Source organism: bacterium, from assembly GCA_026129405.1.
Lineage (GTDB): Bacteria > Desulfobacterota > Binatia > DP-6 > DP-6 > JAHCID01.
Map to the genome: position 1 here is coordinate 332,179 of JAHCID010000003.1, position 57,671 is coordinate 389,849.

Sequence of the window (57,671 nt, forward strand, 5' to 3'; positions counted from 1 at the left end):
AAGGCGCGGGCGTCAGCGCTCGGCTTCGAGCGGGAGCCAGACCTCGAGGCGCGCGCCGGGACCCTGGCCGCCATTGGCAGGCCCCATCTGCACCGTCCCACCGAGGGCACGCACGCGCTCGCGGATGCCGATGAGACCCACGCCGGCCCGCGCGGGGCCGGCGTGGCGTCCGCTGCGGAGGCCGACGCCGTCGTCCTCCACCTCGAGACGGAGCCGGTCGCCCTCGACGCCGAGCGTGACCTGGACGCTGCGGGCGCGCGCATGCCGGGCGACGTTCGTGAGCGCCTCCTGGGTGATGCGGTAGACCGCGGTCTCGACCTCGCGCGAGAGGCGATGCGGCAGCGTCGCGGCCGTGAAGCTGGTCAGCAGCTGCTCCCGATCGGCGAAGGCCTTCACGTGCTGATCGAGCGAGGGGACGAGGCCGTAGTCGTCCAGCACCGAGGGGCGGAGGAGCTGCGAGAGCTCACGGATCTGGGTCAACGTCTTCGAGGCGAGGCGGCGGGCCTCGGCGACGCGACCATGGAGCTCGTCCTCACGCGCGGGGAGCTGCTTCTCGACCAGCCAGAGATACGACAGCACCGCCGTGAGCGACTGCCCGAGCTCGTCGTGCAGCTCGCGCGACAGCCGGGCGCGCTCCTCTTCCTGGATCGACATGAGGCGCGACGACAGCTCCGTCAGCTCGCGCTGGCGCAGGTCGAGGCGCACGCGCACGCGGGCGAAGCCGACCGCGCAGGCGAAAGCGACCGCCACCCCGACCGCCAGCGCCGCGACCGAGAACGCGAAGGAGCCGTGCACCGGATCGGGCGGCGCGCGCAGGACACCGATGGCCGCATAGGCCGCGGTCAGGCCGATGCCGATCACGGTCGTGCGGCCCACCGACCAGAGCCCGAGCACGGCGCTGCCGACGAGCAGCAGCGTCAGCCCCATCGCCACCAGCGTCGGCAGCTGGGGCGAGACCCAGAAGTAGCCGAGCGTGCTCGCGGCGAGGACGAGGCTCAGGGCCACCCCGAGGGCGTCGGTGTGGCGTTCGCCCCAGGGGAGGAAGGTGAGGAGGAAGCCGCCGAGGACCGTCGCCGAGGTGACCCCGTAGAGCACCAGGTGTACGCCGAGGTCGTCGCGGTCGGTGTACGTCGTCTCGAGGGGCAGGAAGATGCAGTAGGCGAGGAGGACGATCGCCGAGGCGCCGCGGATGGTCGCGACGGAGACCGTGTCGTCCCGTGCCGGCGCAGCGTCGACGGCCATCGACGCGCCGTCTACCGCCGCCGCCGCCGGGCGACAAGCGGCGCCGGTGTCAGAAGGCGTCGGGGCGCAGCAGGGCGTCGCTGCCGCCGTCGACGAAAAGCACGCTCCCGCAGCAGAAGCGGGCATCCGGCCCGAGCAGGAAGGCGATCGCGTCGGCGACGGCGTCGGGTGTCCCGAAGCCGCCCGTGGGGATCGGGAAGCCGCGCACGGCGGGCCCCAGGACCGGGTCGGCCAGCGAGCCGTCGAGGAGAGGCGTCTGCACCGCGCCGGGGGCGACCGCATTGAGCCGCACGCTGCGGCCGGCCCAATCGGGGCCCGTGGCGCTGCGCCGCACCCAGCAGGCGAGCGCGCGCTTCGACGCCGCGTAGGCCGAAGCGCCGTGCAGCGTCGCGGCCGCCGTACGGGCCGCGTTCTCGTCGCCGGCGAGACAATGGTCGACGAGTGCGTCGACCGCGTTCGGCAGCGACGCGGAGTTGGAGGCGACGGCGACCGCCGCCGCCCCGGGGCGGCCGACGAGCAGCGGCCGCAGGCCCTCGAGGAGCTCCGCCGCGCCGAAGTAGTTGACCGAGACGAGCAGCCCGCGATCGGGCACGTGCGGGCCGAGCCCGGCGCACGCGACGGCGCCGGTGAGGCCCTGCGGCGCGAGCGCCCGCACCCCGTCGACCGCCGCGCGGCGGCCGGCCGGGGTGGCGAGATCGGCGCAGACCTCGGCATCGCCGAGATCGACGCCGATCACACGCGCGCCGTCGCAGAGGAGTCGCGCGCGCACGGCGGCGCCGATGCCGGACGCCGCCCCGGAGAGCGCGACGATCTGCTCAGGCGAGGCCGTAGAGACGCGCGCAGTTGCCGCCGGCGATGAGGGCGCGCTCGTTCGCCGGGACGTCCTTGAAGTGCTCCGCCAGCGCCTCGCGCGACTTCGGCCAGGAGCTGTCCGAGTGCGGGTAGTCGGTCGACCAGAGGATGTTCTGCAGCCCGGCACGATGCCGCTCGGCGACGCCGGCGAGATCCGAGATGAACGTGGCGTGACCCTGGCGGTACCAGTACGTGCTCGGCTTCTCGGTGAGGATCGACTTGGTCCAGAAGCGGTGCTTGTTGAAGGTCTGGTCCATGCGCTCGAGGAAGTAGGGGATCCAGCCGATGCCGCACTCGACGAGCACGAACTTGAGCTTCGGGTGCCGCGCCAGGATGCCGGTGAAGACCAGCGTCGAGACCGTCTCGCAGATCGAGATCGGCGCGATCGCGATGAAGGTCTCCTTCACGCCCGGCGTCGGGTTCTGGAACGTCGCCTGCACGTTCGCGTTGCGCGGGCCGACGATGTGGAAGGAGAGCGGCAGGCCGGTCTCCTCGATCGCGGACCAGAACGGCTCGTAGTCCTCGTGCCAGAGCGGCTTGCCGCCACGCTCGTCCGGGAACGGATCGCAGTGGAAACCGCGGAGCCCGAGCTTGGCGATGCGCCGGAGCTCGGTGATGCCCTCCTCGATGTCGACCAGCGGCACGTGCGCGAGGCCGATCAGGCGATCGGGAGCGGCCTTCGACAGGTCGACCATCCAGTCGTTGTAGCGCTGGACGATCCAGCGGCGCAGCGCCGCATCCTTCGGATACTGCGTGACGGGGCCGCCGAAGTAGAGGACCTCGGCGTCGACGCCGTCGATATCCATGTCTGCGAGACGGGCTTTCGGGTCGTACGAGCCCGGGCGCATGTCCTTGTAGCCGAGACCGTACGCCTTGAACTCCTCCGGCTTGCGGCCGGCGGAGGAGTCGAGGCCGATGGCCCCGCTGATCTGGGAGTCGACGATCCAGAAGTCGCCCATGTCGGTCGACTCGACGCGCGGCGCCCGGTCTTTGAAGGCAGCGGGCACCTCGCGTGTCCACAGGTCCTTCTCGGGGTTCACGTGCGAGTCCGCCGAGATGATGCGTTCCGTGGCCATGCGATCCACCTCCTGACGATCGACACGGGGATCTCCCCGAGTCGTCGCCGGTCTAACCGAGGTGTGCCGCGGTAATCAAGCGATCGCTCGATTTTTGCCGAGCTCAGAGCGTGAGGCCGCCGAGCGCACCCGAAGCCCCCGTGAGCGCCGCGCCGAGGGCAGACGCGACGTCGGCCGGGATCTGCTTGCCGGACTGCTTGCCGACGTACTTGCCGAGCGCCTTCAGCTGCTTCGTGGCCGCCTTGCGCGCCTTCACCGCCTTCTTGCCGCTGCTGGCACCGACCACGTCGACCTTCGTGCGGATGGCGCGGAGGCCCTTCGGCAGCTTCTTCGCGGCCTTCTTGCCGAGCTGGCCGCTCGCGCCGGCGACGATGGCAGCCGCGGTCTCGAGGCGGCAGGTGACGCTGCCGATGCCGACCTTCGGCACGTTCTCGCAGCCGGCGGCGTCGCTGCACGCGTCGTCGGTGCAGAGATCGCCGTCGTCGCACTGCGGCGCGGTGCCGGCGACGCAGCCGACCGCCGGATCGCACGTCTCGGTGCCGTTGCAGGCCTGGCCGTCGTCGCAGGCGATGGGCGTGCTGACGCAGCCGACCGCCGGGTTGCACGAGTCCTGCGTGCAGGCGTCGCCGTCATCGCACGACGGCGGGTCGGCGGGCGTGCAGATGCCGGCGATGCACGCTGCGTCGCCGCACTCGCCGAGCGGGGTGCAGTCGCCGTGCTCGGCGCACTGGATGCACGCCTCGGTCGACTCGGGCGTGCACAGCTCGCCCACCTCGCACACGCCCGCGAGGCAGGACGAGGGCGTCGTGCCGTTCGCGGCGCCGTCGTCGCACTCCTCGAAGCAGTCGATGGTGCCGTTGCCGCACTCCTCGGTGCGGCAGCTCGCGCTGCAGCCGTCGCAGGAGACCGTGTTGAAGTCGTCGCACTCCTCGCCGCACTCGACGACGCCGTTGCCGCAGCCCTCGATCTCGCAGAAGGCGTTGCAGCCGTCGCAGTTCGCCGTGTTGCCGTCGTCGCACTGCTCGCCGGGGTCGGGGTTGCCGTTGCCGCAGCCGGGCGGCGCCTGCTTCGCGCAGGCGGTGCTGCAGGTGAGCGAGCCCTCGGGTCCGTCGTCGCACTCCTCGGCGCACTCGATGATGCCGTTGCCGCAGGTCTCGACCTGGCAGGTCGCCGAGCAGCCGTCGCACGAGCTCGTGTTGGAGTCGTCGCAGCCCTCGAGGTTGTCGGTGATCCCGTCGCCGCAGACGTTGGTAGCGCGCGAGCAGTCGGCGGCGCAGCCGTCGCCGTCCTCGGTGTTCATGTCGTCGCACGCCTCGCCGGGGTCGAGGATGCCGTTGCCGCAGATCTGGCAGCGGCACTGCTCGGAGCAGGTCACGCCCTGACCGCAGACGCCCGAGAGCGCGCCGTCGCACTCTTCGCCCGTGTCGAGGAACTCGTTGCCGCAGCCGACGCCGCCGCAGGGGATGAGGTCGATATCCATGACCTTGGTGGCCGCGGGCACGATGCTGGCCCCGGTGGTGATGGGCTCCTTGGTGAGCCAGCGCAGCTCGTTCTGCTGGGTCGCCCGCATGGTGCCCGCGACGGTGAGCTGACCGCCGCTGCCGAGACGGATGCGCCCGCCGCTGCCGCGCGCGTCGACGACACGGCCGCCGGGCAGGGTGAGGTCGCACTGGGCGCGGATGTCGACCTCGCCGCCGCCGAACGCGTCGCTGCCGCGGGCGTCGATGTTGCCGAGCACGACCTTGCGGCTGGCCTCGATCTGCACGAGCGGCCCGGTGGTTCCGACGCCGACGGTGCTGCCGTTGATGCTGACGCTGCCGACCTGGATGAAGTCCTCGCCGGCGGAGATGTCGACGTCGCCGCCCGAGCCCGAGGGCCCGCCGCCGGTGACGTCGATGCTGCCGCTCAGCTCGACGCTGCCGGTGAAGGCGGTGACGGTGAGGTCGCCGCCGTCGCCGCCGAACGCGCCGCCGGCGCGGCCGGCGAGCCGCAGCGCGCCGGAGAGGGCCACGCGGCCGTCCACCGAGTCGATCTCGATGGTGCCGCCGGAGCCGTCGACGGCCTTCGCCTGGAGATCGAGGATACCGCCGAGGTTCACGTCGTCGTCCGCGACCACGGAGAAGGACCCGCCGAGATCCTGGCCGGTGAGGTCGATCTTGCCGCTGAGCGTCACCGAGGCGTCGGAGATCAGGTCGACGGCGCCGCCGCTGCTGAAGCCCTGCGCGCCGCCGGTCGCGGTGATGTCCCCCGTGATGACGATGTCGCCGGCGGTGATGGCGACGTCGCCGCCGCTCTCGTCGGCGGAGGTGGCCTTGGCGGTGATCTGCCCGTCGACCTGCACGCGGCCCCCGGCGGTGAGCGCCACACGGCCGGGGAAGGACGCGTTGACGTCGATCTTCGCGGCGTTGCTGCCCGCCTTCTGGATGCGGATGTCGTTCACCGCGTCGATGCTGAGAAGGCCGCCGGAGCCGACGAGGGCCGCGTTGGTCTCCATGATCACGCTGCCGGCGACGATGCGGAAGTCGCCGCCGCCGAAGTCGATCTTGGCGCCCTGCTTCAGCACCAGCGTGCGCGCGCCGAAGTCGAAGGTGACGATGGCGGGGCCGGGGATCGTCCAGTTCCCGGTCACGGTGCATGGGTTCGCGGCAGGCGCACACAGGTCGTTGGGCGAGTTCGCCGGTGCGGCGAACGCCATGGTGGCCGCGAGGACGAGCGGGGCAGCGAGCAGGACGCGGGTCATCGTGCGGCGGCAGAGAGCAACCGGCGTGCCCTGGAGCGGCGTGCGTGGCAGCGGCGCAAGGCCTGATCGTGCAAGGGCGAAATGGCCGCCTTGCGCTACGCCACGAATCGCATGATTGCAAGGCTCGGGCGCGCGCGCCCGGGCGCACGCCGATGAGTCGCAGTCAGCGCACGGCGCGGACGGCTCCCGAGGCGCCGTCGGCGTACCGCGCGAGTGCGGTGGCGAGCGCCGGATCGAGGCGGCGTCCCTGCGCCCGCGTGACGTTGCGGCCGAGCGCGCCCACGCGCTTCGTCGCCTTCGCCAGCTGCTTCTTGCGCTTGCCCGCCTTGGTCGTGCCCTCGGCCGCGCGCAGCGCCGCGCGCACCTTCGTGACCAGGGCGCCGAGCTTGCGCCGGACCTTCGGCGCCGCCGCCTCGGCCGGTGCCGCCGCGAGCGCCGCGGCGAAGCCGTCGAGCTTGCAGTGCACGGCGGCGAAGCCCGTGCGCTCCTCGTGCGTGCAGCCGACGACGTCGTCGCACGCGTCGTCGGTGCAGAGGTCGCCGTCGTCGCAGTTGGGCATGGTCCCCGCGACGCAGCCGCTCGTCGGGTCGCACAGCTCGGCCCCGTTGCAGGCGCGGCCGTCGTCGCAGGCGCGCGGCGTGTGCGTGCAGCCCGCGGCGCTCGGGCAGGCGTCGATGGTGCAGGCGTTGCCGTCGTCGCAGGCGAGCGGGGCGACGTCGACGCAGACGCCGCCCTCGCACGCCACGCCGCCGCAGCGCCCGAGCGGGTCGCAGTCGACGTCGCTCGCGCACGCGGTGCAGGTGGGCTCGGGTGCGTGCCGGCACTCGTTCAGATCGAGGTCGCAGGTGTCGGTGGTGCAGGCGTTGGCGTCGTCGCACTGGTTCGCGAGGCCGCTGCAGCAGCCGGCGCGCGCCTGATGCTGGCAGCCCGTTTCGGGGTCGCAGAAATCGTCGGTGCAGGGGTCGGCGTCGTCGCAGTCGAGCGGCGCCGCCGGCGTGCAGGCGCCGGCGACGCAGGTCGCGGGCTCGCAGAGGTCGCCGCAGCCGCCGATCTGGCCGACGAGCGGCGTGTGCGCACAGCGCCCGTCGCCGTCGCAGAGGTCGGCGGTGCAGGGGTCGGCGTCGTCGCAGTCCGACGCGGTCGTGCAGCAGGACGGATCCGGCGTCACCACGCAGCTCCCGTCGACGCAGGTCGCGAGCTCGCAGGCGCCCGCAGCGCACGGCCGGGTCGCACTGCAGCAGCCCGGCACGAGCACGCCGACACAGCCGCCCGGGACGCTCGGGTTGCAGCTGATCTCCGTGCACGGGTCCGCGTCCTGGCACACCGGCGGCGTGCCCGCCTCGCAGCCGCCGGCGGTGCAGGTCTCCTCGCCGTTGCAGGCGTCGCCGTCGTTGCAGGGCGTGCCCGGCAGACACGCGCCCGAGGTCGGGTCGCACACCTCGATGCCGTTGCACGGATCCCCGTCGCTGCACACGATCGGCGCTCCGGGCACGCAGACGCCGCCGCTGCACGTCTCGAGGCCGTTGCAGGCATTCTGGTCGCGGCAGTCGAGGTCGTCCTCGCACTCGGGCGCCGGGCCGCAGCCGCTGCCCGGCGTGCAGAGCTCGCCGGGAGCGCACGCGAGGGGCGTTCCCGGGCGACAGACGCCGCCGCCGCAGCGGTCGCCGGTGGTGCAGACGTCGCCGTCGTCGCAGACGGCGGTGGTGTTGGTGTGGACGCAGCCCGTGGCCGGGTTGCAGGCGTCGGCGGTGCAGGGGTTACCGTCGTCGCACGAGAGCGGCGTGTGCTTGCAGCCGAGCTGCGCGTCGCAGGTGTCGACGGTGCAGGCGTTGGCGTCGTTGCAGGAGAGCGTCGAGCCCTGGCAGAGCCCGTTCGTGTCGCACTTGCCGGTGACGCACGCGCTGCCGGTGTCGCAGGTGTTGCCCGCCTGCTTCAACGGGAAGACGCAGCCCGAGGTCTCGTCGCAGGTGTCGTCGGTGCAGGGGAACCCGTCGACGCACGACTGGCGGCGGCACTGCGGCGAGCACCAGGCGTCCTGGCCGCAGCGCGGGCCGGTGCCTGCATCGCAGGTCTCCGGCCACTCGGTCAGCCCGTCGCCGCAGGTCGGGCACGGCACGAGGCAGCCGGCCGGGGCGTTGCCCTGCGCACAGGCGACCCGCTCACAGCACGCGGCGCTCGTGCCGCCGCCCGGACAGGCGCAGGCCCCGAGGGCGGGCGTGACGACGCCGCCGGGCTCGATGCGGAGCCCGGTCTGATCTCCCGCCATCGGACGCACCGCGGTCTGCGTTCCGCTGCTCGTCAGCCGGCCCCACACGCGCACCAGCCGGCGGGCGACGATTTCGGTGCGCCCCTGGGCGTTGCCGCTGCCGTCGACCCGGCCGCCCGGGTCGATGGTCACGCCGCAGCCCTCGAGGCTGATGCGGCTCGGCGGTGCCGCGGTCGCGCCCGTGACCGTGACCGGCCCCTGGACGAGGAGGTCGCCGGGCTGGTCGTCGACGCCGGCCCGCAGGGTGACGTTGCCCGCCCCGCCGTTGCGCCCGCCGGAGGCCAGCAGCGTCATGCTCGCGCCCGTGCGCAGCTCGCCGCCGGCGGCGATGTCGATGTCGCCGCCGCCGCCGACGCCGGTGCCGGAGACGTCGAGGCGGCGTCCCGACGTCGGCACCAGGCGCACCGCGTTCAGCGCCGTGATGCTGATGCTGCCGCCGTCGTTGCCGCCGTCGGCGTTCGCGAGGCCGGCGGCGACGACGTTCTCGGTGACGACGACGTCGCGGCCCGCCTCCAGCGTGATCTCTCCCGCCACGGCCGAATCGCTGGCGAGCAGCTCGCCGGCGATCTCGACGTCGTGGAGCGCGCTCGTGATGGCGATCACGCCTCCGGTGGTGTCGTCCTTGCTCGTCCCGTTCGCGTTGATGCGCTTCTGCACCTGGACGCGCCCGGTCGCGGACAGCGTCACCTCGCTCGCCTGCGCCTGGGTCGGGGCGGCGAGGACGATCGTGCCTTCCGGGCCGGGCGTCTCGGCCGCCAGGGAGACCAGCCCTTCGCCGTCGACCGTGATGGCGGCGCCGTTGCGCTGGAGGCGCAGCTCGCCCGCGGTGGTGAGGAGGTCGACGGACCCGCCACCGGTGGCGACGATCTCGCCTTCGCCGAAGAGGGTCCCACCGGTGACGTCGATGGAGCCGCCCATCGCTCCGTCGATCGTCGTCGGCTGCTCGAAGCGCACGAGGCCACGCGCGCCGACGTCGATGATGCCCGCACGCGCGGCGAGCTTGCCGGCGCTGCCGCGCAGGCCGACGCCGCCGTCGCGCGCCTCGACGCGCACCAGGCCGCCGCTGCCGACCCCGTTGGCCTGGAGCTCGATGCGCACGTTGACGTCGCCGCGGTTGGCGTCGACGATGATCTCGCCGCCGCTCGAGCCGGCACCCGTGCCCTCGGCGACGATGCGGCCCTTGGTGAGATCGACCGCGCCGTCGGCGAACAGGGTGAAGGCGCCGCCGCCGCCCGGCCCCGAGAGGTCGATGCGGGCGTTGTTCTGGTCCATCAGGAAGGAGAGGGTGGTCTGCTGCGTGGTGTGGATGGTGAGACGACCGCCGGCCGCCGTGCCGGTCCCCTTGCCGTCGACCGCCGCGCCGACGCCGACGCTGCCGGCGCGCAGGACGAGGGTCCGCGGGCCAATGCGCAGGCCGCCGCTGATGACGACGTGGCGCGTCCCGAAGTCCATCTCGCACGACGGCCCCGTCGTCGTGATGAGCGCATCGAGGACGCATTGCTGGGCGCTGCAGCACTGGGCGTTGGCGAGAAGGGCGGTCGCGTTGCAGGCCTGGGTGATGGGACAGGCGGCCTCCGCCGTGGCGATCAGGGCGACGGAGAGCAGGGCGAGCACGGCGAGGGCGCGGGTCATCGGGCCTCCCGGTCCGCACGGCGGGTGCGGCGGCGCCCGTCGCGTCCATTGTCGGCGACCCGCCCGCCCTCGAGACGCGGCGGCCGTCCGCTCCGCGCGACACCGTCGCGGCCGTTGTCCTCGGCGACGCAGTCGATCAGCTCCGTGTCGTCGCCGCGGACGAGGAAGCCGTCGCGCCGGTTGTCGCGCGCGGCCACGGCGACGGCACGCGCGAGGGCGCCCGGGCCTGCCGACACGCCCACGTCGAAGCGCTCGACCCCGCCGGGCCCTGCGAGCACCACGCCGCCGCCGAGCACGCGCAGGCCGGTGCCGCGTCCGGCCCCGCGCAGCACGACGCCATCGAGCGTCACCGTGACCGGGGCGGACGCATCGATGACGAGGCCGTCGGTGGCACACGTGCCAACGGCGACGGGATCGTCGGCACGCAGACGCACGTCGCTGACGACGACGTCGCCGCACGCACAGCGTATCGCCGTGCCGCGACCGTCGACGTCGTCGCCGCAGCGGCGTGCCTCCGCCGGCAGGACACCGGCCGCCGAGACCAGCAGCGCGAGCAGGAGCGGGAGCGACGCGCGGCGCGGCAGGGGACGCCGCGACGACGCCCGGACGAGAGGACGCATGCGGGCGCGGACCCTAGCCGATGTCGGCCGATCTGGCCATCGCGAAGCGCATGGCGAGTCGGCGGGTTACGTCACGGCCGCGTCGCCCGAAGCGCCACCGCATCGACGCTCCGGGCGGAAAGCCCCGGCCGCGCGTGGATGGCCGGCTGGCACCTCGCTTGCAGCCGCGGAGCACCATGGCACGCAAGCAAGACAGCGGCGGTTTCACGCTGGTCGAGCTGCTGGTGGTCGTGTCGATCGTGGGGATACTGGTCGCGATCGCGCTGCCGAGCTTCGCCGGCCGCCAGGGCAAGGCATACGACGCGCGCGTCCAGTCCGATCTGCGCCGCGCGGCCGCGGGCCAGGAAGCCTACTTCACCGATCACTTCACGTACTCGAGCGACTGCAACGATCTGCCCGGCTTCGAAACCTCCGACGGCGTCGTCATCACCGACTGTGCCGGCGACGCGAACGGATTCACGCTCACCACCGACCACCCCCGCGCCACGCGAAGCTGCACCTGGTCGAGCGGCGGCTCGCCGTCGATGACCTGCGCCCCCAAGTCCTGACCCGACTCCCAGCCCGCCCACCCCGGAGCTGCCGCGCCGTCCCCCCCGGCGCGGCTTGCTCCACGCGGGCCCGGCGTGTAGCCAGGGCCCATGGTCGACCCCGACGAAGTCCACACGCGCATCGCGGCGGCGTTGCCCGGCGCGCGCGTCACGGTGGCGGACTCGACGGGCGCCGGCGATCATTTCGAGGTCCACGTGATCGCGGCCGCGTTCGCGGGCAAGAGCCTCCTCGAGCAGCACCGCATGATCTACGGCGCGCTCGGGGATCTCATGTCGCGCATCCACGCGCTGGCGCTGCGCACGGAGCCGGCCGGAGAGGGTGCCGCATGAGCGACGTGATCAAGGAGATCGAGCGCGAGATCACCGAGAACCCGGTGGTCATCTACATGAAGGGGACGCCCCGCTTCCCGATGTGCGGCTTCTCGGCCGCGACGGTCGAGGTGCTGAACGACCTCGGTGTGCCCTTCAAGGCCATCGACATCCTCGCCGAGCAGGACAAGCGCGAGGGAGTGAAGCAGTTCACGCAATGGCCGACGATCCCGCAGGTGTTCGTGGGCGGCAAGTTCATCGGCGGCTGCGACATCGTGCGTGAGATGCACGCCAAGGGCGAGCTCGCCGGCCTCGTGCGCGCCGCCGTCGACAAGGCCTAGCTCCCCGGCGTGACGCCGGCGCAGGGCGCGAGCCGCCCGCGCTCGCGCAGCCAGTAGTGCGCGAGCTTCTCCCACTCGCGCAGCACGTACTTCGCGGCGCGCCGATCGCGCCACCAGGCTGCGGCCGGGAAGGGATCGTCGGGGGTGGCCACGACGGCGATCTCGGTCTCCGCCGGCAGGAGGCGCCGCAGGATGAGCCGCGCCCGGCGCGTGTGCGCCGGCGAGGTCACCACGACGAGCGTGCGCAGGTCGTGCCCGCAGGCCCATCGTGCGATCACGCTCGCCTCGCTCACCGTACTGTCGGCGCGCGTCGGCAGGACGGTGAGCGCGTCGGCCGGGACGCCGAGCCCGGCGAGCGCACGGCCGAGGCGCTCGTGCTCCTCCTCGAGATGCACGCCCAGTGCGCGCAGGGTGTCCTCCGCGGGGTGCAGGCGCGTGCGCGTGGTCACGATGCGCGGCGCCACGCCGGCCTTCCAGAGGCGCGCGGCCTCGAGCGCCCGGTCCGGAACCGAGCCGGCGAGCACCACGATCACGTCGGCGCGCGCCGGCAGCGGATCGGCGACCACGAGGAAGGTCCCCGCGCCGCGCATGGCGAGGAGCGCGAGCCCGACGAGCACCGCCGTCCCCGCCGCCCAACCTCGCCAGCGCATCGCACGGGCAGCGTAGGAGCGGGTAGGGGAGACGGTCAAGCAGCGGTGCTGCGCGGGTGTTGACGGCGCGCGCGGCGCGCGGCTCTGCTGGCGCCATGGACGTCGTGCACACCGTCACCGGGCCCTGCGCGCCCGCCGAGCTCGGCGTCACCCTGATGCACGAGCATCTGATGGTCGGCTGGCCGGGTTGGGAGGCCGAGGCGCTCGCCGATCGGGGACAGCGCCGCGAGTTCCAGCGTCGCTGCGTCGAGCGCCTCGCCGAGTTGGCGGCGCTCGGCGTGGGCACCCTCGTCGATCCCTGTCCCATCGATCTCGGCCGCGACGTCGAGTTCACCGCCGAGGTCGCGCAGCAGAGTCGCGTGCGCATCGTCTTCGCGACGGGCCTCTACAAGGAGGACCAGGGCGCCGCGCCGTACTTCAAGTTCCGCCGCCAGTTCGGCGACGCGGTGGGCGAGATGACGGCGCTGTTCGTGCGCGAGCTGACGGAAGGCGTGGGCGACACCGGGCTGCGCGCCGGCATCATCAAGGTGGCCACCGGGGCGCACCGGATCACGCCCTACGAGGAAGCGGTGCTGCGCGCGGCGGCACGCGCCCACGGCGCCACGGGGGCGCCCATCACGACCCATACGGACGAAGGCACGATGGGCCCCGAGCAGCTCGCCATCCTCGAGGAGGAGGGCGTCGATCCGTCGGCGGTGGTCGTCGGACACTCGTGCGGCGCGAGCGACGTCTCGTACCATCTGCGCATGCTCGACCGCGGCGCGTACCTCGGCTTCGACCGCTTCGGCCTCGAGCTGCTGCATCCGGATCGCGAGCGGCTCGCGGTGCTGATCGGGCTCCTGGGCGTGGGCTTCGAGCGCCAGCTCGTGCTGTCGCACGATACGGTCTGGTGCTGGCGTGGGCGTGCGCCGACGCTGCCGGCGGAGCTGCTGACCCAGTGGCGGCCGACCTACGTGCTCGACACCATCGTCCCGCGCCTGCGCGACGCGGGCGTGCCGGAGGCACGCATCCAGGCACTGCTGGTCGACAACCCGCGCCGCTACTTCGCCCGCGCCGGCACCGCGCGCTGCTGAGCGCGTCAGCCCGCACGCAGCACGACGACGCAGGCGTTCGCGCCGCGGCCGACCGTGTGCGCCAGGCCGACCCGGGCGTCCGCGACCTGGCGCGCGCCCGCCGCGCCGCGGAGCTGCCACGCCAGCTCGACGATCTGCCCGAGCGCGGAGGCGCCGAGCGGCTCGCCCTTCGACAGCAGGCCGCCGCTGGGATTCACCGGCAGCCGGGAGCCCATGCTGCCGCCGCCGCCGCGCACCCAGGCGCCGCCGCCGCCGCGTGGGCAGAGACCGAGCTCCTCGGCGGACAGGATGTGACGGGCGGCGTCGGTGTCCTGGAGCTCGACGACGTGGAGGTCCGCGGGACCGACGCCCGCCGCCTCGTAGGCGACGCATGCGGCCATCTCGCTCGGGGTCGGGCTGGCGTCGTCGGCGAGCCCGGCGAGCGGGGTGTGCTCGCCGAGGACCGAGCCGGGCAGATGCGAGCGCAGGACCGCCGCGAGGACGCGCACCGGCGGCGCGTCGCCCGGCCGCGACGAGAGCACGACCGCGGCGGCGCCTTCGTTCGGCGCGCACAGCATGAGCAGGCGCAGCGGATCGCACACGAGCGCCGACGCCAGCACCGCCTCGGCGCCGATCGGCTTGCGGTACATGGCGTACGGGTTGTGCACGCCGTGGAGATGGTTCTGCACCGAGACCGCGGCGAGGTCCTCGGCGCGCACGTCGCTCTCGCGCATGAGACGCTGGGCGCGCAGCGCGAAGTACGCCGGCGTCGCCGCGAGACCGGCCTCCTCGCGCCAGGGCTCGAAGAAGCTGGAGCGGATCATGCCGCGGGGCATCTTCTCGAGTCCGAAGACGAGCGCCGTGTCGCAGGCGCCGCTGGCGATCTGCGCGCTCGCGAGCGCGAGCGCGGCGCCGCCGCTGGCGCAGCCGGCCTCGACGTTCACCGTCGGGACGCCGGACAGCCCGAGCGCCGTCAGGACCTTGTGCCCCGTCGCCACGCCGCCGTAGACCGAGCCGCAGAACGCGGCCTGGAAGCCGCCGCGCCCGATCGCCGCCTCGGCGAGCGCGCGCTGCACCGCCACCATGCCGAGCGCGGTGAGGCTGGCGTCGGGGAAGCGGCCGAAGGCGTGCAGCCCGACGCCGGTGACGTAGACCGGCCTCACGCCTCCCCCTCGGGCGCAAACGCCCACGCTTCGACGGGCGTGCCGTCGTCGTCCGCACAGAGGGTCTCGACGACCAGCCGCATCGGCTGCCCGGCATGCAGGTGCCCGAGCCGCGTCTCGGTGAGCCGGGTGACGACGCGGAGCCCGATCCGATCGAGCTCGACCACCCCGAACCCGTACGGCAGCGTGCCGCGATAGCCGGGCGGACGGGTCGTCACCACCGTCCAGAGCCAGAGGCGGCCCGTCGGGCCGACCGGCTCGGCCGCCGCGCCGTCGGCCCCGCAGTACGGGCACACCGGGCTGGCGGGGAAGTGATGGCGGGCGCAGGAGCGACAGCGTCCCGCGAGCAGCCGGGCGCCGTCGGACGCGGCGACGAAGAGATCGGGCGCGACGGGGCGGGCATCCGACATGGCGCTCCCTACGAGCGCCCCGGCCATGACGTCAAGCGCCCGCCCGATGGTCGCAGATGGAAACGGAAATTTCTCGTCGCCGGCCGCACGCCGCTGTGCTAGCGGAGCGCCCATGTCCACCTCCGGCGCCGGCGCGACGCCTCGGGCGGCCGCACGGCGCCTGGCGCGTCTCTTCCTGCTCGCGTGTCTCGTCCCGGGTCCGATGGCGCACGCCACCGTGGCCGGCGACCTCTGCGCCCCGGCGGCGGATCCCTGCGTGATCGAAGGCACCCGGACGTTCACCGCGGGCTCCGTCGTGGACGTCGGCGCGCGCACGCTGGAGGTGGCGGCGTCGGCCCGCGTGACGCTGCCGGCGGGGACGGCCGTGCTGCGCGCGGGCAGCGTCCGCCTGCGTCCGGGCGCGCGTATCCAGGCCGGCGCGGACGGCGCCGCGCTCACCATCGAGGCGGCGGGCGACGTCGAGCTGCAGGCGCTCGGCAGCGTGCGCGCGCGGATCGACCTCTCCGGGACCCTCGTCGCCGGCGACCTCTCGATCGTCGCCGGGGGAACCGTGCGCCTCGACGGCGACGTCGCCGCCAGCGCGCCCGGACCCGACGGCTTGCCGGGCTACGTCACCATCGACGGCAGCGGCGACGTGCTGGCCGGCGGGGGCAGCATCGTCGTGCGCAGCGGCGCCACCAGCGGCGGCGGTACGGTCGAGATCTCGGCGGCCGGACGCCTCGCCCTGGGCGCCCGGGTCGACGTCTCCGGGGGGGAGTTCGGCGGCGGCGCGATCACGCTCGAGGGCGGCAGCGACGTCGCGGTCACGGCGGCGCTCGACCTGAACGGCGGTGGTGCCTACGGCGACGGCGGCGTGCTCGATGCGACCGCGGTGGCCGGCTCGCTCCAGATCCTGGGGGCGATCAGCGGTCGCGCCGCCGGCAGCAGCAGCGAGGGCGGTGGGCTCGGTGCGGACGTGACCCTCGTCGCCGGGCAGGGCGTGACCGTGTCCGCGGCGGTCACGGTGACGGGCGCGAGCCCGGACGGCTCCGGCGGCTCGTTCGTGGTCGACGCGGGGGCGAGCGCGCTGGTGACGGCGACGGTTCTTGCCGGTGCGAGCGGAGCCGAGTCGTGCGGCGGTGAGGTGGACATCCGCGCCGGGCGCGACGTCACCCTCGGTCGCGTCGACCTCTCCGCCGGCGGCTGCGGCGGTGGATTCTTCGCCGTCGACGCGCTCGGCACGGCGTCGCTCACGGGCCTCGTCTCCGTCGACGGCGCGACCAGCTTCGGCTCCGGCGGTCTCGTGACCATCGGGGCGCCGACGGTCAACGTGGGCGCCGTGGTGCGCGCCAGCGCGCCCGACGGCGGCTTCGGCGGCGCCATCGAGGTCGCCGGCTGCACGATCGGCATCGGCGCCGCGGGCGAGCTGCGCTCGAACGGCCTCGGCGCGCAGACGGAGATACGTGCGAGCGGCCTGGCCACCATCGCGGGACGGCTGTCGGCGACGGGCGGCCGTAACGTGCTCGCGTACCGTGACCCGGCGCTCGCACCGGTGGTCACGGGGATCGTCAACCCGGCGACGGTGGCGGTGCTCGCCCCGGACCTGCCCCCGTGCCCGCCGAGCGGCGCCGTCTGCGGCGACGGGGTGCCGGCGGGCGCCGAGCAGTGCGACGACGGCAACACGCTCGCCTGCGACGGCTGCAGCGCGAGCTGCCGCCTCGAGGCCTGCGGCAACGGCCGCGTCGAGTGCGACGAGGAGTGCGACGACGGCCCGCAAACCGGCCTGCCCGGGAGCGCCTGCGACGCAAGCTGCCGCGTCATCCCGTCCGCGGGCGGCGTGCAGTGGATCCCGGGGGGCCGCTCGCGCAACGCGTGCCTCCTCGAGTGGGCGGTGCGCAACCCGGCGGCGCCGATCGAGGACGGGTTCCCGTCGCCCGCGCAGCGCTGCATCGACGGCGATCCCGCCTGCGACGCCGACGGCGCCAGCGACGGCACCTGTCTCTTCCAGGTGGCGGCGTGCCTCGCGGCGGACGACCCGCGTCTGCCCGCGTGCCAGCCGGCCGGGGTCACGAACGTGACCCTGAAGACGCCGAACCCGCTCAAGGTGACGGCGGCGGCCGACGTCGCGCGGGCCGCCGCGCTCGTGCAGGCGCTCGCCGCGCTGGGCGTCACGGTGAAGGGCGGCAGCAACGTCGTCGTTCCCGGCGCGCCGGTGCTCGGCCGCGACCGCTGCACGGCGCCGGTTCTGCTGCCGGTCCCGCATGCGCCGGGCGCGGCCGCGACGGTGTCGCTCGAGGTCGCGGCGCAGTCGAGCGCCGGCGGCCGCATGCGGCGCAACGCCATCGACCTGGTGTGCGAGCCGAACCGCGCCGTCTGCGGCAACGGCACGATCGAGCTCGGTGAGCAGTGCGACGACGGCAACACCGCCGCGTGCGACGGCTGCTCGCCCGCCTGCCGCACGGAGAGCTGCGGCGACGCCGTGGTCGCCTGCGGCGAGGAGTGCGACGACGGCGCCGCGAACGGCACGCCGGCGAGCGGCTGCACCGCCGCGTGTACGTTCGTCGTGCCGGCGCTGCGCATCCCGGGCGGCGGCTCCAAGGCGACCGACTGCCACCTCGAGACGGCCGTCGCGCTCGCCGCGCCGGCCACGGACCGTACGGGACTGCCGTCGTCGAAGCAGACGTGCCGCGACGGCGATCCGGCGTGCGACCTCGACCCCGCCCCGGGCTCGTGCGCCTTCGCCACCTGGGCCTGCGTCGGCGGTGCCGATGCGCGGCTCGGCTGCGCGGCGGCGCAGATCACCAGCCTCGAGGTCCGCCGGCCCACGAGCCGCGACGGCGGGGCGCTCGCCGCGCTGCGCGCCGAGCTGCTGGACCATCTCGGTGGCTACGTCCCGGCAGGGCCCGGCGAGGTGTGCAGCCACCGCATGCTGCTGCACCTGCCCGCCGACAAGCGCTGGGCGAGGGTGCAGCTGCGCACGCGCGACGCCGCCGGCCGCTCGGACACCGACACCTTGCGGCTGCGCTGCGTGCCCTGAGCGGACTAGAGCGCTTCGAGGATCGTCGCCGCGCCCTGGCCCATGCCGCCGCAGATCGCCGCCATGCCGTAGCGTGCGCCCCGCCGCCGCATCTCGAGCGCGGTCGTGCCGACGAGCCGAGCCCCCGAGGCGCCGACGGGATGCCCGAGCGCACAGGCGCCGCCGTTGGGGTTCATGCGCTCGGGGTCGCGCAGCCCGAACTCGCGCATCACCGCGAGCGGCGCCGACGCGAAGGCCTCGTTCACCTCGACCACCGCCATGTCGTCCCACCCGAGGCCGCTGCGCTCGATGGCGCGGCGGGCGGCCGGGACGACGGAGTAGATGAGATCGGTCGGATGGCAGGCTCCGGTGGCGATGGTGTGGATGCGGGCGAGCGGGGCGATGCCGTGGCGCTGCGCCGCCTCGGCCGACATGACGAGGCAGACGGCGGCGCCATCCGCCTGGCCCGACGAGGTGGCCGCGGTGATGCGGCCGTCCCCGCGGTACACGGGAGCGAGGCCGGCGATCTTCTCGTAGGTCGTGTCGGCACGCGGTCCCTGGTCGTCCTCGACCCGGATCGCGTTGCCGTCGAGATCGAGGCCATCGACCGGCACGATCTCCTCGCGCAGCCGGCCGCGGGCGGCGATCGCGCGCTCGTGGCTGCGCAGCGCCCAGCGATCCATCTCCTCGCGCGTGATGCCGTAGCGGTCGCAGAGGCGCTCGGCGCCCTGACCACCGTTCAGCTCGATCGGGTTCACGAGGTCGAAGAGCTTCGGGTTCGGGTTCATGGCGGCCAGCATGTGGCCGCCCTCCTTGATGACCGCGTCCATGTCCATTCCGTCCTTGATGGTGGGGATGCGGAAGTGCGTCATGCTGTCGAGCCCGCCGGCGATGAAGACGTCGCCGAGGCCGCATTGCACCTGCATGGTCGCGAGGTGGACCGCCATCATCGCCGTGGTGCACGCGCGCTCGATGCTGGTGCCGACGACGTGATCCGGGAAGCCGGCGAGAAAGGGGACGGCCGTGCCGGGATGGGCCTGCTCGCCCATCATCTCGACGGCGCCGAGGATGACGCCGTCGACGTGGCCCTTCTCGATGCCGGCGCGCTCGACGAGGGCGTTCAGCGCCACGACGGCCAGGTCGTCGGAGCGCACGGCGCGGAACACGCCGCGGCGCGGATCGGCCCGACCGAAGGGCGTACGAACGTAACCGGCGAGGACGGCGTCGCGGAGAGCGGCCATGGGCGCCGCGTCTACCGCACGCCGCTTCTCACTGGCAAACGCCGTTGAAGCACACCTTGCCGTTCGCCCCGCACGGGGTGAAGTTCGGAAGCTGGCTGTGCCCGCAGGTCGCGACCGGCGCCTCGATCGGACCGTTCAGGGTGCAGAAGTCCGCCGTGCAGGGGTTCGCGTCGCTGCACAGCTGCGACGCACCCGAGGTGCAGATGCCCTGCTGGCAGGCGTCGAGCGTCGTGCAGGGGCTGGCGCCGGCACACGAGGTGCCGTTCGGCAGGGGCGTCTGCTTGCAGCCGAGCACCGGATCGCAGGAGCCCGCGGTGCACGGGTTCGCATCGTCGCAGTCGACCGCCGTGCCGCCGATGCAGGTGCCGCGGATGCAGGCGTCGCCCTGGGTACAGGCGTTCTCGTCCGTGCAGGCGGCGCCGTTCTCGAGCGGCGTACGCTTGCAGCCGGTGGCGGGCACGCAGGTGTCGGTGGTGCAGCTGTTGTCGTCGTCGCAGTTGCGTGCCGGCCCGCCGACGCAGACGCCGCCCTGGCAGGTGTCGTTGGTCGTGCAGAGGTTGGCGTCCGAGCAGCCGCTGCCGTCCGGGCGCGGCTCGTTCACGCAGCCGCGGGCCGGGTCGCAGTCGCGCGTGCAGGGATTGCCGTCGTCGCAGCTGGGCGGCGTGCCGGGGACGCAGATGCCCGCCTGGCAGGTCTCCTCGCCGTCGCACTTGTCGCCGTCGTCGCAGTCCGCATTGCTCTCGCAGCGGCAGCGGCACTGGCCGGGCTGCCCTAGCTCGATGCGTCCGAGGCCGCTCGGGTCGCCCGGGATGCAGTCGCCCGGGCAGGCGGCGTCACCGTTCGGCGCCGAAAGATCACACTCCTCGGCGATGCTGCGCTGCCCGTCGCCGCAGCCGCCCTGGAGCGCGACCACCGCCCGCTTCGAGACGGTGACGCGATCGGCGATGATCCGCCCGATGACGGTCGCGCTGGCGCCGACGCCGACCTTGCCGCCGGGTACGCGCACCTGCGCCACGACCGTGGCCCCGCGGCTCAGCTTCATGGCGGCGCCGGCGACGTTCACCTGGATGTCGCCGGCCAGCAGCGGCTCGCCGGCCGAGGGCCCGAGGTAGCCGCGGCCGGCGATGCCGATGCGCTCGCGCACGTTGACCACCACGGCGTTGTCCGCGCTCACGCGACCCTCGAACGCCACCTTGAGAGCCGCGATGTCGTAGCGTCCGACGCCGGCTCCGCCGGTGTAGCCGCGCAGTCGGAGGCGGCCCCCGCTCGCCACCGTCAGAGCGCCGTACCGGCCGGGGGACAATATCCGGGTCTGGCCGGCGGCCACGCTGATGTCCTCGGTACCGGCGGTGAAGGACGCGAAGGCGGGGAGGGTGGCGAACACCAGCGGTGTCCGGAACGGGTAGGGACCTCCACCGGCCAGGTTCGCGTCCCTGGCCACGATCGGGTCGTTGGCGAAGAGGCGACCGAGGTTGGCGCGGGAGAGAACCTTCGTCTTGTCCCCGACCACGTGGCCGGTGACAGGCAGCGCACCGTCCTTGCCGAGGGCGAGGAAGCCGTCGGCGGCGGTCGCCGCGATGCTGCCCCCGACGATCACCGTGCTGCCGCCCAGCTTCACCTGCTTGCCGCCGATGATGGCGTAGGCGCGGAAGTCGCCGAGCGGGACCGCGCAGGTGCAGCGCTCGATCACCGGCGGCAGGATGCAGGCGCCGGGGCAGGCGGCGTCACCGCCGGGCGCGGAGGCGTCGCACGCCTCGGCCGGCTGCTTGATCCCGTCGCCGCAGACGGCGTGTGCGGTCCGTGCCAGCGGCGGCACACATGCAAGGAGGCCGAGCAGGATGGTCGAGGTGAGACGAGTCCGCATGGACCACGCCGCAAGGCAAGACACGTGCCATGAGCGTTGCGGCGATTACCCGAAAAACCTGAGGAAACTCAGCCACGCGGGCATGTTTCGCGAGCGGTAGCGCACGACAGCGCGGAGCCGCGATGCCCCTCCGACCAGGGGACGAGGAGGGTCGGTCGAGGCCTCGAGGGAGGTGAGCGGATGCGAGGAATTCGCAGCGACCGCGTTGCGGGAGTGCAGGTTTCGGGCGGTCATGTCGGGTGGTTCCCCCACTTCGTCGGAGCGCAGCACACACAGCGCCTCCGCCGGCGGATGGAAATGTTCCTGGATTTCAGCCGGTTACACCTTGCCTCGACGCACCTGGTCGTGGCATGGTTCCTGCTCGATGGGAGGCCGTATGCGTGTGGGGACGAAGATTACATCGACACTTTCGGTACTTACGGCCATCGTTGGGATGGGCGTGCTGCCCGGGACGGCACACGCGCTTCACCGCGAGACACCCGGGGCGGTGCAGATCACCAACGGTGTGTCCCACGTCCACTCGACCGGTCGATCGTGGGGCAACTACCTCACGTTCGTCTCGAGCCAGGACCTCGCGGGCACCGGCAACACGACGAAGCAGGTCTTCGTCTTCAACCTCGCCGCCTACGACTGCGCGAAGGGGACGACGGTGCCGACCACGCCGTGCCCGCCGGCGACGACGCCCCATATCTGGCAGCTGACCACGGGCAACGGCCAGCCGGACAACCCGAGCGCCGGCACCCCGTCCAACGGCGCCACCATCGGCGACCTGTGGGTGGCCTTCGACGCGCTCGGCTCCTTCTCCGTGCCGGGCGCGCTGAGCCCGCTCAGCGGAGCGGCCGGCAACCGCCGGCAGATCTACCTCGCCAACCTGAAGACGGGCGAGTACCGCCGCGTCACGACGGCGGCGGACGGCGACAGCATCCGCCCGTCGGTGAACGTGCTCGCCGGCGTCGTGGTGTTCGAGTCGACTGCCACCGCGCTGAGCGGCATGCAGAACCCGAGCGGCACGTCGCAGGTGTACGCCTATCAGAAGGGCAACGGCGCGATCACGCGCATCTCCCAGTGTGCGACCGGCCCGTGCAACGCGAGCGGCAACAGCCGGTTCCCGAACACGAACCGGGACGGTACGAGGATCGTCTTCGAGTCGACGTCCGACCTCATGGGCAACGGGCACGACACCGGGGTCTGGCAGATATACTTCGCGGACTTCGCCAAGAACGGGAACCCCCCGAGCAGCACGCTGTACCGGCTGACCAACGGCAACGCCTCGAGCCACAACCCGCACATCGCCGAGAACGGCCCCGTGGTCGCCTTCGACACCACCGCGACGAACCTCCCCGGCGTCGCCGGTGGCGCTGGCCGCCGGGTCGTGCTCGCCAACGTCTCGACGCCGGCGGCGCCCACCTTGCTGGGCATCACGACCCCCGAGGTCTACGGCGACTGCAGCTACCCGGCACTCAACCCCGGCGCGACCGCCACCGGCGCCACCCAGTTCCAGGCACGCGTACCCATGATCTGCACCGGCGACCCGCTGCAGAACGGTACGACCGGGAACCGGGCGTTCGTCTACGACACCACCGGCACGCTGAACCAGATCACCGGCGCCGGCGACGTGCAGGGCCCGCTGGCGGCGAACCTCGGCCTCTGGTTCATGACCGTCGCCACCAGCAGCGATCTCACCGGCGGCGGCGTCTGCGGCTATCAAATCTACTCGATCAACTACAACGTCGAGCAGAACCCGAACACCGGCTGGCTCCCTGCGACGCAGATCGGCCAGCTGCCGCCCGACTCGCTCGGCCAGCGTACCAGCAGCGTGGTCGGCCTGCGCAACTTCGAGGTGCTCCCGGAGTCGAGCTCGACGCGCCTCACGAACGCGGCCGGCACGACCAACGCCGCCGTACCGGCGGGCGTGACCATCGGCCTCGACATCGGTGCCCCGAGCGGCTTCAACGGCCAGGCCCCCATCAAGGTGCCGAAGGCCCGTGTCGTCCTGCCGCCGGTTCCGGTCCCGAACCTCGGCGCCATCTGTATGAAGGCGGTCGGGGACGGTACCGGCATCATCGACTGCGACGGCGGCCCGTCGCAGGCCAACGTGCTCCTCTATCGCGATCACAACATCGACGACACCGACCCCAGCTGCTTCGGCGGCTGTCGCGAGGACGACGCCACCTGCCAGGGCTCCCTGATCGGGCCGCACCGCGGCGACATCGGCCTCGGCGTCTGCAACGGTCCGCTGGTCGAAGACTTCACCGGCAGCTACGCCGCCGGCGGCGCGCGCGTCTCGATCCCCGTCGCCTACGGCCTCTCGACCGGTGCCGGCCTCGACGGCGTCTTCTGCACGGCCGACGACATCTATTCGAGCGTGCAGGGCGTCACGGCCACGCTGCGGCTGACGACCGGCAACGCCGGCGCGACCATCGACGACCGCGACAACGTCCTCATGCAGTCGATCTCGGCCGCCGCCGTGGGGACACCGTTCGAATGCAACCGCGTGCGGGCGGGCGACCTCGCCGGCGCCAAGCTGGTCGGCTTCCTGCCCATCCTCGACGCGCCGGTCGCGCGCGACGTCGTCCTCGGCTTCTCGCTGGTTGCGGCGCCGAGCGCGAACAACTCCTGCGGCGCGAGCTGCGGGTCGGACTTCGACTGCGACGACGGCGACCAGTGCAACGGGGCCGAGACCTGCAACCTCACCACCCGCCGCTGCGTCGCCGGCACGCCGCTCGTCTGCGACGACGGCAACGTCTGCAACGGCACCGAGGTGTGCGATCCGCAGCAGGGCTGCGTCGCCGGCACGCCCTGCAACGACGGCAATCCGTGCAACGGCGAGGAGACCTGCTCGCCCACGACCGGATGTCAGCCCGGCACGCCGATCGTCTGTACCGACGGCAACGCCTGCAACGGCCTCGAGACCTGCAACCCCGCGAACGGCCAGTGCGTCGCCGGCACCGCGCCGGTCTGCGACGACGGCAACCCCTGCACCAACGACGGGTGCAACCCGGCGACCGGGTGCACCTACATGAACAACACCAACCCGTGTAACGACGGCAGCGCCTGCACGGAGAACGACGTGTGCGCCGGCGGCCAGTGCAAGGGCACGCTCACGTCCGCCGCCCAGATCTGCAACGCCGGCAACGGCACGGTCTGCGACGGCATCGAGCAGTGCAGCCCGGCGACCGGCGCCTGCGAGGCCACGCCCCTCGATTGCGACGACGGCAACCCCTGCACGGACGACATGTGCGACCCGGTGCTCGGCTGCCAGCACGTGAACAACACCGCGAGCTGCAACGACGGCAACCTCTGTACGCTGAGCGACGTGTGCAGCAACGGCGTCTGCGGCGGCGTGCCGCTGCCCTGCGGCGACGGCAACGCGTGCAACGGCATCGAGACCTGCAACCCGACGACGGGCCAGTGCCAGGCCGGCACGCCGCCGAACTGCGACGACGGCGACGTGTGCACCAACGACGCCTGCTCGGTGGCGGTCGGCTGCGTCTACACCTACAACACGAACCCCTGCGACGACGGCAACGCCTGCACCGGCACGCCCTCGATGCGCGACCAGTGCAGCAACGGAGCTTGCATCCCGGGCGCCGTCATCAACTGCAACGACGGCAACGTCTGCAACGGCACCGAGATCTGCGACCCCGAGATCGGCTGCCAGGCGGGTACGCCGCTCGCGTGCAACGACGGCAATCCCTGCAACGGCGTCGAGACCTGCAGCCCCGCGGCGAACGGCTGCGTCGCCGGCAACCCGCTCGTCTGCGACGACGGCAATGCCTGCAACGGCCTCGAGACCTGCGACCCCTCGAGCGGCTGCTCGCCGGGCACGGCGCCGAGCTGCGACGACGGCAACCCCTGCACCGCCGACAGCTGCGATCCCACCGCGGAGGGCGGCTGCAAACACGTCCCCCTCGACGACGTCCCCTGCGACGACGGCAGCGCCTGCACCCTGGGCGACGTCTGCACCGCCGGCGTCTGCGGCGGCACGCCGCAGGAGTGCGGCGACGACAACCTCTGCAATGGAACCGAGACCTGCAATGGACAAACCGGAGTTTGTGAGGCCGGCACCCCCGTCGTCTGCGACGACGGCGACGAGTGCACCATCGACAACCCCTGCGATCCGCTCCTCGGGTGCAGCTTCACGCGCGTCCCGAACTTCGTGGTCTGCCGTCTGGACCAGATCAGTAGCCTGGTCCGGGCCGCCCAGCCCTTCGACGTCGGCGGGCGCAAGCGCCAGAAGGTCCTCCTGAAGCGTCTCGCCCAGGCCCGCCGCAGGGCGCAGCTCGGCCTGATCGGGACCGGCAACAAGGCGGTCCAGAACCTCCGCCGCTCGGATCGCCGCCTGCAGTCCTTCATGGGGCTGCTCCAGATCGGCCTGCTGAAGGGCCGCGTCCAGGCCGAGATGGGCGAGCGGCTGCTCGGGCTGGCGTCCGATACCGAGGGCGAGATCACGACCCTCGTGCGCAACACTCCGCGCTGAGCGATACCCCACACGCCATCGCACAGCGCAAGCGGGCCGCCCGGGACCTCGTCGTTCCGGGCGGCCCGTGTCGTTTCGGGCACGGATGAGGGCGGAACATCGAGCTCGTGCAGCCGTGCACCGTTCACGCATGCACGATACGGCCCCGCCCTTTGGTCGGACATGTAACGCCCTATGGTCTGAGCTGGAAGCCGTTGATTTTACTGTGATCCAATCGTTCTGAACGCATGGCGTCACGCCAGGGGAGTGGCATGTTTTCTGCTGCCTCACGCGCCCAATGCGGACAAAGCGGAAGATCTCTTCGTCCGGCCTCCTGCTGATCCTGCTTGGATTCGCGGCCGCCCTCACTCCGATCACGGCATTCGCGCTCCATGAGGAGTCGCCTCCGGTCACCCGCCTGAGCAGCGCCGACGATCACTTCCATCCGCCCGGCCGCTCGTGGGGCAACTGGTTCGCGTTCTCCTCGACGCAGGACCTGCTGAACATCGGCCCGGCCCGCGCGCCCGGCCGGCAGATATACCTGTTCAGCATGGGCTTCTTCGACTGCTACCAGGGCACGACCAAGTCCTGCTCCGACCCGAACGCCCCGGACGACTGTCAGCAGACGCCATGTCCGCCCGCCGGCACCCCGTACCTGTACCAGGTGACGAACTTCCCCGGCGACTTCGACAATCCGTCGGTGAGCGTGGCCCCCGCCTCCACCGATCCGCAGCGGCGCTACTACGACCACTGGATCGCCTTCGACGGCCCGGGCAACTACCTCGTAGCCCCGGGGACCTCTCCGCATCCGTCGCACAGCCGGCGCCAGGTCTTCATGTGGAATCAGCACACGCGGGAGTACCGTCAGGTCACGACCGGGACCGACGGCGACAGCGTCAAGCCGTCGCTCAGCCGCGGCGGCCAGATGATGGTGTTCGAATCGACCGCGTCGCTCGGCGGCTTCCCCAATCCCGCCGGCGTGAAGCAGGTCTATCTCTACCAGCGCAGCCAGTCGGGTCTCGGCGGCATCGGCTCGCTGAAGCGGCTCAGCGTCGGCCCGGCGCCCGCCAACGTCATCGGCCTCGGCGCGAGCACGGCGCCGATCCTCAACGAGAACGGCACCGGCGCCGCCTTCCAGTCGACGGCCGACCTCATGGGCTCCGGCAACGACACCGGCGTCTCGCAGATCTTCTACGTCGACATCGACAAGCGGAACTTCGTCACCAAGCTGACCCAGGTGACGAGCGGCAACGGGCCGAGCCGATCGCCCCATCTCGGCTTCACCCGCACGCCGAATCCGCTCCCCGGCGCCGACAACCGGCGCAAGATCCTCCTCTTCGAATCGTCGGCCACCAATCTTCCGGGGCAGGTCGCGGGGACGACGGGCAACAACATCTACGAGGTCCAGATCGCCGGCCTGCCCGACGACAACGGTGATCCGGCGAGCACGGTCACGGCGATCACGACGCAGCTGCTCGGCGACTGCCACTACCCGAGCGTCGATCCGTCGGGGAATCGTCTCGGCTTCGTCTGCAAGGGCGACCCGTTCCAGAACGGCACCACCGGAAACCGCGCCTTCGCCCTCACGCGCAACAACGGCCAGCTCTTCCAGCTGACCGGCGCGGGCGACATCCACGGTCCCATCGGCCAGAACATCGGCCAGTGGTTCATGACCGTCTCGACGACGAGCGATCTCACCCAGGGCGGCAGCTGCGGCTACCAGCTCTACGTTCTCGACTTCACGCGCAGCCGCTGGGCGGCGGCGACGAGCCTCAACCAGGCGCCGCCCGACGTCGTCGGCCAGAACCCGACCTCGGTCATCGGCCTGAAGAACTTCGAGTTCGCCCCCGGCACCGGGGTGGGCGGTACGCAGATCGCGATCACGACGCGCGACGGGACGTTCACCGGCAACCTCGCCTCGATCCCGAACACCGCCGAGGAAGGCCGGCTCGGTCTCAACATCGGAGCCCCCGACGAGTTCTTCCGTGAGGCGTCGGTGAGCGTGGCGATGAACCGCGTCAAGCTGCCGGCGGTGCCGATCCCCGGCTACGGCGCGGTCTGCCTCGAGGCCACGTCGGCGCCCATGGGTCTGCTCGACTGCGACGGCGGCGCGCTGAACGGCGATCTGCTCTCGCGCCAGGACCACCTCACCGACGACGTCGACTTCTTCTGCGAGAACGGCTGTCGTGAGAACGACGTCTCCTGCCAGCCGCTCGGTCTGTCGGGGCCGTACCTGGCGCAGTGTCCGACCTGTAATACGACCACGCGCACCTGCGACGGCGGACCGAACCACGGCATCGGCTGCAGCTCCGACGCCACCTGTCAGCTCGGCGTGCCCTGCGCCCAGTGCCCCGTCTGCGACACCGTCACCCAGGTCTGCACGGGCGGTCCGGCGGTCGGCTTCCCCTGCAGCTCCGACGCCACCTGCCGCGTCGGGCTGACGTGCAACGTGGTCCCGGCCTGCAACGGCCCCCTCACGGTGCAGTCGCAGGGGCTCTATCAGCCCGGCGGCATGCGCCTCATCGCGCCGGCGAAGCTGTCGATGAGCCTCGCTCCGGGCAAGGACGACAAGTGGTGCACCGCCGACGATCTCAAGTCGTCGGTGCAGGACGTGCCGACCGAGATCCGCCTGACCACGGGCACCGCCACCGCGGAGATCCAGGACGCCGATGCCCAGCCCGGGCTGACGATCCCGGTCAGCGTGACCGGTGCGCCGTTCGACTGCACCCGCCTGCGCGCCGGTGACCTCGCCGGGGCACGCCTGGTCGGCACCGTCTCGCTGCTGAACCTGCGCACGAACCCCGGCATCCGCGATGCGATCCTGAGCCTGCGCCTCGAGCCGAAGACCAACACCGCCAGCTCGTGCGCTGCCTTCTGCCAGACCTCCGCCGACTGCGACGACGGCAACCTGTGCAACGGCACCGAGAGCTGCGTCGCCAACCGGTGCCAGTCGGGCCAGCCGCTCATCTGCAACGACGACAACGTCTGCAACGGCGCCGAGACCTGCCATCCGGTGCTCGGCTGCCAGACGGGCACGCCGCTCAGCTGCGACGACGGCAACGCCTGCAACGGCACCGAGACGTGCCACCCCGTCAACGGCTGCCAGACGGGCACGCCGGTCACCTGCACCGACCCCGACGGCGATCCGTGCACGGGCGAGCCGGTCTGCAACCCGGCGAACGGCGCCTGCGTGATGCAGCCGCCGCCCACCTGCAACGACGCCAACGTCTGCACCGACGACTCCTGCGTCCAGTTCGTCGGTTGCCAGCACGTGCCCAACTCGAATCCCTGCAACGACGGCAGCGCCTGCACCGAGAACGACACCTGCTCGGGCGGTGTGTGCGCGGGCCAGCTCACGGCCGCCGCGGTCATCTGCAACGCCGGTGACGGCAACGTCTGCAACGGCGCCGAGGCCTGCAACCCGGCCAACGGCGCGTGCGCGCCGGGGACGCCGCTGGTGGTCGACGACGGCAACCCCTGCACCGACGACATGTGCGACCCGATCACCGGGGTCAGTCACATGCCGAACACCGCCGGCTGCAACGACGGCAACGCCTGTACGTCCGGCGACGTCTGCTCGGGCGGGACGTGCGCCGGCACGCCGATCACCTGTGACGACGGCAACGTCTGCAACGGCGTCGAGACCTGTGATCCGAGCAGCGGCTGCACCGATCCGCCCGACCTGGTCTGCGACGACGGCAACACCTGCACCTCGGACAGCTGCCATCCGATCAACGGCTGTCAGAACGTGCCGGTGACCAACGGGACCGGGTGCACCGACAACAGCCTCTGCACGACCGGCGACAGCTGCCAGAACGGCGTCTGCACCGGCACTCCGATCGTCTGCGACGACGGCAACGTGTGCAACGGCACCGAGAGCTGCGATCCGGGCAGCGGTTGCCTCTTCGGGGTGCCGCTCGACTGCGACGACAACAACTTCTGCACCAACGACTCGTGCAACCCGGGCTCGGGCTGCGTCAACGCGCCGAACAGCAATCCGTGCAACGACGGCAGCCTCTGCACCACCGGCGACGTCTGCTCGGGCGGGACCTGCGCCGGCACGCCGGTGAGCTGCAGCGACAACAACGCCTGCAACGGCGAAGAGACCTGCAACCCCGGGACCGGCGCCTGCGAGCCGGGCCTGCCGCCGTCGTGTGACGACGCCAACGTCTGCAACGGCGCCGAGACCTGCAACCCGGCGACGGGCTGCGTGGCGGGCGCGCCGCTCAACTGCAACGACGGCAACGCCTGCAACGGCCTCGAGACCTGCGATCCGAGCGGCGGTTGCCTCCCGGGCACGCCGCCGAACTGCAACGACGACGACGTCTGCACCGCCGACTCGTGCGACCCGGTCCTCGGCTGCGCGAACGTCCGCGATCCGAACTACGCCCTCTGCCGCATGAACGTCCTCGCGGACACGCTGCTGGCGACGCCCGGAGAGAGCCTCGGCGGGGTGCGCAAGAAGCGCAAGCTGATCCGCATCGTCACCGGCAGCATCAAGCTGCTGCAGAAGTCGCTCGCAGCGAACCCGCGGCAGGCGGCCGTCAATCTGCGGCGCTCGCAGCGTAAGCTGCTGAAGTACACGAAGCAGCTCCAGAAGTACGTCGACAACCGCATCGTGTCCGGTGCCGTGGGTGACCCGCTCCTCGAGCTCGGTCGCGTCGCGGCGCTCGCCCTGCAGGAGCTCGGGCAGTGAGGGCGCGCGGAACCGAGGGCTTCCCCATGTCGCTCACCGCCTCGCACCGCCCCGCGGCACACGCAGGAGGACACCACATGACCCGCCGGCTCCTTCCCGCCGCGCTCGCACTTGCCGCCGCCCTGGCGTCCTCGGCGGCGGCCGAGATCCGCTACGTCAACGACGCCACGCCCGACCCCTTCCAGTGCGAAGGGGCGCCGTACTCCACCATCGGCGCGGCGCTGGCGGTCTCACAGGCCGGCGACGAGATCCGCATCTGCCCGGGCGTCTATCCGGAGCAGATCGTCGTCACGACCGACATCCGGCTGACCGGCGTCCCGCTCGGCACCGCGCGGCCGCTCATTCGGCCGACCGCGCTGCCCACCTCGCGGCCGAGCCTGCTCGGCGGCGCTCCGGTGACGGGCGCGATCATCGCCGACGCGGAGTCGGCCCGTATCCGCAACCTCGACGTCGACCTCGGCGCCATCGGGGAGACGTCGTGCACGCCGCTGCTCACGGGCGTCTACCTGCGTAACGCGAGCGGCATCGTCGAGGACGTCAACATCCGGAACGTCTACGGCGGCACGGCGTGCGACAGCGGTGTCGGGCTGTACGTCGAGAGCGGCCAGATCCGCGATGAGCTGGGGAAGCCGATCCTCGGCCTCGCCCGGGTCATCATTCGCAGCACCAACTACGAGGGCTACCGGAAGGCCGGGCTCGTGGGCGCCGGCCCGCGCACGATCCTCAGCGTGAAGGGCGGCACCGCGACCGGTCCCGGCGACGGCGGCGGCATCGTACCGTACGGCCTCCAGATCGGCTTCGACGCCAAGGCGCGGGTCTCCGGCTTCACCACCAGCGGCAACCGCTCGAGTGATCCCGCCCGCGCGGCCGCCGGCTTCCTCGTCTGGCGCACCGATCAGATCACGATCCGCAAGAGCTCGGTGACGGACTCGGACGAAGGCATCCTCGTCGTCGGGGATCGCGTCAAGGTGAAGAAGAACAAGCTGTCCGGGCTCGGCCGCGACGGCCTGGTCTTGCTCGGTGACGCGAACATCGCCACCGGCAACCTGATCGAGGCGACCAACGTCTCCGGCGCCTTCATCAACGGCAGCCGCAATACGGTGCGCGGCGGCGTCATGCGCAACCTGCCCGTCGGCCTCTGGTTCCAGAACGGGATCGGCAACCGCTTCGGCGGCGTGCGCTTCGACGTCGTGCCGAAGGCGACCCAGGGCCTCGAGGCCGGCATCCGTGCCGACATGACGGAGGCGGCGGCCGCGCCCTTCACGACCAACTGAGTAACCGGCACGGCGCGCGCGCGTCGTTGCCGTTCCTCGAAGCCGGGCCGGGTGACTCCGCGGAGTCACCCGGCCCGCGTCGCTTCTGGGGCGTACCGCGGAGGCGGATCGCAGCTCCGGTCACGGCGCTCGGCTCACATGCGGAGCGATACGGCCGGCAAAGGGCAGTGCACCGCGGGCGGCGGCTGGTTGCCGCCTCGACCGATGCGGGCCGACGGCCGTCGGAGACGAAACGGCCCGCCGCGGCAGGTGCCGGGGCGGGCCGTCGATCGATCAGCGGCTCGGGCGCCTCAGTGGAGCGGCTCGAGGTTGAGCCCGACGACCGGCGTGTCCATCGCCGTCCAGTCGTCGAAGTAGCCCCCGTCCTTCGGCTTCAGCTTGAAGCTGCTGCCGAGGAGCGCGTCCGGGCTGAAAATGCGCAGCGAGCGCCCGGCGGCGCGGAAGAACCCGACCGGATAGTCGTAGAACGCGGCGTGGGCGAAGCGGACCGCGATGTTCGCCTTCGACACGTCGTAGGTCGGCAGGGCCCCGACGGCCTCGCAGCCGCCGCAGGCGTATTGGGCCCAGAGCCAGTCGTACTCGCTGACGATCTGGGTGGTGCCCAGCTGATAGCCGGGCAGCTGCATCTCGACCCGGTAGTCGTTGTCGCGCTGGAGGCGCACGACCGCCGGCGTGGTGACGACCTGCTGCTTGTCGTCCTTGAAGTTCGGGCCTCGCTGGGAGCCCTGGGTGGTGATGGTCGCCGTTGCGCCGGCCGGATTCGAGACGATTTGCACGTCCTGGTAGGGACCGTGTGCGATCGTCGCGCAGCCGCTCAGGAGCGCGAGGGACGTTGCAAGGAGCAGGGGTCGCCGCTTCATGGATCACCTCCCGGCGGACGCCGCGCCGGCCCGTCGGGTCCGGCGTCGTCTCCGCAGCGCGACGGCCTCTCCCCCCGGAGCGGGCGCCGCGGATTCAGGGTGCTCACTTGGGCTTGCCGAGCACCTGCTCCTTGAAGGTCTTCGCCACCGAGAACCCGACCTTCTTGCGCGCCGGGATCTTGATCGGCTCGCCCGTCTGCGGGTTGCGCCCGACGCGCGCCTTCATCTTGCGAAGCCGGAAGATACCCAGCCCGGGGATCTTCACGGATTCGCCCTTCTTGACGCTCTTCACCACCGTCTCGACGAGACCGTCGAGGATCGCGTCCGCTTGCTTCCGGCTGACGTCGCCCATCTCCGCCAGCTTCGTCACCAATTGCGCCTTCGTCATCGCCGCACCTCCATCCGTGGGGGCCAGGTTGTTCCGATTCACTCGGAGAAACGGCGTCGCTTCTACGGCAGCGCCATGGCGAGTGTCAAGAAAAGCCGCGCCCATCAAGGGGTAGCGCGGTATCGCGCGCGGGAGGCCACGCCCCGCAGCGGGTTGCGCGTCGGGGCGTGCGCCGGCCGGCGGATCGGCGATGCTTCAGCGCACCTCGCCGATGCGGAAGGCCTTCGACTCGGTGACGTCCCACTGGTCCTGGCGCTCGACGTAGGCCTGATCGACCGCGTCGCGCGGCAGGCAGCCGGCACGGCCGCGCACGCGGTCGCGCATCTCGGCGCCGGCATGGGTCGTCACCGGCGGGACGTCGACCGGCGTCGGGCTCGACGCCTGCTTGGCGGCCACGGCGTAGCCCTCGTAGGTGTTGCCCGCGACGAAGACCGGCCCGCTCTGCTGCAGGCGCAGCGCGCTGTCGGCCTTGCCGCCCTCGGCGCGCGCGTGCGTCCCGAGCACGAAGAGCGAGTTGACGATGTTGCCGCTCGCGGAGGCCTCGAACCGCGTGCCCCAGAGCGTCCAGTCCTCGACGATGAGGTTGCGCAGGTCGACCACGGCGGAGCCGGAGACGAGGGGGCCGCGGATCCACTGCTTCATGATCCAGGTGTGATGCACGCTGACGTTCGTCGTCGAGCCGTATTTTAGGAAGATGGAGCGCGTGTTGCCGGCGAGGAAGCAGTACTGGACGGTGACGTCGCGGGCACCGTAGCCGATCGAGATGCCGTCGTCGGAGGCTCCCGTCGACGAGACGTGACTGAAGACGATGCGCTGGGCGCCGTTGCCCTGCGCGCGCAGATTGTCGGAGCCGTTGCGCAGCCGCAGGTTGCGGACGATCACGTCGCTGCCGCGCACGTCGATCAGGTTGACCGAGGCGCCGGACCTGGCGACGAGCGTGGCGCCGTTGCCCTCGATGGTGACGAAGCTGCCCTCGAGACGCGGCAGGCTCTTGCTGATCTGGATCGGACCGGGGGTGTCGAAGCGGACGATGGTGCGCCCGGCGTTCGCCGCCTGGATGGCGGCCCGTACCGCCGCCTCCGTCGGCTCGCTCACGATGACGACCCGGCCGCCGGCGCCGCCGGGCGTGTCGGCGCCGAAGCCTTCGAGCGGATCGGCGTCGTTGTCGTCGGGGCCGCCCGGCGGCGGCGGCAGGACGTCGTCGCCGACCGTGATCGTGACGCTGGCCGTCGTGCTCTGACCGCCCGCCGTCACCGTGACCCGCGCCGTGTAGGTGCCGGAATTGAGATACTCGTGGTCCGCGCGCGCGCCGGCCGCGGGAATCGCCATCGTGGAGGCGAAGACGGGCCCTTCCGGCGGAATCGCGCAGCGGCCGTCGCGCAGCTTCTGCTCGGCGCGCTTGATGTTGCCGACCGTTCCGTTGAGCTCGGGCAGCTTGGGAAAGCCGCCCGCAATGGCCTGCGCCTTCGACTCGCGCGAGTACCGCAGGGAGGCTGCGTAGCGCTCGCATCCGGAGCGGTCGACGTCGTTGAACAGGTAGATGCCGCCGAGATCGTGCGCGATCTTCTGGAGGTACCAGCGCGCCACGCGATCGATGCGGTTGGTACCCTTGCGGGCGATCGGACCGATCTCCTGCACCGCGGTCAGGGGCACGAGGTTCGTGACCAGCGCGAGGTAGGCGCTCACCGCTTCCGGATACTTCTTGCCGTCGCGCTTGCTGCGGGCCGCGGTGTAGGCCGGCGGCGCTGCCTTGATGCCCACGGCGGGGTTGCCGCTCGGCGCCGGCGGGCCGCCGGTCAGACCGTCGCCGAACGACCAGGAGTAGGCGAGGGCATCGCCGTCGGCGTCGCTCGAGCCGCTGGCGTCGAGCTGCACGCGCAGCGGCGGCGGTCCGGCCACCGGAGTCGCCGTGAGCTTCGCGATCGGCGCGCTGCCGCCCTTCGGGGGCGGCGGGGGCGGCGGCGTCGCGCTCAGCTCGCCGGGACGCAGCGCCGGGACGGCAGGCCCCGAGCCGGGATCGGCGATCGCCCAATCGGAGCGCAGCTTCCAGCCGCGACCTGTGTTCTCGTACGCCACCGAGCGCGCGCTGCCGTCGGCGACGATCACGTCGAAATCGCCGTCGCCGTCGAGGTCGCCGAGCCCGGGATTGGTGCGCGTCGAGGTGCGCGGCAGATCCCACCCGGGCGCGCGTACGAACGGCGCACTGGGATCGCCGGTGGCGAGGAAGGCGTAGACGTCGCCCGGTGCGGTGCCGACGAGGAGGTCGAGCCGCGCGTCGCCGTCGAGCCGACCGAACGCCGGACGGGCGTACTGCGCGCCGCCGGCGAAGTCCCACGCCGTGCGCCGCTGCCACTTCGGGCCACCCACGCCGCCGACGTTCGCGAACGCGACGATGGCGCCGCTCGCGGCACCGATCAGCAGATCGGCGTCGCCGTCGCCGTCGATGTCGCCGAGCGCCGGCGCAGCCGCCGAGCCGACGTCGAGACCGGGGTCCCACGCGGCGCGGCGCTCCCACACGGGCGCGGCGTCGCTGCCGACGTTGGCCCATGCCTGCACGAGGCCGCCGTTCTCGCCGACGAGCGCATCGTGATCGCCGTCGCCGTCGAGGTCGGCGAACGTCGGCGCGGCGTAGCCGCCGACGTCGGGCAGGTCGCTCGTCGCGCGCGCCTTCCACGGCATCGCGCCGCCGACCGTCGAGTAGGCGATGCTACGGCCGTTCGGGAGACCGAGGTAGAGCACCGCTGCGTTGCTTGCCGTCGCCGAGACGGTGAGTGCCACCGCACCCGCCATCGACGTCCACCACTGCCGCGTGTTGCACTGCATTCCGGGCGTCGCGGGTTGCAGTCGGCGTGCCGCACACGGATGCCCGGAATTGCTGGTACGCGCAGGCTGCGAGTGCACACGCGCGTCCGCGAGCGGCGGCGCGATGCCGGACGCTCCGCGAACGCCGCTGCGCAGCGCGTGGCGAACGACGAGCGTCGCGAGCGGCGACGACGCGCACGGCGCGCGCGCGCATGGACGGCGCACCACACCCGCGCGGGCGGCTGCCGCGAGAAACGCTGCATCCTGCGAAGCGAGTGCGGCACCGCCCGCGGGTGACGCGCAGGAACATGCCGGCAGTTGTTGCGCGCTCGCAGCGCGCGCGAGCGGTCGTGCATGTCCGCAAGGCATCTGCGTGCAGGCGGACGTCGAGAACGCCCGTCCCGGCTGGCGAATCACCTGCGCGCGTGGCATCCGACTTGCTCGACGCCAAGCTGCGCCCAGGAGGGGCAAACCGCTCGTGCACGACTCGTCCGGCAACGACACCGTCCGCGAGGTGCTGGATCGCATCCTCACCTCCTACGAAGACATCGACCGTCGCTTCGCTGCGGCCGGCGGGCTCGGCAGCCTGCTCAACCTCTACGAGCAGGTTCGCCGCGAGCTCGAGCGCGTGTCCTATGCCGAGATCGATCGCATGACCGGGGAGATCAAAGGCGTCATCGAGGCGCTCCTCAAGATGGACTACCAGCTGAAGCGGGTGCACCACCTGAAGCTCACGTTCGACGCCCGCCCGCTCGGCGCCGCGCCCGGAAGCTGAGCCCGCATGCGCTCGCCGCCACCGGGCGGCGGGCTTGCGCGAGCGCCACAGCGAGCGCCGTGCGCCGCACGGATGCGCGATTCGTGCTTGCAAGCGTGAGGCATCCGGGCCTACACTCGGGGCTCCTCGTCGCCATCCCGGGACGAGCCCCACGCGCATGCCGCGCGAGCTTGCCTCCAGTCGTTCCCGTCGCTCGACCTACCGGAAGACGGTGGCGTCGCGCGGTGTTGCATCCGACGTCGCGCCGATGCGCGACGACGTCACCGCAGCGGCGCAATCGCAGAGCGACACGCCCGCACCTGCACCCGCGCACGGTCCGGCGCGACCGCTCGCGGCCCGCAGTGAGACGGCGCCGCCGGCGGCGGTGCAGGAGCGGGTGCTCGCGGAAGTGGGACACGAGCTGGGGAACTTCTTCCACAAGCTCTACTACTGGGCCGAGTACCTCCAGGAGCGCCGCGCCGGCCATGGCGGCGACACCACGGCCACCCAGATGCTGGGGCGCACGGTGCACAACCTGGAGGAGTTCCTTCGCACCACGCTCGACTTCTTCCGTCCGATCACCCTCACGCCGATGAGCCTCTCCGTGACCGAGCTGGTCGCGGGCGTCCTCGGGCAGCTGCGCGCGCAAGCCGACGGCATCTCGCTCACGGTCACCGACCCGGGTGCGTGGGAGGGACACACGGTCGTCGTCGATCCCGTGCGACTGCCGCCGGTGTTCCTGCTCGCGATGCGGCGCCTGGCCGAGCAGGCGGCGCCTGGCAGCCGCCTGCGCGTCAGTCTCGCCGAGGTCGAGCAGGGCGGACGAATCGGACTCGAGGTCGCGTTCGCACTGGCAACACCGGGCAACACCACGTCGCTGTTCCAGACGGCGGCGGCGGGGATCGAATGGGCGGTGGCGGAGCGGGTGGTGGCCCTGCACGGTGGGGCGCTCACGGAGCACGACGCCGGGCAGGACGAGCGACGCATCGTCGTCTTCCTGCCGTTTCACGCCTAGATTCGAGGACCCCGAATGGAAACCCGCATCCTCATCGTCGACGACGACCCCTTCATCTGTCGCCAGCTCGAAGAGCTCTACGTCTCGCAGCGCTACGCCGTGTCGTGCGCGCCCAACTCCACCGAGGCGCTGCGCCTGCTCGGCGAGCACGACTTCGCTCTGGCCGTCGTCGATCTCAAGATCCCGGGTACCGACGGCATCGGCCTCACCCGCGAGATCAAAGACCGCTGGCCCGATCTCGACGTCATCATGATCACCGGCTACGCGAGCATCAAAGGCGCGGTCGAGGCGATCAAGCAGGGCGCGAGCGACTACATCACGAAGCCGTTCCAGAAGGAGGAGATCCTCCTCGCGACCGAGAAGATCCTCGAGAAGCGGCGGCTGCTCGACGAGATCAACTACCTCCGCAGCCAGCTCTCCGATCGTTACTCGTTCGCGAACATGGTGAGCCGCAACCGCGTCATGCACGAGATCTTCGAGACGATCTCGGTGCTGGCGCAGAACGACGCCACGGTCCTCATCTACGGCGAGTCCGGCACCGGCAAGGAGCTCGCCGCGCGCGCCATCCACTATCAGGGCAAGCGCAAGAACGGCCGCTTCGTCGCCATCAACTGCGCGGCGTTCCCCGACACGCTGCTCGAGTCCGAGCTCTTCGGCTACGAGCGCGGCGCGTTCACCGGCGCCGTGCACGACCGCGTCGGCAAGATCGAGCTGTCGAGCGGCGGCACGCTGTTCCTCGACGAGATCGAGTCGATCTCGCTCAACATGCAGCTGAAGCTGCTGCGCGTCCTCGAGGAGCGCGAGGTCGAGAAGCTCGGCTCGAACCGCCGCATCAAGGTCAACATGCGGATCATCTGCGCCACCAACATGGACCTGGCGCAGGCGGTGGCCGAAGGCCGGATGCGCGAGGACTTCTACTACCGCATCAACGTCGTGCCCCTGCGCATCCCGCCGCTGCGCGAGCGCATCGAGGACATCCCGCTGCTGGTCGGCGAGTTCCTGCGCAACAGCGAGATGGCGCGCGAGAAGGGCATCAACCGCCTCTCGAACAAGGCGCTCTCGCAGCTCATGAGCTACTCGTGGCCGGGCAACGTGCGCGAGCTGGGAAACGTCATCGAGCGCGCCATCCTGCGCACGAGCGGATCGGTGATCCGCGAGGTCGATCTGCCCGGGCACTCGAGCGTGGGCCGTGAGACCGCGAACGGCACCGGACGCCAGTCCGGCTACGACTACGAGGTTCCGCTGAAGGAGTATCTGCGGCGCGCGGAGAAGGATTACCTGACCCGCGTCCTGCGCAAGTACCGCGGCGGCATCAACCTCACGGCCAAGCACGCACTCGTCGATGCGGCGACGCTGCACCGCAAGATGAAGCTCCACGGTCTCCGGCGCGAGGACTACCGCCTGCGGGGCGGGAAGCTCGACGCCGCCGAGGCCGTCGGCTGACGCGGCCGATCGGCGCCGTCTCCGCGCGGGCGTCTCTCGCCCGCGCACATCGCGCCGATGCGGCAACTGCCTTGCAGTGATGCACGGATTGATGCGCCATGACGAGAGGTGTGACCTGGATCGTGCGCCATCGCACGATCCGATGTGCGCGCGCGGCGGGCGGCTCCGGCCCATGTGCCGCCGGCGCCCGTCCGGACGGGGCGGTGCGATCGTGCACGGACGCCGCATCAGTGCGAGGCATCGAGCGATTCCTCTGCGTTTGCGCGAGGGTCGAAAGCGTCGAGAAATCAACGGCTTTCCCGTCATGGCGCGATGTGGCGTGGCATTGAAATTGCACACCCGCAGGCCAAGATGCGCTGGACCTTCGCACGCCCTCGCCAGTTTCTCCAGGGCGTCGCGACCGTGGCGAGAACCCGGGCAGCACTGCCGCCGCCGGCAGCGGCTTCGGGCGGACCAGGTGGGGGCAGGTGAGGGCGGCCCGGCACGCCGGCACCGACAGCGGGGAACGCGAGCGCACCGAAAGGTTCACATGACGATGAAAACGCTAGGAAACCGGGATCGTCGGCGCTATACGCCAACCTCGACGGAATCCGCGATGTCCCCCCGTGTCTCCGCGCGAATGCTGCTCGTCGCTGCCGGCGTGGCCTGCCTCCTGGTCACCGGGTGCAGCTCCAAGCGCAGCTCGGTTCCGCCCGGCGCGAACGTGGCCCCGGGCGACATCGCCGCTCTCGGTCCGGCGCCCGTTCCGGAGGTCGGCCCCGACTACCGCATCCAGGTCGGCGACGAGCTCCACGTCCGCTTCCTGCACCACCCCGAGATGAACGAGCAGCTGCCGGTGCGTCCGGACGGGCGCATCTCCCTCGGCGCGACCGGCCAGATCGAGGTGGTCGGTATGACGCCGGCGCAGCTCGAGACCGCCATCGTCGACAAGTCCTCCGACCGCTTGCGCAATCCGGTGGTCACGGTGGTCGTCACCAAGGTCGGTGAGCAGCGCGTCTACATCGGCGGCGAGGTCGGCAAGCCTGGCTACGTCACCCTGCGCAACGACATGACGGTCCTCCAGGCGGTTCTCCAGGCGGGCGATTTCCGCCGCACCGCCAAGCTCGACGGCGTCCTCCTCCTGACGCCGCAGGCGGGCGGCACGTTCAGCGCCGCGCGCGTCAACATGGAGCAGGTCGTGGACGAGGGCGTGCCGGAGCGCGTGCGCCTGCGGCCCAACGACATCGTCTACGTGCCGCCGTCGACGGTCGGCGAGATGATCAACGTCGTCGACCTCTACGTGCGGGGGCTCATCCCCGTCCTGCCCCGCGTCGGCGTGGGCTACTCCTTGTCGGGTAACTAGGCCCGCACACGCCAGGCAGAGGACCCCCCATGGCCACCCTCCAGAACCTCCCCGCAGAGACGACCCTACTCCCGGCGAACCCGTCCGGGACGCCCGCCACCACGCTCGCCGCGCGCAGCTTCCTGTACGCCGTCTTCAAGCACCGGCGCCTCGTGCTCGGCGTCTTCGCGCTCGTCTTCATCGGCTCGACGATCGCCGCGTTCATGCGCCCGCGCGTATGGCTCGCGAGCTCGAAGGTGCTCGTGAAGCTGGGTGAGACGGTCCAGCTCGCACCGGCCGAAGCTCCGTCGCGCAGCATCAACCTCCCGCTCAACCAGGAGGTGGTGAAGACGGAAGCCGACATCGTGAAGAGCTACCAGGTCGTCGAGCAGGCCGTGCAGCAGCTCGGGGTGAAGCCGGAGGCGGGCGTCAGCATGGCGGAGCTGGTCGACGGGCTCCGCCGCGGGCTCGTGGTGTCGCAGACGCCGGGCACCAACATGCTCCAGATCAGCTTCATCGGGAAGAATCCCGAGCGGGCTGCGCGCATGGTGAACGCGATCACCGACGTCTACATCAACCACCACAACAAGGTGTACCGTCGCGAGGGGCTGTACTCGTTCTACAACGAGCAGTTGCGCATCCTCGAAGTGCAGATGAAGGAGGCGCAGGAGAAGCTCCGCGCCTACCTCAAGAAGAACGACGTCGTCGATGTCGAGCAGGAGATCAAGCTGCTCTCGAACGACGCGGTTCAGCAGGAGAAGGGGTACCGGGCCCACCGGGCCAAGATCAAGGCGATCGAGCGCAAGATGGAGCACGTCAAGGGAAACCTCGCCAAGACGCCGCCCCAGGTCGCGTTCTCGCAGGAGTTCACCTCGAACCCCACGGCCGTGGCGCTGAAGGGCGAGCTCACGAAGCTCGAGGTCGAGCGCTTCGATCTGCTGCAACGCTACCAGCCGGGCTCGCGGGAGGTGCAGGACGTCGAGGCCCGCATCGGCAGCCTGAAGAGCCGCATCCGGGGCGAGCAGAGCAGCATCCTCGGCAAGGAGACGGTGCGCAGCAACGACCTGCACACCGAGCTCCAGCGCAACCTCATGTCGCTCGAGACCCTCTACGCCGACGCGAGGGCACGCGAGCCCGCCATGCGCCGCCGCCTCGCGGCGACGCAGAAGCGGCTCCACAAGCTGCGGGATCGTCGCTTCGTGATCGCGAACCTCCAGCAGCAGGCCGAGCAGAAGAAGTACGCCTACGACCTCTATTGGAAGAAGCACGAGGAGGCCCGCATCACCGAGGCCATGACCGACCAGAGCATGGTCAACGTGAGCGTGGTCGAGCACGCCAATCCGCCCCTCGAACCGGAGAACGGCCTGCTGCTGCCGCTCCTCCTCGGTCTCGTGGGCGGTCTCGGTCTCGCCACCGCGATGGCGGTCGCCGTCGAGTACATGAACCGGCGCCTGCGCTTCGAGGAAGAGGTCGAGCGCTACCTCGAGCTCCCGGTGCTCGCCGTGATCCCCGATCTCGAGACCGCCCCCGATCTCGCGAGCGCCTGACACCGGAGGCCCCACAGATGAGCAAGATCTACGAAGCCCTGAAGAAGCTCGAAGCCGAACGCCACGGCGCCACCGAGACCAACGGTCACGGGAACGGTCATGGCAACGGTAACGGCAACGGGAATGGCAACGGCCATCACGCCAACGGCCACGGCAACGGCAAGCGCCGCGGCTGGCAGGATGCGATCCAGTGGCTGTTCCAGGGCAACGGACCTCGGCGCGGGCGCAACGGCGGGCCGGTGGTGAACTTCGAGCTCGCCCCCGATGCCGAGGAGGCCTACCAGCGCCTCGGCACCAACCTCCTCGTCGGCCCCGGCATCGAGGTGGAGGCGCCGCCGAAGCTGCTGGGCATGGTCGCGTCGCGCCACGGCGAGGGCACCACGACGACGGCCGCGGTGCTGTCGTCCATCCTCGTGCGACGTCGCGGCGGCCGCGTCGCGGTGGTCGAGGCGAACTTCCGTTCGCCGGGCTTCGAGACCGCGTTCGGCATCAAGCGCAACGGCGGGCTCGCCGAGCTCGTGCGCGGCGAGCACACGCTCGCCGAGGTCGCCCAGGCCACGCCGATCCCGCAGCTGTTCGCCATCGGGTGCGGACACAGTGACCAGTCGCCGTCGGCGATCTTCGACGCCCCCGGCTTCGCGACCGCGCTCACGCAGCTGCGCGAGCACTTCGACTTCGTGATCTTCGATCTGCCGCCGGTGAACGTCTACGGCGACTCGCTCATCATCGGGCCGCGCCTCGACGCCGCCATCATCGTGATCGAGGCCGACGCCACGCGCATCCCCGAGGTGGAGCGCGCGCGACGCACGCTCGAGCGCTCCGGCGTGCGCTTCGTGGGCTCGGTGTTGAACCGGCGTCGCAACTACATCCCCGCCTTCCTCGAGGAGATGCTCTGAGGCGCGCCGGCACCTCTGCCGGTGCCCGCCCATAGCATGCCCGTGTCCGCCGCCGCTGGCCGCTCGCCCGCCGGCACGCCGGCGATCCTTCGTCTGATCGCTGCGCTGGCGTTCCCGTTGATCGCCGCCATGACGGTGGCGGGCACTTATCTCAACAAAGAGGTCATCATCACGGCGGGCTGGCTCGCGCTGAGCCTCGCCGGCTTCCTCTTCGTCCGCCCGGTCGTGGGTATCGCGGTCATGACCGCGGCCTTCCTGCTCGCCGCCTATCCGACGCTGCTGCAGACCCTCGGCTTCCTCACGATCAACAACCTGCTCGGGCTGTGCTTCGTGGCCTTGCTCGGGCTGCGCATCCTCGAGACCCGCGATCTGTCGTTCCTCAAGGTCAAGCAGGTCCGCATCCTGCTGCTGATCGGGGCGCTGCTCATCATCGGCTACTTCGTCGCCGACTGGAACTTCCCGCTGCTGACGCAGACGCGCGGGCGCGGGAAGATCATCGATAAGACCAGCGACATGGGCCACAACTTCGTCGCCCGCCTGGTCTTCCTGATCTTCTTCTGCGTGTTCGTGCGCAGCCGCTCCGACATCAAGGTCGTCTTCGTCGTCTTCATGCTCGCGCTCTTCGCGGCGGTGCCGTCGGCGCTCTTGAACTGGGCCAGCGGCAACCTGAACCGCGGCTTTCGCGCCGCGGCCAGCGTGACCGCGGGCGCCAATCCGAACCGCCTCGCCATGATCTGCCTCATGGAGGTCGCCTGCTGGTGGTTCTGGGCGCACTCCCGGCCCGGCTCGTTCCGCCGCATGCTTGCCGCGGCGGCCATGGGCGCCTCCGTCATGGTGCTCCTCGCGACCGGGTCCCGCAGCGGGCTGCTCGGGCTGGGCCTGCTCGGCGTGCTTCTGCAGACCGGGCCGCGCAGCTATCGCGTGCCGACGTTCCACATCGGCCTCCTCATTGCGGCGGGCGCCTTCGCCGTCGCCACGATGGTGCCCGCCGAGAGCTGGACGCGCATGACGACGTTCAATCCCGAGAAGGGCGAGATCGGCGCCTCGTCGAACAAGATGCGCGAGGAGACCCTCGAGCGCGCGTGGCAGATCTCGATGGACTATCCGCTCTTCGGGATCGGCCTCGGAAACTTCCGCGAGGTGTCACGCCAGGTGTACCTCGACAGCTATTTTCGCCCCCCGCACAACTCGTATCTCTGGGCCATGTCGGAGGGCGGCATCTTCGTACTGGCAGCCTACCTCTGGCTGTTCTGGGTGACCTGGAAAGACCTGCGCACCATCAAACGCCTCGCCCACCGCGATCAGGAGATCGCGGCGTGGGCGCAAGCGGTGCGGGTGCTCTTCATCTTGTACTTCTTCTTCTCGGGGTTCGCCGACTTGTGGCTGAACCCGATCACCTACGTGCTGCTCGGCCTCGTGATCACGATGCGCCAGTACGTCGAGAGCCTGCCGGCGGTGCATGAGACGACCATCGTGCAGCGCCCCGGCCAGCGACGCATCGGCACGAGGGCCGTGGCGTGACCATCCGCATCGCCTTCTTCGCGCCGCTGCTCGCCACCGGCGGTACCCAGCGCCACCTCCAGCAGATCCTGGCGCTGCTCGACCGCCGGCGTTTCGAGCCCGTGGTGGTCACCCTGAAACCCGGCGGCGAGATCGAGGGCGAGCTGCGCGCCGCGGGCGTACCGGTGATGTGCCTCGGCATGGGCACCCGGCTCGGGGCGCCGAGCTCCGTGCGCGGCGTGCTGCGCGGCGCCCGGGCGCTGCGCCGCGCACGCGTCGACGTGGTGCACGGCTACCAGTGGCGGCCGGCGCTGATCGGGACCGTCGTCGGACGGCTCGCGGGCGCGCGGCTCATGCTGGCGAGCAAGCGCAGCCTCACCGGCGACGACTCGCGCGCGCGCCACGCCTGGCGCCGCATCGCCCGGCGCGTCGACACCGTGATCGTGAACGCCGATGTGCTCCGCAACGAGGGCGAAGCGCAGGGCATGCGGGCGCGCTGGATGCTGCTCCAGAACGGCGTCGAGGTGGACCACTTCGACGTCGGCCCCCCGGACCCGGCCGCGCGCGCCGCGCTCGGCCTCGATCGCGAGCGACCGGTGGTGGCGACCGTCGGGCGGCTCGAAGGGCGCAAGGGGCAGGACGTCCTCGTCGCCGCCACGCGCCCACTGCTCGCGACGGCGGGGGAGCGGCCGCCGCAGATCCTCATCGTGGGCGACGGCCCGCTGCGCAACGCCCTCGCGGCACAGGCACGCGAGCTCGGCGTCGCCGCGAGCGTCCACTTCGCCGGCACGCTCGCCGACGTGCGCCCCGCGCTGGCGGCGACCGACGTCTTCGTCCTCCCGTCGCGCGAGGAGGGGATGTCGAACGCGCTCATGGAGGCGATGGCGGCGGCACGCCCCGTCGTCGCCACCGCCGTCGGCGGCAATCCCGAGGTGCTCGCGGGCGGACGGTTGGGCCGGTTGGTGCCGCCCGACGACGCTCCGGCGCTGGCCGACGCGATCCGCGATCTGCTGGCCGATCCTGCCGCCGCCGGGGGGCTCGGCGCGGCGGCGCGCGCCCACGCCACCGCCCACTGGAGCGCCGCCGCCCAGGTGTCGCGGCTCGAAGCGCTCTACGCGGAGCGGCTCGCAGCACGGGGCGGACGCCGGAGGGCCGCATGAGGCCGCGCGCCGCGGTGTTCTGCCTGCACGACATCGTGCCGGCCGAGCGCATCCCCGAGGTCCCGGTCACACACCGGCCGTACGCGCTGACGCCCGCCGAGTTCCGCGCCCTCCTCATGGCGACCATCGACGGCGGCCGGCGTGCGGTGCCGGTGTCGCAGGTGCCGGCCGAGCTCGGCGGCGGCTTCTTCGCGCTCACCTTCGACGACGGCTGCGCGAGCGACTACCGCGAGGCCTTCCCGGTGCTGTCCGAGCTCGGCATGCGAGCCACGTTCTTCGTCGTGCCGACGCTGGTCGAGACCGCGGGCTACGTCACCTGGCGCGAGCTGCGCGAGATGGTCGCGGGCGGCATGGAGATCGGCAGCCATTCGATGACCCATCCGTTCCTGCACGACCTCGACGCCGCCGGCGTGCGGCGTGAGTTCGGCGACTCGAAACGGGCCATCGAGGATCGTCTCGGGCAGGCCGTGCGCTCCGCGTCGCTGCCGCGCGGCTGGGAGCCGCCGCAGTTCGAGGACGTGCTCGGCGAGCTCGGCTACCGCGTGTTCTGCACCAGCCGGGTGGGATGGTGGTATCCGGGCGCCCGGCCGCTGCGCATGCCGCGGGTCGCAGTCCGCCGCGGCATGGAGCCCGACGAGTTCACCGCCATCGTCAACGCCGAGCCGCGGTCGCTCTGGCGGATGCAGGCCATCGAGGCGGCGAAGAACGCCGCCAAGGCCTGCCTCGGCAACGGCGGCTGGCAGCGGCTGCGCGCACCGCTCCTGGCCCTGCGGGAGCGGGTCTGATGGCGACGGTCCTCTTCGTCGCGGCGCTGCTCACCATCGTGTGGGTCTACGCCGGCTATCCCGTGTTCCTCGGCCTCGTCGCCCGCTTGCGCCGCAAGCCCGTGGCGAAGGCGCCGATCGAGCCGATGGTCTCGCTCGTCATCTGCGCCTACAACGAGGAGCGCGACATCCGCCGCAAGCTGGAGGAGGTCACCGCCGCCGACTACCCGGCCGACCGCCTCGAGATCATCGTCGCCTCCGACGGCTCGACCGACGCCACCGACGACATCGTGCGCGAGTTCGCGCCGCGCGTGCGCCTGCTGCGGGTCGAGGGGCGTGGCGGCAAAACCGTGGCGCAGAACTTCGCGGTCACGCAGGCGGTCGGCGAGATCCTCGTCTTCTCCGACGTCACCACCGTCTACACGCCGACGACCATCCGGGCGATGGTCGAGAACTTCGCCGACCCGTGCGTCGGCTGCGTGGGCGGCGACCTGCACTACGAGAAGGAGCCGCGCAACACGTCGGCCGAGGGGCGCGCGCTCTTCTGGTCCTACGAGCGGCAGCTGCGCATCTGGGAGAGCCAGGTGCACTCGATCATCGGCGTCGCCGGGTGCGTCTACGCGATGCGGAAGTCGCTCTACGTCCCGCTCGACCGCGCCGCCATCAGCGACTTCATCCAACCCGGCAAGGTGACGGAGCGCGGCTGGCGGACCGTGCTCGAGCCCGAGGCGCTGGCCTTCGAGCCCGTAGAGTCGGTCAGCCTCGGCGAGGAGCTCAACCGCCGGGCGCGCATCATCACCCGCGGCCTGCGCGGCGCCTTCCACATGCCGGCGCTGCTGAACCCGCTCCGGCATCCCTGGTTCGCGATCGAGCTGTGGTCCCACCGCGTGCTGCGCTGGCTGATCCCGGTGTTCCTGATCGTCCTCTTCCTCGCGAGCGCGGCGCTGGCGGGCGAGGGCGCGTCCTATCGGCTGGCGTTCCTCGGGCAGCTCGCCGTCTACGGCTCGGGGCTCCTCGGCTTCGCGCTCGAGCGCCTGCGCATCCGCGTCCCCGGGCTCTTCGTCCCGCTCTACTTCTGCGTCGTGAACCTTGCGCCGCTGATCGCGCTCACGCGCCTCGCGCGCGGCGAGCGCAACGTGGTCTGGGAAACGGGCCGATGAGCGGCCCCCTGGTGAAGCGCCTGCTGTGGCACTCGGGCCTGCTGTCGCTGGCCCGCCTGGCGCGGCAGCGGGTGCGCGGCGTCATCCTGCGCTACCACGCGCTGACGCCCGACGGGCGCGACGTGCCCTACGCGGCCCCCGACATCTGCCTCCCGGCGCCGCTGTTCCGCCTGCAGATGGGCTTCGTGAAGCGCGCGTACCGTGTCGTCACCCTCGACGAGATCGTCGCCGCCCTCGCCGCCGGCGGCAAGCTGCCGCCCCGAGCCCTCGCCATCACCTTCGACGACGGCTACGCCGACAACTACCACCTCGGGCTGCCGATCCTGCGCGAGCTCCGGCTGCCCGCCGCCGTGTACGTCGCGACCGGCGGCATCGACGACGGCGTGCCGTTCTGGGTAGGCGCGGTACGCGCCCTCGCGATCCGGGCCGAAGGTCCGGCCCTCGAGATGCCGGGACGCGAGCCGATCCCGTTGGGTGCGCCGTCGGAGCGGGGACCGGCCATCAAGGCGCTCACGCGCGCGCTGGTGCCGCTCACGGCGCCGGAGCGCGAGGCGTTGCTCGCGGCGACCGCGGCAGGTGCCGGCGTCGACCTCCGCCGGCTCCTCGCAGGCACCATGCTGACGCGCACGCAGATTCGTGAGCTGGCGGCCGCCGGCTGGACGATCGGCGCGCACACCGTGACGCACTCGAACGTCGCGCTCGCCGATCCCGCCGACGCCGAAGCGGACATCATGACGTCGCGCGACACGCTCGCAGCCATCACGGGCGCACAGGTGTGCCACTTCTGCTACCCGAACACCGGCGGCGCGCACCGCTACTTCGGCCCCGAGGTCGCGGCGATCCTCAAGCGGGGCGGGTTCAAATCCGCCACGACGTCGCGCCCCGGCGCGCTCCGCCCCGGCGCGGATCCGTTCTTGCTCCCGCGACTCGGCGTCTCTCCGCGGCTCGGCCCGGTGGTCGAGCTGGCCGCAGCCCTCGAGCGACAGCGACTCGCAGCCTAGGACCGCAGATCATGTGTGGCATCGCAGGTGAGCTCAGACTGACCCTCGGCGAGCGGCCCAGCCGCGAGCGGGTCCGCGCCATGAACGACGTCATGGTGCACCGCGGGCCGGACTCGTTCGGCGAGTACACGAACGCCGAGGTCGCGCTCGGCATGCGACGCCTCGCCATCATGGACGTCGCCGGCGGGCAGCAGCCGCTCGGCAACGAGGACGGCAGCGTGCAGGTCGTCTGCAACGGGGAGATCTACAACGCCCCGGCGCTCACCGCGGAGCTGCTCGCGCGCGGACACCACCTGAAGACGCGCTCGGACGTCGAGGTCATCGCCCACCTCTACGAGGAGAAGGGGCTCGACGTCGCGCAGCACCTCGACGGCATGTTCGCGTTCGCGATCTGGGACGCGAAGGCGCATCGGCTGATCCTCGGACGCGACCGCACGGGCATCAAGCCGCTGTACCTGACCCGCATCGGCGACCGTCTCGCCTGGGGCTCGGAGCTGAAGTGCCTCCTCGCCGGCGGGCTCGATCCGCGCCTCGACCACCAGGCGCTGCACGACTACCTCACCCTCGGCTACGTCGCCGGGCCGACGAGCATCCTCGACGGCGTCTGGCAGCTCCCCGCCGGCTGCATCCTGATCGCCGAGCCCGGCAAGACCGACGCCGTGCGCACCGTCCCGTACTGGACGCTGGCCGGCCACGCCGCCGACGCGCAGCGCAGCGACGCCGACTGGGAGACCGAGCTCGAGGCGACGCTCGAGGGCGCGGTCCGGAGCCACCTCATGAGCGACGTGCCGCTCGGCGTGTTCCTCTCCGGCGGGCTCGATTCCGGCTCGATCGTCGCGCTCATGTCCGAGCTCGGCGTCAGCCCGATCCGCACCTTCACGATCGGCTTCGAGGAGAAGAGCTTCAGCGAGGCCGACACGGCGCGCGAGGTCGCCACGCGCTACGGCACGCAGCACCACGAGCTGATCGTCCGCCCCGACGCCGTCAGCCTGCTGCCGAAGCTCGTGCAGCACTTCGACGAGCCCTTCGCCGATTCGTCGGCGATCCCGGTCTACCACGTCTCCGAGCTCGCCCGCCGTCACGTCACCGTCGTCCTCTCCGGCGAGGGGGGGGACGAGATGCTCGCCGGCTACGAAACCTATCGCGCCTGGAAGATCGCCTCGGCCTACGCGCGCCTGCCGCGCTGGATCGGTGCGGGGCTGATCCCCGCCGCGGCGCGCCTGCTGCCGGTCTCGCACGCAAAGGTCAGCTTCGACTACAAGGCCAAGCGCTTCACCACGGGCGCGTACCTGCCGCCGGCGAGCGCGCACCTGTGGTGGAAGACGATCCTCGACGAAGACATGAAGGCCGCTCTCTACGGCTCGCCCAAGCCCGGGATCACGCCCACCGCGCGCCTGTTCGAGTCGCTGTGGCGCGAGGACGCCGGCGACGGCCTCGATCGTCTCCAGTACGTCGACACCGCGCTCTATCTCCCCGCGGACATCCTCGTGAAGGTCGATCGCATGAGCATGGCGCACTCGCTCGAGGCGCGCGTGCCGTTCCTCGACCGCAGCATGATGGAGCTCTCGCGCCGTCTGCCGTCGCGGCTGCGCATGAAGGGGCTCAACACGAAGTGGCTCCTGCGCCGCATCATGAAGGACCGCCTGCCGGCGTCGGTGCTCCAGGGCAAGAAGCGCGGCTTCAACGTGCCGATGCCGGCCTGGCTCGCGGGCAACCTGCGGGAGTTCACGCGCGACGTCCTCGGCGAGGACCGCGTGCGCCGTCAGGGCCTCTTCCAACCGGCCGCGGTGCAGCGGCTGATCGACGAGCACACCGGCCGCGTGCGCGACCACAGCCGCGCCATCTGGACGCTTCTCGTGCTCTCGGTGTGGCAGGACGAAGTGCTCGGCACCGGGACGGCAGCCGCCCGCCGCGCCGCCGCGGCATCCGCGTGAACGGACGTCAGATCAAGGGAACGGAGAACCAGCACGTGATCGCCCTCGAAGCCACGGAGATCAAGGTCGCGGAGCCCGCCGGGGCTCCCCGCGATCTCGGGCTCAAGCCCGATTCGAGCCTGAGCCGCTGGTGGCAGATCGCCCTGGCGGCGTTCGGGCTGCTGCTGACGCTTCCGGTCGCGCTCGCCATCGCGGCTGCGACCAAGCTCACGAGCCGCGGGCCGGTCCTCTACAAGGGAACCCGCATCGGGCGCGGCATGACGCCGTTCTCGATCTACAAGTTCCGCACGCTCCTGGTCGACGCCGAGCAGCGCATCGGCGCGCGCCTGCTGACCCCGGGCGACCCGCTCTACACGCCGGTCGGCCGCTTCCTCAAGAAGACCAAGCTCGACGAGATCCCGCAGCTCTGGAACGTGATCCGCGGCGACATGAACATGGTCGGTCCGCGTCCGATCCGTCCCGTGTTCCTCGCCACCTCGTTGCGCGAGATCCCGAGCTACTCGGCGCGCTTCACCGTGCGCCCCGGCATGACCGGCCTGGCGCAGCTGCGCGGCGGCTACTTCACGCACCCGCGCGACAAGCTGCGCTACGACATCCTCTACATCCGCAACCGCAATCTGTGGCTCGACCTGAAGCTCATCGTCGGCACGTTCGTGAAGCTCGCGAACCGCTGGCTGACGCTCGGCCTCCTGCTCGCGCTGGTGTTCCTCTGCGCGTCCTTCGTGCCGGCGATCTTCCGCTCGCCGTTCGAGCTCGAGATCGGCGGCTTCCACCTCTCGCCCTTCGAGGCCCTCGGCCTGCTGGTCGCCGCGGCAGCGCTGGTGCAGCAGATCCCGGCGCACCGCCTCTATCTCTACCAGACCCCGACCAACCGGCCGATCGCCTGCTTCCTGCTCTTCTCGATCCTCGCCGGCCTGGTCGGCGGCGACCTCGTCCCGCGCCTGCGCGACGTCGCCTACTTCAGTGCCTCGGGCTTCCTCCTGCTCCTGCTCGTGGTCAGCGGCGACATGAACGCGTCGTTCGCCCGCCGGGCCACGCGCCTCGTGGCGCTGGCCGCGGTCTCGGTCGCCCTCGTCGGCATCCTGCAGCTCGTCCTGCAGACGCACGGCAGTGAGGACGGCACGGGCGGCATCCCGCGCGTCGTGTCGACGCTGGGGAGCCCGGTCGTGCTCGCCGCATACCTGGTGCTGGGCCTGCCGCTGGTGCTCGTCGAGCTGGTCTCGGCCGAGCGGCGGGAGGAGCGCGACTTCTGGCTCATCTGCAGCACCCTCGTGCTGGTCGCGGTGATCCTCACCCAGACCCGCACCTCGCTCCTGGCGCTGTGGGTCACGGCGGCGCTGTTCACCTGGCGCGTCTCGCGGCGCTCGTTCCGCCTCGTCCTCGGTGCGGCGATCGGCTTTCTCGCCGTCCTCGTGGTGACGGGCGCGTTCCGCCTCTCGCCGACCGACGTCGGCGCCGAGCTCCAGCGCCGGGTGACCGTCACCGCGGCCACCGTCTCGGAGGAGGCGCGCTCGCTGCGCGGCTTCATCGGCACCGACCCGGGCAAGGGCGCCGTCGCCATGGTCAACGTGAACCGCGGCCCCGACGAGGAGCCCGAGGCGATGCGCAACGAGAACATGCACCTGACGCTCGTGCTGCGCACCGGCTTCATCGGCTGGGCGCTCATGATGTGGGTCATCGGCGCGGCGCTCGCGGGCATCTACCGCGGCAGCCGCATCGTGCGCGACGACCGTCTCTCGCTGGTCCTCTGGGCGATCTTCTCGTCCGGCGTGGGCTTCCTGCTGTCGATGAGCAACTTCAACGCCTTCTACAACCCCACGATCCAGATCCTCTTCTGGGGCCTCCTCGGCATCGGGCTCGCCATCGTCACCCACTTCGCGGGACGCCGCCCGACCTTCAACGTCATCTACCGCTTCGGGCAGGGGGACTGAGATGGACGTGCGACGCCATCTCGGCGGCGCCCTGCGGGGCGCGGCGCTCGGCCTCGTAGCCGGCGCGCTCTGGTTCACCATCGAAGCGGTCGCGGGCTGGGCGGCGGGCAGCTTCCTGCCCGCCGGCGTGATCCAGAAGCTCGCGCTGCTCGACCTCGGCCTCGGGGCCGCGGCCGGGCTCCTCGTCGGGCTCGCGCTGCCGGGGCTGCGGGGCGGGGCGCTCGCGCTCGGCATCGCCGCGTTCTACGGCCTGCTGCGCGTGTACGCGCCGCCGGGCTACGGCGCCGAAGCGGTGTACGTGGTCGCCGCCGTCGCCGCCTGCGCGGCCGGCATCCGTCTCCTCGGCAGCGGCGCAGGCGGGCTCCTCGGCTTCGTCCACGTGAGTCTCCTCGCCACCGCCGCGCTCGTCATCCTCGAGATCGGCAGCCAGGAGGTCCGCGCCGCGCTGCGCGGGATGCGGCTGCCGCTGGTGGTCGCGGCGGTCCCGGTGCTCGCCGTGCTCGTCGATCGGCTGCTCGCGTTCGGCCTGCGCTCGCGCGCGGCGCGGCTCGGCGTCGAGCTCACCGCGGGACTGGTTGCGGCCTTCGTGCTCGGCCGTCCGCTCACGACGACGCCGCTCGAGCAGACGCTCGTGACGGCGGTGCCGCCCCCGGCCGGGACGCCCGACGTCTTCCTCGTCTCGTTCGACACCACCCGCGCCGATCACCTCTCGCTCTACGGCTACGAGCGCGAGACCTCGCCGCGGCTCACCGAGTTCGCCAAGGACGCCCTCGTCTTCACGCAGGCGCGCTCCACCGCCGGCTGGACGCTGCCCGGCCACGCCTCGATGCTGACGGGCCTCTACCCGAACAAGCACGGCGCGCACCTCGCCGGCGGCTGGCTCGGCGGGCAGTCGATCGACGGGCGCCGCAACGTCGCCTACCCGCTGAAGCCCGACAAGACCACCGTCACCGAGCTGCTGCGCGACCGCGGCTACAGCACCGGGGCGTTCATCGCCAACTTCTCCTACCTCTACCGCGATTTCGGCCTCTCGCAGGGCTTCCAGCACTACGACGACGCCCCCGGGCTGCTGCTGCGCTTCGAGCCCGCCGCGATCCGCTTCGCCCGCCGCTTCGCCCCGGGCTTCTGCCTGAAGCCCTTCCGCTCGGCGCGCCAGATCAACGCCGCCGCGCTCGAGTGGCTCGACGTCGCCCCGAAGGGCCGCCCGGCCTTCATGTTCCTCAACTACATGGAGCCGCATCAGCCCTGGCTCGCGCCGGCGCCGCACGACAAGTGGGTGTGGGGGCTGCCCGAGGCCCACGAGCTGGCGCAGCGCAACCTCTATACGCACGAGGTGAAGGACTTCACGGCGGACGAGATCGGCTTCATCACCGCCAACTACGACGGCCAGGTCGCGGCCATGGACGAGGCCTTCGCCGAGCTCATCGAGGCCCTGCGCGCCCGCGGCCGCCTCGACAACGCCCTCATCATCGTCACCTCCGATCACGGCGAGCTGCTCGGCGACCACGGCCAGGTCGGCCACATGGGACGCATGCTCTACGAGGGCCTGCTGCACATCCCGATGATCGTCCGCTTCCCCGGCGCCGATCGCCCGATGGGCACCACCGATCGCCACGTCCAGAACCTCGACGTGACTCCCACCGTCCTCGAGATCGCCGGCGTGCCGGTGCCCGAGGACGTGCAGGGCCGCGACGTCCGCACCGTCGAGCGTCCCAGCTTCGCGGAAGAGGACATCAACCCGTTCCTCGTCGCCGAGTACGGCGAGTTCTACGACCGCGCCACCCGCGTCCTGTTCGAGGGCAGCTGGAAGCTCATCACGACGTCGCGCGGCGAGAAGAAGCTCTTCGACCTCGCCCGCGATCCGGGCGAGACGCGCGATCTCGGCGCCGAGGAGCCGGACCGCCTGGCCGCGATGTCCCGTCGCCTCGAGGCGGCCATGCCGACGCGCGTGGCGGCCGCCAACCCCGACCAGCAGGTGAACTGATCCATGGCTTCCAACGGACACGCCAACGCATCCCAGCCCGCCAACGGCGGCGGCCGCGTCACCAGCATCGCCCGCTGGCTGTCGCGCAAGAAGCAGCCGCAGGCGCAGCCGGCCCCGAAGGTGTCGGTCGTGATGCCGGTCTACAACGCCGAGTCGACGCTGGCGGAGTGCCTCACGCGGCTGCACCAGTCGAGCTTCGGCGACTTCGAGACCATCATGGTCGACGACGGCTCCACCGACGGCTCGCGCGCCATCGCCGCGGGCTTCCCGGTGAAGATCGTCCCCTCGTCGGGACGCGTCGGCCCGGCCGCGGCGCGCAACCTCGGCGCGCGCGTGGCCACCGGCGACATCCTCTTCTTCATCGACTCCGACGTCATGGTCCGTCCCGACACGCTCGATCTCCTCGCCCGCGGCTTCGAGGGCGGCGAGATCGACGGCTTCTGCGGCGTGCAGGCGGCGGAGATGCGCCACCGCAACCTCCCGAGCCAGTACAAGAACATCTGGATGCGCTGGACGTACCTGCGCAAGACCGGCGACGTGCCGCTGTTCTACACCACCGCCGCTGCGATCCGCCGCGAGACCTTCCTGCGCGTCGGCGGATTCGACGCCGCCTACGGTACGCCGAGCGTCGAGGACACCGCCTTCGGCCAGAAGCTCGCCCGGCTCGGCGTCCGGGTGCGCGTGCATCCCGAGCTCGAGGTCGAGCACGTGAAGCGGTACTCGCTCTGGGGCCTGCTGAAGGTCGACTTCATGCGCGCGGCGTCGATGGTGCGCCTGAAGCTGCGCCATCCGAACGACCTCGGGCAGAACAACAGCTCGGTCCCGGGCGGCTTCATCGCCAGCATCCCGCTCACCGGGATCGCGGCGCTGCTGCTCGTCGCCGGGGCGATCTTCGGCTCGTGGATCGTCGCCGGCCTCGGCGCGCTCGCGGCGCTCGGCGTCGTGGCCCTCAACACCGGCTTCCTCGGGGCGATCCGCGAGTCGGACGGCCTCGTGCGCGCCATCGCCTCGATCCCGCTGCTCTGGCTCGAGCTGCTGGTCTCGGGCCTCGGCGCGGCCGTGGGCTTCGCCACCTATCCCTTCGGCCGCCGCTACTGAGACGAATCGCTTCAAGGAGATCGCGATGGGTTACCTCGACTACCTGCAGCACGGGAAGAAGATGTTCCGCAAGAAGGGCGAGCTTCCCGTGTACCTGGTGCAGTTCATCACCGACGCCTGCAACGCGAAGTGCAAGCACTGCCTGCTGGCGGACGGCGCCCACCCGGGGTGGGAAGAGCCGTCGATGACGTACCGCAAGCAGGAGCTGTCGCTCGAGGAGCTCGAGAAGATCACCGCCAGCTACGGCAAGGGCAGCCTGATGTTCCTCTTGCCGACGGGGGGCGAGCCGTTCCTGCGCAAGGACATCGGCGAGATCGTCAAGATTTGGCACAAGAACACCGGGGTGCGGAACGTCGGCATCCCGTCGAACGGCTCGACCACGGCGCGCACGGTGGCGATCGTGAAGGACCTGGTGGAGAGCTGCCCGGACCTCGACCTGCACATCGACATCTCGCTCGACGGGGTGGGCGAGCTGCACGACGAGATCCGCGTCTTCCCGGGCCTCTTCAAGCGCTCGATCGAGACCTACAAGGCGCTGCGCGAGCTCGAGAAGCACTACAAGAACTTCTCGGTGCAGGTGGAGACGACGGTCTCCAAGCACAACGAGGACGTGCTGATCGAGAACTACGAGTGGTTCCGCACGCACCTCGACGTCGACACGGTCTTCACGCTGCTCACGCGCGGGTCGCCGAAGGAGCCGCTGGCGAAGTTCTTCGACGTCGAGAAGTACCAGGCGTACGCGGACCACATGGAGCGGGAGTACAAGTCGGGGTCACTGAGCGGCTACGACCACTTCCCGTTCGCGGACTTCATCAACGCGAAGCGGATCGTGCGGCACAATCTGATTGCGAAGATCGCGCGCGAGAACACGTACCAGATTCCGTGCTACGCCGGGAACCTCGGCGGGGCGCTGTTCGCGAACGGCGACGTGTATCCGTGCGAGCTGCTGATCGACCGCAAGCTCGGGAACGTGCGCGAGGCGGACTACGACTTCAAGCGGATCTGGTTCAGCCCCGCGGCGGACGCGACGCGGAAGTTCATCCGCGAGTCGAAGTGCTTCTGCACGTACGAGTGCTTCCTCACGGTGAACATCCTGTTCAACCCGCTGATGATGCCGGCGGTGCTGAAGGAGTGGTCGAGCCTCAAGATGCGCAAGATGTGGCGCAAGCTCACCGGCCACCAGCCCGTGCCCCGGGCGCAGCTCGGCACCTGCGGAACCGGAGCACCGGACGCCGCTTCCACCAACCCGGCGCCGGCACCGGCTCGCGCCAACGCCTGACGTTTCGCACCACCCACCAGGAGGCTCCCCATGTTCCGCGGCAAGCGCATCACCGTCGTCATCCCCTGCTACAACGAAGAAGAGGGCGTCCGCACCGTCATCGAGCAGATGCCCCCGATCGTCGACGAGATCCTCGTCGTCGACAACGCCTCGACCGACCGCACCGCCGAGGTCGCCCGCGAGCTCGGCGCCCGCGTCGTCCACGAGAGCCGCAAGGGCTACGGCCGCGCCTACCGCACCGGCTTCGAGAAGGCGCGCGGCGACATCATCGTCACCATGGACGGCGACGGCACCTACCCGCCGAACTCGATCCCGCTGCTCCTCACCGTGCTGCTCGAGGAGAAGGTCGACTTCATGACCGCGCGCCGCTGGCGGTCGAAGAACGACAACTCGAAGAGCCCGCTGCGTCTCCTCGGCAACGCGATCCTCTCCAGCGTCACCATGGTCCTCTACCGCCGCTTCCTCATCGACTCGCAGTCGGGGATGTGGGTCTTCCGCCGCGACATCCTGCAGAAGATCGACCCGCAGTCGGACGGCATGGCGCTCTCGCAGGAGCTCAAGATCCTCGCCTTCACCCACCCGGACATCGTCTGCCTCGAGATGCCGATCTACTACGGCGAGCGCGTCGGCGAGTCGAAGCTGAACCTCTGGCGCGACGGCTTCGGCAACCTCTGGCACCTCTTCAGCATGCGCTTCACGCTGCGCAGCCGGCAGCGCGCGATGACCCAGATCACGCCGCTGACGCCGGTGGCGCGCGAGGAGGAGTCGGTCGAGGAGCCGCGGGCGCGTCAGGCACCCTGATCGGGGCGCCGCGTCGCGGTCGGTGGCGGCGAACACGGTCGGCCGGTGCCCACCGGCCGGCCACGGCCGTGCTCTCAGCCGCCCGCCGCCCGCGCTTCCACACCGTAGCGAGCGACGCTCTCGGCCGCGGCGGGCTCGCGCCATGCGAGCCCGCTTCCCCGTCGCACGTCCGTTCCGAGGTCGGCGAGAACGCCCTCGCTCGCTCGGCCGAGGTCGCCGATGTGGTCTCGCACCTCGTGGTGCTGAAGACGTCGCTACCGCGATTGGTGCCGGCGTCCAAGAGATCGTCGGCAGCGCTCACAAACGCGAAGCGGCGCCCATCGCTCGACACCGTTGCGTGGTAGCTGCAGCCGAGGCCCGGGCCCCCCCGGGAGATGACCCGAGCAAGCCACCGAGCCGTCTCCGAGGACGGCAGATTCGTCACGTTCGCCGATCCGTCGGGGAGCGCCCCGTCCAGGCCTCGAGACATCCGCGTCGGAAGCGTCGAGCGTCGGATCGACGCTCGGCCGATGCGCCTGGCCCGGCGTGACCTGGGCAGTCACACGAGATCACGTGCAACCTCAGGCGAGCACGACCCGGGCTTCCGCACCGCGGCGCCCGGCG

The 57,671-nt window shown here is 71.5% G+C and carries 40 protein-coding genes (1 of these 40 running past the window's edge); 25 read left to right on the plus strand and 15 right to left on the minus strand.

Annotation, left to right across the window (positions count from 1 at the left end; all coding sequences use genetic code 11):
* Positions 1–12: 12 nt before the first annotated feature.
* From KIT14_14205 to KIT14_14230, 6 genes are all read right to left on the minus strand, one after another.
* On the minus strand, positions 13–1,242 hold the full coding sequence (locus KIT14_14205; protein MCW5891684.1) for a sensor histidine kinase: 1,230 nt from the start codon (positions 1,240–1,242) through the stop codon (positions 13–15).
* Between the two features lie 49 nt (positions 1,243–1,291).
* Entirely contained in the window at positions 1,292–2,053 is a 762-nt protein-coding gene (locus KIT14_14210; GenBank protein MCW5891685.1) for an SDR family oxidoreductase, read from the minus strand.
* A gap of 4 nt (positions 2,054–2,057) precedes the next feature.
* Positions 2,058–3,170 (minus strand): amidohydrolase, encoded by a 1,113-nt coding sequence (locus KIT14_14215; protein MCW5891686.1) that lies wholly within the window; start codon positions 3,168–3,170, stop codon positions 2,058–2,060.
* A gap of 103 nt (positions 3,171–3,273) precedes the next feature.
* A complete protein-coding gene (locus KIT14_14220) occupies positions 3,274–5,910 on the minus strand; it encodes a DUF4215 domain-containing protein (GenBank protein MCW5891687.1) in 2,637 nt (878 codons plus the stop codon).
* Between the two features lie 163 nt (positions 5,911–6,073).
* The gene (locus tag KIT14_14225) at positions 6,074–9,808 is read right to left on the minus strand and encodes a hypothetical protein (protein ID MCW5891688.1); all 3,735 of its coding nucleotides are present in this window, start codon (positions 9,806–9,808) and stop codon (positions 6,074–6,076) included.
* A complete protein-coding gene (locus tag KIT14_14230) occupies positions 9,805–10,428 on the minus strand; it encodes a hypothetical protein (GenBank protein ID MCW5891689.1) in 624 nt (207 codons plus the stop codon). Before KIT14_14230 ends, KIT14_14225 begins: the two co-directional genes overlap by 4 nt.
* 176 nt (positions 10,429–10,604) lie before the next feature.
* Here KIT14_14230 and KIT14_14235 point away from each other — a divergent pair, with 176 nt between their 5' ends.
* From KIT14_14235 to grxD, 3 genes are all read left to right on the plus strand, one after another.
* Positions 10,605–10,976: a prepilin-type N-terminal cleavage/methylation domain-containing protein gene (locus KIT14_14235; GenBank protein ID MCW5891690.1), complete on the plus strand. Its 372-nt coding sequence runs from the start codon at positions 10,605–10,607 to the stop codon at positions 10,974–10,976.
* A gap of 90 nt (positions 10,977–11,066) precedes the next feature.
* Positions 11,067–11,306: a BolA family transcriptional regulator gene (locus KIT14_14240; GenBank protein ID MCW5891691.1), complete on the plus strand. Its 240-nt coding sequence runs from the start codon at positions 11,067–11,069 to the stop codon at positions 11,304–11,306.
* Positions 11,303–11,626: a Grx4 family monothiol glutaredoxin gene (gene grxD / locus KIT14_14245; GenBank protein MCW5891692.1), complete on the plus strand. Its 324-nt coding sequence runs from the start codon at positions 11,303–11,305 to the stop codon at positions 11,624–11,626. Before KIT14_14240 ends, grxD begins: the two co-directional genes overlap by 4 nt.
* Here grxD and KIT14_14250 read toward each other — a convergent pair.
* Entirely contained in the window at positions 11,623–12,276 is a 654-nt protein-coding gene (locus KIT14_14250) for a YdcF family protein (GenBank protein ID MCW5891693.1), read from the minus strand. The genes grxD and KIT14_14250 overlap by 4 nt on opposite strands.
* Positions 12,277–12,371: 95 nt before the next feature.
* Between KIT14_14250 and KIT14_14255 the strand changes: the two genes are divergently transcribed.
* Positions 12,372–13,349: a phosphotriesterase-related protein gene (locus tag KIT14_14255; protein MCW5891694.1), complete on the plus strand. Its 978-nt coding sequence runs from the start codon at positions 12,372–12,374 to the stop codon at positions 13,347–13,349.
* Between the two features lie 5 nt (positions 13,350–13,354).
* Here KIT14_14255 and KIT14_14260 read toward each other — a convergent pair whose 3' ends face one another.
* Together KIT14_14260 and KIT14_14265 are read right to left on the minus strand one after the other, a co-directional pair.
* Positions 13,355–14,491: a thiolase family protein gene (locus KIT14_14260; GenBank protein MCW5891695.1), complete on the minus strand. Its 1,137-nt coding sequence runs from the start codon at positions 14,489–14,491 to the stop codon at positions 13,355–13,357.
* The gene (locus tag KIT14_14265) at positions 14,488–14,901 is read right to left on the minus strand and encodes an OB-fold domain-containing protein (protein ID MCW5891696.1); all 414 of its coding nucleotides are present in this window, start codon (positions 14,899–14,901) and stop codon (positions 14,488–14,490) included. The genes KIT14_14260 and KIT14_14265 overlap by 4 nt, the downstream gene beginning before the upstream one ends.
* Positions 14,902–15,013: 112 nt before the next feature.
* On the opposite strand from KIT14_14265, the gene KIT14_14270 reads away from it, so the two are divergent.
* The gene (locus tag KIT14_14270) at positions 15,014–17,917 is read left to right on the plus strand and encodes a DUF4215 domain-containing protein (GenBank protein MCW5891697.1); all 2,904 of its coding nucleotides are present in this window, start codon (positions 15,014–15,016) and stop codon (positions 17,915–17,917) included.
* Positions 17,918–17,922: 5 nt separating this feature from the next.
* On the opposite strand, the gene KIT14_14275 is transcribed toward KIT14_14270, so the two are convergent.
* Both KIT14_14275 and KIT14_14280 read right to left on the minus strand, forming a co-directional pair.
* Entirely contained in the window at positions 17,923–19,137 is a 1,215-nt protein-coding gene (locus KIT14_14275; protein ID MCW5891698.1) for a thiolase family protein, read from the minus strand.
* A gap of 28 nt (positions 19,138–19,165) precedes the next feature.
* Entirely contained in the window at positions 19,166–21,001 is a 1,836-nt protein-coding gene (locus tag KIT14_14280; GenBank protein MCW5891699.1) for a hypothetical protein, read from the minus strand.
* A gap of 439 nt (positions 21,002–21,440) precedes the next feature.
* Here KIT14_14280 and KIT14_14285 point away from each other — a divergent pair, with 439 nt between their 5' ends.
* From KIT14_14285 to KIT14_14295, 3 genes are all read left to right on the plus strand, one after another.
* Positions 21,441–25,481 (plus strand): hypothetical protein, encoded by a 4,041-nt coding sequence (locus KIT14_14285; protein ID MCW5891700.1) that lies wholly within the window; start codon positions 21,441–21,443, stop codon positions 25,479–25,481.
* Positions 25,482–25,758: 277 nt separating this feature from the next.
* Positions 25,759–30,156 (plus strand): hypothetical protein, encoded by a 4,398-nt coding sequence (locus KIT14_14290; protein MCW5891701.1) that lies wholly within the window; start codon positions 25,759–25,761, stop codon positions 30,154–30,156.
* A 77-nt stretch (positions 30,157–30,233) separates the two neighbouring features.
* Positions 30,234–31,430 carry a right-handed parallel beta-helix repeat-containing protein gene (locus KIT14_14295; GenBank protein MCW5891702.1) on the plus strand — a complete coding sequence of 399 codons (1,197 nt, stop codon included), beginning with the start codon at positions 30,234–30,236 and terminating at the stop codon, positions 31,428–31,430.
* A 290-nt stretch (positions 31,431–31,720) separates the two neighbouring features.
* Here the strand turns inward: KIT14_14295 and KIT14_14300 are convergent, their stop codons facing one another.
* The 3 genes from KIT14_14300 to KIT14_14310 form a co-directional block, all read right to left on the minus strand.
* A complete protein-coding gene (locus KIT14_14300; GenBank protein ID MCW5891703.1) occupies positions 31,721–32,290 on the minus strand; it encodes a hypothetical protein in 570 nt (189 codons plus the stop codon).
* 103 nt (positions 32,291–32,393) lie between these two features.
* Entirely contained in the window at positions 32,394–32,678 is a 285-nt protein-coding gene (locus KIT14_14305) for an HU family DNA-binding protein (GenBank protein ID MCW5891704.1), read from the minus strand.
* Between the two features lie 195 nt (positions 32,679–32,873).
* On the minus strand, positions 32,874–35,501 hold the full coding sequence (locus tag KIT14_14310; GenBank protein ID MCW5891705.1) for a VCBS repeat-containing protein: 2,628 nt from the start codon (positions 35,499–35,501) through the stop codon (positions 32,874–32,876).
* A gap of 457 nt (positions 35,502–35,958) precedes the next feature.
* Between KIT14_14310 and KIT14_14315 the strand changes: the two genes are divergently transcribed.
* From KIT14_14315 to KIT14_14395, 17 genes are all read left to right on the plus strand, one after another.
* Positions 35,959–36,255, plus strand: a complete 297-nt coding sequence (locus tag KIT14_14315) for a hypothetical protein (GenBank protein ID MCW5891706.1) — start codon at positions 35,959–35,961, stop codon at positions 36,253–36,255.
* A 247-nt stretch (positions 36,256–36,502) separates the two neighbouring features.
* Positions 36,503–37,249 (plus strand): HAMP domain-containing histidine kinase, encoded by a 747-nt coding sequence (locus tag KIT14_14320; GenBank protein ID MCW5891707.1) that lies wholly within the window; start codon positions 36,503–36,505, stop codon positions 37,247–37,249.
* 15 nt (positions 37,250–37,264) lie between these two features.
* Positions 37,265–38,692, plus strand: coding sequence for a sigma-54-dependent Fis family transcriptional regulator (locus tag KIT14_14325; GenBank protein ID MCW5891708.1), 1,428 nt, complete (start codon positions 37,265–37,267; stop codon positions 38,690–38,692).
* A gap of 619 nt (positions 38,693–39,311) precedes the next feature.
* On the plus strand, positions 39,312–40,034 hold the full coding sequence (locus KIT14_14330) for a polysaccharide biosynthesis/export family protein (protein ID MCW5891709.1): 723 nt from the start codon (positions 39,312–39,314) through the stop codon (positions 40,032–40,034).
* Positions 40,035–40,063: 29 nt separating this feature from the next.
* Positions 40,064–41,560 (plus strand): hypothetical protein, encoded by a 1,497-nt coding sequence (locus KIT14_14335; GenBank protein MCW5891710.1) that lies wholly within the window; start codon positions 40,064–40,066, stop codon positions 41,558–41,560.
* A gap of 17 nt (positions 41,561–41,577) precedes the next feature.
* The gene (locus tag KIT14_14340) at positions 41,578–42,456 is read left to right on the plus strand and encodes a CpsD/CapB family tyrosine-protein kinase (GenBank protein MCW5891711.1); all 879 of its coding nucleotides are present in this window, start codon (positions 41,578–41,580) and stop codon (positions 42,454–42,456) included.
* A gap of 42 nt (positions 42,457–42,498) precedes the next feature.
* Positions 42,499–43,977 (plus strand): O-antigen ligase family protein, encoded by a 1,479-nt coding sequence (locus KIT14_14345; GenBank protein ID MCW5891712.1) that lies wholly within the window; start codon positions 42,499–42,501, stop codon positions 43,975–43,977.
* Complete coding sequence (locus KIT14_14350; GenBank protein ID MCW5891713.1) at positions 43,974–45,116, plus strand: glycosyltransferase; 1,143 nt, start codon at positions 43,974–43,976, stop codon at positions 45,114–45,116. Before KIT14_14345 ends, KIT14_14350 begins: the two co-directional genes overlap by 4 nt.
* Complete coding sequence (locus KIT14_14355) at positions 45,113–45,901, plus strand: polysaccharide deacetylase family protein (GenBank protein MCW5891714.1); 789 nt, start codon at positions 45,113–45,115, stop codon at positions 45,899–45,901. The genes KIT14_14350 and KIT14_14355 overlap by 4 nt, the downstream gene beginning before the upstream one ends.
* A complete protein-coding gene (locus tag KIT14_14360; GenBank protein MCW5891715.1) occupies positions 45,901–47,040 on the plus strand; it encodes a glycosyltransferase family 2 protein in 1,140 nt (379 codons plus the stop codon). The genes KIT14_14355 and KIT14_14360 overlap by 1 nt, the downstream gene beginning before the upstream one ends.
* Positions 47,037–48,041, plus strand: a complete 1,005-nt coding sequence (locus tag KIT14_14365) for a polysaccharide deacetylase family protein (protein MCW5891716.1) — start codon at positions 47,037–47,039, stop codon at positions 48,039–48,041. The genes KIT14_14360 and KIT14_14365 overlap by 4 nt, the downstream gene beginning before the upstream one ends.
* Positions 48,042–48,052: 11 nt before the next feature.
* Positions 48,053–49,975: an asparagine synthase (glutamine-hydrolyzing) gene (gene asnB / locus KIT14_14370; GenBank protein ID MCW5891717.1), complete on the plus strand. Its 1,923-nt coding sequence runs from the start codon at positions 48,053–48,055 to the stop codon at positions 49,973–49,975.
* Entirely contained in the window at positions 49,972–51,906 is a 1,935-nt protein-coding gene (locus tag KIT14_14375; protein MCW5891718.1) for a sugar transferase, read from the plus strand. Before asnB ends, KIT14_14375 begins: the two co-directional genes overlap by 4 nt.
* A 7-nt stretch (positions 51,907–51,913) precedes the next feature.
* The gene (locus tag KIT14_14380) at positions 51,914–53,890 is read left to right on the plus strand and encodes a sulfatase (protein MCW5891719.1); all 1,977 of its coding nucleotides are present in this window, start codon (positions 51,914–51,916) and stop codon (positions 53,888–53,890) included.
* A 3-nt stretch (positions 53,891–53,893) separates the two neighbouring features.
* A complete protein-coding gene (locus tag KIT14_14385) occupies positions 53,894–54,988 on the plus strand; it encodes a glycosyltransferase family 2 protein (protein ID MCW5891720.1) in 1,095 nt (364 codons plus the stop codon).
* 25 nt (positions 54,989–55,013) lie between these two features.
* Positions 55,014–56,267: a radical SAM protein gene (locus tag KIT14_14390; protein MCW5891721.1), complete on the plus strand. Its 1,254-nt coding sequence runs from the start codon at positions 55,014–55,016 to the stop codon at positions 56,265–56,267.
* Positions 56,268–56,297: 30 nt separating this feature from the next.
* Positions 56,298–57,068, plus strand: a complete 771-nt coding sequence (locus KIT14_14395; GenBank protein MCW5891722.1) for a glycosyltransferase family 2 protein — start codon at positions 56,298–56,300, stop codon at positions 57,066–57,068.
* A 560-nt stretch (positions 57,069–57,628) separates the two neighbouring features.
* Here KIT14_14395 and KIT14_14400 read toward each other — a convergent pair.
* A protein-coding gene (locus KIT14_14400) for a helix-turn-helix transcriptional regulator (protein MCW5891723.1) crosses the window boundary here: on the minus strand, positions 57,629–57,671 show its 3' portion. Its footprint extends 524 nt past the window's final position; the window shows 43 of its 567 coding nt (coding positions 525–567); the start codon falls outside the window, past its right edge; its stop codon occupies positions 57,629–57,631.

Coding starts and splice junctions, on each gene's coding strand:
- KIT14_14205 (MCW5891684.1), bottom strand. CDS start 1,242: ATGGCCGTCGACGCTGCGCCGGCACGGGACGACACGGTCTCCGTCGCG.
- KIT14_14215 (MCW5891686.1), bottom strand. CDS start 3,170: ATGGCCACGGAACGCATCATCTCGGCGGACTCGCACGTGAACCCCGAG.
- KIT14_14220 (MCW5891687.1), bottom strand. CDS start 5,910: ATGACCCGCGTCCTGCTCGCTGCCCCGCTCGTCCTCGCGGCCACCATG.
- KIT14_14225 (MCW5891688.1), bottom strand. CDS start 9,808: ATGACCCGCGCCCTCGCCGTGCTCGCCCTGCTCTCCGTCGCCCTGATC.
- KIT14_14230 (MCW5891689.1), bottom strand. CDS start 10,428: ATGCGTCCTCTCGTCCGGGCGTCGTCGCGGCGTCCCCTGCCGCGCCGC.
- KIT14_14235 (MCW5891690.1), top strand. CDS start 10,605: ATGGCACGCAAGCAAGACAGCGGCGGTTTCACGCTGGTCGAGCTGCTG.
- KIT14_14240 (MCW5891691.1), top strand. CDS start 11,067: ATGGTCGACCCCGACGAAGTCCACACGCGCATCGCGGCGGCGTTGCCC.
- grxD (MCW5891692.1), top strand. CDS start 11,303: ATGAGCGACGTGATCAAGGAGATCGAGCGCGAGATCACCGAGAACCCG.
- KIT14_14250 (MCW5891693.1), bottom strand. CDS start 12,276: ATGCGCTGGCGAGGTTGGGCGGCGGGGACGGCGGTGCTCGTCGGGCTC.
- KIT14_14255 (MCW5891694.1), top strand. CDS start 12,372: ATGGACGTCGTGCACACCGTCACCGGGCCCTGCGCGCCCGCCGAGCTC.
- KIT14_14265 (MCW5891696.1), bottom strand. CDS start 14,901: ATGTCGGATGCCCGCCCCGTCGCGCCCGATCTCTTCGTCGCCGCGTCC.
- KIT14_14270 (MCW5891697.1), top strand. CDS start 15,014: ATGTCCACCTCCGGCGCCGGCGCGACGCCTCGGGCGGCCGCACGGCGC.
- KIT14_14275 (MCW5891698.1), bottom strand. CDS start 19,137: ATGGCCGCTCTCCGCGACGCCGTCCTCGCCGGTTACGTTCGTACGCCC.
- KIT14_14280 (MCW5891699.1), bottom strand. CDS start 21,001: ATGCGGACTCGTCTCACCTCGACCATCCTGCTCGGCCTCCTTGCATGT.
- KIT14_14290 (MCW5891701.1), top strand. CDS start 25,759: ATGCGGACAAAGCGGAAGATCTCTTCGTCCGGCCTCCTGCTGATCCTG.
- KIT14_14295 (MCW5891702.1), top strand. CDS start 30,234: ATGACCCGCCGGCTCCTTCCCGCCGCGCTCGCACTTGCCGCCGCCCTG.
- KIT14_14300 (MCW5891703.1), bottom strand. CDS start 32,290: ATGAAGCGGCGACCCCTGCTCCTTGCAACGTCCCTCGCGCTCCTGAGC.
- KIT14_14305 (MCW5891704.1), bottom strand. CDS start 32,678: ATGACGAAGGCGCAATTGGTGACGAAGCTGGCGGAGATGGGCGACGTC.
- KIT14_14310 (MCW5891705.1), bottom strand. CDS start 35,501: ATGCAGTGCAACACGCGGCAGTGGTGGACGTCGATGGCGGGTGCGGTG.
- KIT14_14320 (MCW5891707.1), top strand. CDS start 36,503: ATGCGCGACGACGTCACCGCAGCGGCGCAATCGCAGAGCGACACGCCC.
- KIT14_14325 (MCW5891708.1), top strand. CDS start 37,265: ATGGAAACCCGCATCCTCATCGTCGACGACGACCCCTTCATCTGTCGC.
- KIT14_14330 (MCW5891709.1), top strand. CDS start 39,312: ATGCTGCTCGTCGCTGCCGGCGTGGCCTGCCTCCTGGTCACCGGGTGC.
- KIT14_14335 (MCW5891710.1), top strand. CDS start 40,064: ATGGCCACCCTCCAGAACCTCCCCGCAGAGACGACCCTACTCCCGGCG.
- KIT14_14340 (MCW5891711.1), top strand. CDS start 41,578: ATGAGCAAGATCTACGAAGCCCTGAAGAAGCTCGAAGCCGAACGCCAC.
- KIT14_14355 (MCW5891714.1), top strand. CDS start 45,113: ATGAGGCCGCGCGCCGCGGTGTTCTGCCTGCACGACATCGTGCCGGCC.
- KIT14_14360 (MCW5891715.1), top strand. CDS start 45,901: ATGGCGACGGTCCTCTTCGTCGCGGCGCTGCTCACCATCGTGTGGGTC.
- KIT14_14365 (MCW5891716.1), top strand. CDS start 47,037: ATGAGCGGCCCCCTGGTGAAGCGCCTGCTGTGGCACTCGGGCCTGCTG.
- asnB (MCW5891717.1), top strand. CDS start 48,053: ATGTGTGGCATCGCAGGTGAGCTCAGACTGACCCTCGGCGAGCGGCCC.
- KIT14_14385 (MCW5891720.1), top strand. CDS start 53,894: ATGGCTTCCAACGGACACGCCAACGCATCCCAGCCCGCCAACGGCGGC.
- KIT14_14390 (MCW5891721.1), top strand. CDS start 55,014: ATGGGTTACCTCGACTACCTGCAGCACGGGAAGAAGATGTTCCGCAAG.
- KIT14_14395 (MCW5891722.1), top strand. CDS start 56,298: ATGTTCCGCGGCAAGCGCATCACCGTCGTCATCCCCTGCTACAACGAA.